Origin of the sequence: Streptomyces sp. NPDC046925 (genome assembly GCF_040644915.1) — a bacterium.
GTDB lineage: Bacteria > Actinomycetota > Actinomycetes > Streptomycetales > Streptomycetaceae > Streptomyces.
In genome coordinates, this window is record NZ_JBEYWZ010000021.1 from 1 (window position 1) to 55,740 (window position 55,740).

Sequence of the window (55,740 nt, forward strand, 5' to 3'; positions counted from 1 at the left end):
GCGTATTTATGGAGGGTGTCGGCGAGGACGACGAGGGCGGCGATGAGGACGATGGCGCCGAGGATGGGGCCGCCGATGATCATGGCGATGATGCCGAGGACGGCGACGACGACCTTGCAGACGGCGACGATGGTGTCCCAGTTGTCGGTGACCCAGTCGCCGACCTCCTCCCACCACTTGCGGTTCTGGATGCCCGCGTCGGAAGCCTCCTCCAGCTTCTTCTTCGCCGTGCCCGCCGCGTCCTCGCGCATCTTGCGGGCGTCCTCGGCCATCTTCTTGGCCGCGTCCAGGTTGCTCTGGGCGGCGGTGACGTCGGACTTGGCGGCCGTCTGGGCCTTCTCGGCGGAAGTGGCGTTGCGGGTGGCGGCCTTGACCTTGTCGGGGTCCGGCTTGGGGACGTCCTTGCCCTTGGAGTCGTCGTCCTTGTACTTGTCGGCTTCCTTGCCCGCCTTGTCCACCCAGGAGTCGGCCGAGGACAGACGCGTCTGGGCGGAGGACAGATCGCCTTGCGCCTCGCGGCCCTTGGCCAGGGCCTTGTCGGCCAGGGCCTGGGCGCGTTCCAAATCCGGCCAGTACGCGGACAGGGCGTCGCCGGCCATCTCGTAGCTCTTCTTGAGCTTCTTCAGCTTGCCCGGCGCGTCCTCGAACTCCGCCGTGAACGACTCCGCCGTCTTGCCCGCCCACGTGAGGATCGCGTCCTCGCCCGCCATCCCCTTGATGTCCCGCAGGACTTTCGACACATCGTCGGCGAAATCGTGCAAGTTCTTCGCCAGATTCCGCACCCGGTCCGGATCACCCGGCGTCGGGTCCTTGTCCAGGTCAAGGACATGCCAATCCGCCGGACGATTCCCCGCCATCCCGCAACCCCCGCCGCTTCCGCCCCTCAAGTACCCGTACGCACATGCGAAGTTACTAGCTGCGTACGGGGGATGGAAGGCGGCATGGCGGCGTGGCGCGCCTGCGGCAGGAGGGCTCGAGTGGTACTTACTCCGCGAAGCGGAACGTCGACGTCACCGCGTCGAAGATGTCGAAGAACGACTCCGCCAGGTCCAGGACCTGGCTGCTCCCCGCCACCAGTGCGACCTTGCCCTCCTGGCCCGGTACCGGGATGAACGTCTGCATCAGTACGACGCGGATCGTGCGGTCGTCGCCGGGGACCGAGACGTCCTCGATGCCGTATGTGCGGGCCGCAAGGCCCACGCCCGGTATCTCGACCGTCTTCACCTTGCGGTACGTGTCGCCCTCGCGCTTGGCCTCCCGTACGCCGAGCTGGGCGACGATCGCGGCGGGGTCGGTCGGCATCACGTCGCCGTTCGAGGTGCGGGCGCCGACCAGGGAGACCGTGACCGAGCCGGTGATCGGCACGTCGCCGCCGAAGCTCTCCGCCATGCAGCCGCAGTACAGGGCGCCGGACTGCCAGGCCTCCTTGGACGCCTTGCGCAGGAAGCCCTCGAAGGTGTTGCGGTGGGGTTCGAGCTCGGGGCGTTCGCGTACGCGGTCGTTGATCATCTGCCGGATGCTGGCGTCGCGCGACTCCGGGCGGACGTCGAACTCCCACCACGTCTCCGGCACCTTGATGCTGAAACCGCCGCGGGCGATGGTCTGCGCTTCGGTGTAGCGGGCCATGCTGTTGTCCCCGTCCCCTGTGTCGTCCGTCTTTGTCGTCCGTCGACCCGTCGACTTTGGCTGTCAGCGTACGAGGCGGCGGGCAGCGGCCTCACTTTGCGTGGCTAGCTCTCGGCACCTGGCTGTGTGTCTGCGCTCGGCGCAACGTACGTACCTCGCTGCGGCACCGTGAAGACCAGACCGTCTTCGACGAGCACTGCGATCGCCCTGCGGACCGTGGTCCGCGCAAGGCCGTACTGCTGGACCAGCTGAGTCTCGCTGGAGATGGGCCTGTTGGGCAGCCAGTCCCCGCGCTCGATCCGGGCCCGCAGGATGCCCGCGAGCTGTCGGTACGGCGTCACTGGCCCTTCGTGATCGATTTCAGCGTCCGGTTGGAAGTTCATGATCAGGAAGCTACTCGTACAGAGAAGGTCTCTGTCATAGAGGTACGTCTCTATACGTAGCGATACAAGGCGAGCTAAGTTGGGTCCCGTAATGCACAGCACCCCCGCAGCCGCTGGAACGGCCCGGGGGCATGGCCAACGCTGCTCAAGGAGCGTCGACATGAGCGACCCTATCGTTCGATTCCTGGGGTGGATGCTTGCCGCATTCGCCCCGCGACCTCGGGGCCGGCACCGGCTCGAAGGCGTCCCGAACGCACAGATCCCGCCGCCCCCGTGCCCGCCCCGCTTCACCGAAACCCTCGACGGCCGCGCGTCGGCCATCGTCCGCCCCTATGTGCTCACGCCCGGCGAGACCCGGCTCCAGCGCGAACGCCGCCGCGCCCTCTACCTGGCCACCCTCGGCATCGATACGGGCCCGCGCCGCATTCACGGCGTAGCGGTGGCCGCGCGGTGAGCCCGCGTCCTCCGGTGCGGATGTGCGCCCGGTGCCAGCGCACCACCGACGCCCCCGTCCTCGTACACGAAGTGCACGCGGCGAACGGGGCAGGGTTCAACGTGTACGCGTGCGGGGAGTGCGCCCCTTCCTATCCCCCGCCCGCCGACGTCCTGGAGCTGCTCGGTCCTGTTGCTCCGGCCGCCCGGCGCTCCCCCTCTCGTCTCACCGTCCGCGTCTACAAGGTCAATCGCGACGGGGCTGTCATCGAGGAGCGGGGCGAGGTCGAGATCGTCGCGGACGGCGACGACGCTCATCGGCTCCTGTCCGGCGGCTGACCCAGCGGGCAGCCCAGGGGGTGCCCAGGGGGTGCCCAGGGGGTGCCCAGGGGGGTGGCATTGCAGGAAAGTCCCGTCGCGAGGGCGGTTCTGCCGTACCTCGTTGGGACTTTCCTGCAATCCGTAGGCCCACCGTCCCCTGGGAGGGACGGAAGGCGGGCGGGGTTATCCGCGAGGCTCCTCCCACGTCGCCGTCAGGTCCGTGCAGTGCACGGTGATCGTCGCGTCCGTCAGCTCTATCTCGTGCGTCACTCCCCCGCACCCGGCCTCGCATTCGCCCCCGCCCCGCGTCTCACACGGCAGGACCTCGTCCAGGAGCAGGGTGATCGTCTGCGCCCAGTCGATCGACCTTGCGTAGTCGATGGAGAAGCGGGTGACGCCCTCGTACTCGATGCGCAGGCCTTCGTCGTGTTTCCACTTGTTCAGGGCGAATGTCAGCGATGCCCTTCCCGTCCCGCGCGCCGTCCTCGTCGGGAGGGATATATCCGTGAGCTCCAGGTCCTTTACGCAGCGGACGTTCGCGAAGGCGTAATGCTGCGCGTCGGACGCGAAGGCCCACGCTCCGGCGGGCAGGGCGTCCCTGAGGGCGGGTAGCGCCGCCAGGTATTCCCGTGGGTCGACGCGGAAGCCGTGCCATTCCTCGTCCCAATCAACCTGCACATACTTCATCTGGTGGAGCATTCCATTCCGGCACGCGGGGGCGGGCCATTCGTCCGGGCTGCGACCGAACTGGGGCAGTTTGTACGGTCCTTTGCCTCACGAGACATTCACTACTTGGCATTGTGAAACCTGGCGAAGCCATTGACCCCTTCAGTACCTTCAGATGGCTTGTAGAACTGTCGCCCCACCGGGAGTCCCACGTGAACCGCAGTCGCACCCTGCCCGTCGCCGTCGTCTCGCTGACGGCGGCCACTGCTCTGCTTCTGACCGGGTGCGGGGGTGGGGGCGACGAGAAGGATTCGGGCAAGGACAAGATCGCTGGGGCGGATGAGGGCGGCGCGAAGAAGTCCGCGTCGCCGAGCTCTGACGCGAGTGCGGACGCGAAGATCGATCGGCCGGAGATGAAGTTCCCGTCCGATGTCGATCTCACCTTCGACAAGGTCAGCCTGTCGGACGCCGACCAGGCCGCGGCGTGGAATGACGCGCAGAATTACGCGCGGGCCATCGAGTACGGAATCGTCAAGCAGGACGCCGGAGATGCCGGGTACAAGTTCTACTCGGAGATCGGCAGCCCGGCGCAGTCGTACGCGAAGAAGCAGATCAAGGACCACATCGACGCCGGTTACACCGTCACCGGCGAGCGTCGGTACACGGACGTGAAGGTGGAGACGGTCTCGAAGAAGAAGACGGTCGCCGTCACCTTCTGCACCAACGACAACAAGCTCTTCGGCAAGGAAGTCAAGAGCGAGAAGGTCCTCCGCACCAAGCCGAGCATCAAGGACTACTCCTCCTGGCAGATCTCGATGACGGCCTCGAAGCAGACCAAGGGGCTGTGGCGAGCAGATCTGATCAAGGTGGAGGGCGAATCTCAGCAGTGCATGGGATAACGGGGCCAACGGGGATAACGGGGATAGGTATGCGTAAGCCACTTATAGTGTCGGCCGTCTGCGGCTCGCTGCTCTTGATGGCGGGCAGTCCCGCAATGGCAGCGGATCCGGTCGCGATTGACAGCCAGGGTTCCAAAGGGCCGGACCGCACGGTCGGCGCCGCGGCCAAGATCACCTACACACGCTCCGGGAACTCTCCGGGCAGCGGTCCGGTCACGTCCGTCGACCCGAACTGGACGCCGCCGCCGTGCTGGTACGCGCCGGAGTGGAAAGCCAGCGAGTTCGGGGAGTACCGCGACCGGCTGTACTTCGGGGCCAGGCACGACCCCGACGCCCCACGCGACGCCCTGAAAGAGATGTCGGACGAGAACCAGGGCTACCGCAAGGACAACTACAACATCGACAAGGAGAAGGAAGGGATGTGGTGGGGCGCGCAGTTCAGCCCCGACGCCACCGTCGCCGAGCAGGCGAAGTGCAGCGATCCTCCCTTCTGGGTCGACAACGGGGAGACCCCGGACGTCCCGAACGCCATCAGCCCCGAGATCCTCGCGGAACTGGCCTACAACCAAATCCAAGTTCCCGGCACCAAGGTGTCCCTCGCCCCCGACGGTCCCTCCAAGGTGAATCTCCCCACCTGGGCCTGGCTCGACAAGGGGGACTTCCAGCCCGTGTCCGTCACCGCCTCGCTCGACGTGCCCGGTCTGCACATCGAGGCCACGACGACCGCGAAGCCCACCGCGCTCAGCATCAAGCCGGGTACGGAGGACGCCGTGCGCATTCCCGCGTCCGGCAAGTGCGAGCTCAACGACGACGGTTCGATCGGGGAGCCGTACGCGAAGGGCAAGTCCAAGGAGACGCCGCCCTGTGGCGTCACCTACCACCGCTCCTCCGGCAACGGGACGTACAACTTGCAGGCCACCGCCACCTGGGACATCACCTGGACCGGATCCGGCGGCACGGGCGGCGATCTGCCGGACGGCGAGTACGGGGACGATCAGCCGGTCACCGTCGAAGAGGTTCAGTCCGTCAACCGCTGACCCCCGCCGGCGCCGGCGCCGGCGTCGGTTCGCGTTCAGTCGCGCGACCGCGCAGCCTCGCCCCGGCGAACGCAAGCAGGCCCTCCAGCTCGATCTCACGCGGCGCAACAGCGTCAGCCGCGTCGGGGTCCGGCGGGGGGCCTGCTGCCGTTCCCCACTCCGCGATGAGCCAGGGGCCGGAGTGCCAGTCGACGGGCACGAAGAGCCCAGCGATATCAGCCGCGTCCCGCAAATCCCGAAGTAAATGGAAGCAAAGAGGCAGGCAAAGGGAAAGGAAAGAAGTGCTGATGGGCGCCAATCCCTTGCCTCTCAGCGGGAAGCCGCCCTTCACTGCCCCTTCACATTTAAGGTTTCGCCACCCATCTCTCACTCGACCTTCGCTCTAGCAAGTACCCATCCCGACGAATAGCGTTGGCCCCCTTGGCGATACGCTCGCCGGACGGGACTCGTGTGTGAACTGCCGCCGGGCTCCGGTACGCCGACCACCCAGAGGACCCGGGGGACACCACGTGAGCGATCTACGCCTCGACGACACGATCTTCGAAGAGCTGCGGAAGACGTTCTCCACGGTCAGCGATCGCATGGACGCCGCACGCCGTGCCCTGCGCAACACCGACGGCTCGGCCGTGGGCGCGGGCAAGCTCGTCGAGGATGTGCACGAGTTCGCCGATGAGTGGGGCTACGGCGTCAAGCAGCTCGGCAAGCACACGCACGGCGCCGTGAAGATGATCAACAAGATCGGCGAGAAGTTCAGCGAGCTCGACCAGGAGCTCGCCGAGTCTCTCAAGTCGGCGAAGGCGGACTCGAAGTCGGACTCGAAGAGCTCGAAGAAGAAGGGCAAGTAGCGTGGGGAAGCGGCCCGCCTTCCCGCACATCGGCTGGGACCCCACCCCCGGGGACGTGACGGACACCCGTGAGATCGCGAAGAAGCTGGGCGGGCTCGCCACGGAACTCGGTACTGCCGTACGGGACTTGGAGCGGATCGAGTGCGGGGCCTGGAAGGGCAAGACCGCGCTCGCCTTCACCGAGTACATCGGCCATGACGTCACGCCCCTCGTACGCAAGAGTCATGAGTCGTTCGACAAGGCCTCGCGGGCACTGCACAAGTGGGCCGGTGAGCTCCAGGACTTCCAGGACGAGGCGGACCGCCTCGAGAAGTCGGCCGGGGAGAAGCTCGACGCGCGGGAGGAAGCGAAGCCCGACAGCGACGAATCCGCCAAAGCGTCGGGGGACGTCGACGGGGTCGCCCAGAAGGTCTATGAGCTGGAGGAACGCTATAAGCGTGCCGCCGGGGCCATCAGCAAGGAGCTCGACAAGGCCGGCGACATCGCCCCGGACGAGCCCGGCTTCTGGGACAAGCTCACCAAGGGCGTCGCCGAGGCGTGGGACGCCACGGGAAAGTGGATCAAGGACCACGCCGACATGATCAAGCTGATCGGCGATCTACTGAGTGACCTGACCGCGGTTCTGGGCCTGCTGGCCATCATCACGCTGCCGTTCCCGCCGCTAGCGGCGATCTTCGGTACGGCCGCGCTGATCGCGAGCGGTCTCGCGCTCGCGGCGCACGGGGTCGCCAAGGCCGCTGGAGCAGACGTGAGTTGGGTGCAGCTCGGACTGGATGCCGTGGGGCTCATGCCAGGTATCGGCATGTTCAGCAAGGCCACCAAGGTGGTCGGCGAGGCCAAGGCAGCCACCGCGCTCAGCAACCTCGGCAAGGGATTCAATTCCACCCACATCGGAAGCTCTCGCATTCTGATGTCCTTCGGCAAAAGCTCTAAGGGCCTCACCGGCGGGATCGGCAAGGGCGGCCTCGTGAAGATCGGTGGCATGTCCGACGACGTCTTCGAAATCTCACACGCGACCAGTGGTCTGAAGTCACGCATGGGAGGGCTCGCCGCCGGGGGCTATCACGAGGGTCAGTGGCTCGGCACGAAGACCCTCAACATGATCCCGAAGGTGAACATCGACCCCACGGGGGCCGGAATCGCCATCGATGCCGGAGCCAAGATCTTCCCCAAGATCACAAGCATCCACCAACACGTAGGGGAGGCCCTCTTTCCTGGCGACCAGTTCGAGAAGTCGGCCGCGGGACATTGATCGCACACCGCCGACTGGCAGAGTGAGAATGCGGGGCAAAGGCCGCAGACTCACCACACAGGAAGATACGTACGTACATGGATATCTGGCAGCCTGAACCGGGCGAGACTCTCCTGGCGCGCGTACCGGTCACCTTCGCGTCCGGTGCGGCGATGCGCGTCAGAGGTATGCGCTGGTTCCGCGACACCGAGCGCAATGACATCCAGAGTGAACTGCGCAACTGGCCCGAAGGCCCTCTGTACACGGCTCGCTCCGGCGGGGACACACTGGCACGGAACGCCGCCAAGGGCGGAATCCTCGCTCTGGGCGGCATCATCATGGCCGCCCTCAGCTCTGCCGGGGGCAACCTCAGCGGTGGCTCAGGATCGGACTCCGGCTCTGACACCCCGCACGACCCCGCCGACGAAGTGGCGGACTTCCCTGTCATGTGGGCGGCGTCCGGCACGATCGCCCGCTCCCTCCCCTGGCAGCTGGACCCCGGGCGCTCGGACACAAAGCGCTACCAAACCCACGCGATCCTCACCGACCGCCGGCTGGTCATTGTGGGCCTCCCCTTCTACAAGAAGGACCTGGAGATCATCGAGGACGAGGTTCTCTGGCAGATCCCGCGTTCGGCCATCAGCGGTATCGAACCCCGGGACTTCAAGGACGGGGACGATTTCAAGGTCACCTTTACGGACGGCTCATGGTGCAGGCTGAGCAGCTTCAGACGGCAGCGAATCCTCCGATTCATGCCTCCTTCAGTTGAGTTGACCCCGCTGGAATCTCTGACTTCGGCGCAGCAAAGAACCGTGGCAGCCTTCGTCGCCTCGAAGGTTCAGGCGCCGGACGCAGCCTCTCCCAGCGTCACTCGCCGCCCGAGCGGCCACTTCCGGGTCGAGATTCTGCTTCCGAGCAGGTTCAGTTCCTTCTTCGGCGCCCCCGACGTGAGCATGGTCATGGACTCCGACGGCAGACAACTCGAGATCACGGAATATCACTCGGAAGACTTCTGAATCCTGTCTCCTGGCCCTGTCTCTCCCCCCAGAACGGTCGCTTCATGACGCCCTCCGCCGACTCCACGAGCGTGCTTCGGCCTGCCCCCACTGATGGTGTCGAGCCCCCGCCCATCTGGTTCCTGGTCCCCGACGGCTTCTTCGCCCTCCCCCTGGCCGCCACGACCGAGGAGCGCGCCGAACTCTCCCGGGAATTCGTACGCGGCCTCTACTCCCGCGGTGACGACAGCATCTGGGAGCCCGCCGCCTCCTACTACGAGGGCGTCGCCGAGATGATGGCGGACACCGGCGTCTCGTACTCGGCGATGGGACTCTTCTCCACCGTCGATGCGGACGACGGCGAAGACGCGGAGACGGAGGTCACCGAGCACACCAGCGAAGCCGAGGCCCGTTACGAAGGTGCCGACGGTGTCGCCCAGTGCGCCTTCACCGTGGCCGCTGTGCCAACGGGCCAGGCCTCGGAAGATACCGACATCGCCGCCCAGGGCATCCTGGCTGCCCTCTCCCGGGAGCCACACAATGACGCCCGCTGGCTCGATCTCCCGTGCGGGCCGGCGGTCTCCTGCATCACGCTGACCGAGTACAAGCTCAGCCCGCAGGTGACCGCGTCCGGCGAGCCGATGGATCTGCTCACCGGACAGATCCAGGTCCATGTCCCCTTCCCCACCGGCCCGTTCACCGCGATCTTCACGCTCAACACCGCGTCCACGGATTACTGGTCCGAGTTCTGCGACATCATGACTGCCGTCCTCCAGACAGTGAGTTTCACGAGGCCCACGGAGGATGAACTCGCAGAGGACGAAGAGGAGCCTTCAGGGGGCTCCGCGACGCCGAGCCCTGCGGCCTGATCCCGCCATGGACTGGTACCCCAGCCCCGAAGAGGACGTGCTCCTGCGCACAGCGGCGAAATTCGCCACCGGCATGGCCCCGGCCGTCGCCGGATCCCGCTGGTTCCGCAACCCCGAGCGCGAGGACATCCAGCAAGAGTTGGAGGGAAGGCAGGATTGGCCCGCCGGGCCCTCCTACGAGCTGAACTCCACCGGCGACAAGGCGGCCCGCCGCACAGGCCGTGCACTCCTCGTCGGCATCCCCATGGGGGCGAACATCATCGCCAACCTCGGCGGCGCTTCGGGCACGCCTCTGGGAGAGGTGCCCATGCGCGGCAAGCCCCAGGACCCCGCGAACGAGGTCGAGGACTTCCCCGTCATGTGGGCCGCGCCCGGCGCCCTCGCGCGCAGCGTTCCCTGGCAGTTGGACCCTGGGCGACGGCCCAAGGAGCTCGCGACCGATCTGGTTCTTACCGACCGGCGGCTGATCTTTCTCGGTACTCGTTGGGGGACCCTCGACAAGGCCGAGGTGTTGGGGGAGTTTTCGCGTGACGCCATCGCCGGGGCGCGGCAGATGAAATTCAGCGAGATCAGCGCAGATGTCCGCATCACGTTCAGGGACGGCTCCTGGGTCCGGCTTTTCACGGGTACTCCGGACAGCGCGGAGCGGCTCGATCAAGTGCTCAGCGGCACGGTTCGGCTTCTGACGGAGCGCACCCTCTCCGCGGGGCAGCGAGCGCGGGTGGAGCAGTTCATGGGCGGGCTGCCCAAGACAGCGCATCCGCCGACCTTCACCGTGCTCCGCAGCGGTGTCGTCCTGGTGGAGTCCCGTGTCGCCGTCAGGGCCGGCTCCGGGGTCTTCGAGACGCACTCCCTCTTGATGGACGACGAAGGGCGCCCGGCGCAGGCCGCCGACGACGATCTCTGAGCCGGGCGGCCGAACAGCCGAACAGCCGGGCAGCCGGGCAGCCGAACTGAAGGATCACGTAATGACAGCTTGGACGCCCGAGCCCGGCGAGACCCTCCTCGCCCGGATTCCCGTCAGCTTCGCCACCGGTGCGGCCACCCCCGTGTCCGGTATGCGCTGGTTCCGGGACGAGGAACGGCGGGATATTCAAGGGGAGTTGGCGGGGTGGCCCGATGGGCCCGTCCATACCGCCCGCTCACAGGCCTCCCGTCTCGCCCGTCGGGGCCTCAAAGCCGGTCTCCTCGTCGCCCTTGTCGCCGTCGTCGGAGCTCTCGGCAACAGCGGGGTCGGCAACATCAGTACGCTCGGCCGGTCCGACGACCCGGAGGACGAGGTCGAGGACTTCCCCGTCATGTGGGCCGCGCCCGGCACCCTCGCCCGCGCCCTGCCCTGGCAGCTCGACCCCGCCCGTCGGCCAAGCACCGACCGCACCCACGCGATCATCACCGACCGGCGTCTCCTCGTCGTCGGGCTGCTGGACGACGCGGAGACCATCTGGGACGACGTCCTGTGGGAAGCGCCGCGTTCCGCCGTCAGGCGCGTGGAGCCGCGTGACTTCGGGAGCGGGGGCGACGTCAAGGTCGTCTTCGCGGATGGTTCGTGGTGCAGGCTCCGCAGCCGGTGGCGTGATGCGTTCGTGGAGCACCTGGGCAACCTGGTCCCGGAGGTCGTCGGTCTTGAGGCGCTCACCACTGCCCAGCGCATGACCGTCATGGCCTTCGCCGCCGCACATTCCGCCGCCGGTACGCCGCTCGTCACCCGGCAGCCCGACGACAATCTCCTCGTCGCGATCCGGGCGTCGGACCGTGTCAGTCCGTCCCTCGGGCTCTGCGCAGGCTTGCGGCCCATGGTCATGGGTCCCGACGGCGAGGAAATCAAGGACGAGTGGATGGCCAGCTCCCTCACCCCGCCCCGTCACCGCACTCCCCTCGCCCCCATGGAAACGCCCTCGTCGCGACAGTAAAGTGCGCCCAATGAGCTACGGGGTGGAGCAACGGGTGAGCGGTACGGAGAGCAGTACGGGGAGCGGGGGCCGCGAGGGGCCGGATGGTGCTGGGGGCATAGCGCGCCTGAGCCCTCACGACCGGCCCCTCCCTGAACGCCCCCTCCTCCTCGCGATGCTCGCCACCCTCTGCTCCGTACTCCTCCTCGCCTCCGGCCAAACGCACCCCGCGAGCGCCGCCGCGCAGGACGCCGGGAACGACCCCGCCCGGGCGACAACCCAAGCCGCCGCCCTCGCAGACCTCCTGCGCCGCGACCCCGTCCACGTCACCGACCAGCTCCCCCGCGACATCCCCCGCTCCGCCGCCCCCGACTTCGCGAAGCTCGCCAAGCGGACCGGCGTGCCCACGTACGTCCTCGTGCTGCCCGAACAGGACCGTGGCGACGAGCTGCTCGGGGCCGTGCACGATCGGCTCGGGCGGGACGGGCTCTATGTGCTCGTCGATGACATGGGGGTCTCCGACGCCGCGGCCTACGGGGTACGCGCGCCCGCCGACGACGCGTTCACCGTGTCGCTCTATGAGCTGCCGTACGACGCCGGGCCCCTGCTCAGCTTCGAGCGGTTCACCGACGTCATCGCGCTCGGCGGCAAGAAGGCCGCCGAGCGTGCGGAAGCCGCCCGCGAGAAGAACGAGGCCTCGGGCGGCGAGGGCGTCGACAAGATGCACATCGACCCCGTCGACCGCGACAACCAGTCCTTCGTCACCGGGATCGCCCTCACCGGCGTACCGCTCCTGATCCTCTTCCTGAGTCCGTATCTGCGGCGGTGGATCCGGCGGCAGCGCGCCGCGCGCGGCCCGGGTGCGAAGGAGCAGCCCAGCGGCCCCCGGCGCCACCTCACCCCCTTCCGCATCGAGGTTGGTGTCGCCGTACTCGCCGCCGGTGCGGTCGCCCTCGGCGCCTTCCTCGCCTTCCACGAGGACTCGGCCCGTACGTCCCCTCCGCCCACCGCGTCCGACCTGTCCAGCCGCGTCGAGCGCGTCGCCGCCGGGCTGAAGCAGGAGGGCCAGGCACGCGGGGCGGTCTACAGCGACCCGGAGAGTCCGCGCCCCCTCGACTCCGCTCAGCGCCGCGAACTGCTCCACCGCATCGAGAAGTTCGACCGCGGGCCCGTCCGCATCCTCCTCGTCCCGCAGCTCACCGAGGACGAGTCAGGCGGCGAGCCCGAGATCTTCGTGGAGGCCGTGCGGCAGAAGATGGGCGGCGAGGGCGACCACGGCGTGTACGTCGTCGCCGATCCGATCGGCGGATCCATCGACGTCGTCACGTACGACGTCCACATCAAGGCCAATGACATCGCCTTCGGCATCCCCGACTCCATCCGCTACGGCGATGACGACGACCGCTCCGCCGACCACCAACTCGGCGAACGGCTCGACGACCTGATGACGTTCCTCGAAAAGGCGCCGCGCTCCGAGCGCGCGGAGACGTCCTCGCTCGGCATGGACGACGCGCCCGAGCCCGTCGAGGACGAGGCCCTGCGCCCGCTCTTCTCCGGCGACTTCTGGCCGGGTCTCATGATCGGCGCTCTCGCGGCCGGGCTGCTCTTCGGGATCGTCGCGGCGCTCCTGGGCCTGCTGCGGCTCGCGGTGCCGGGGCTGCGGCGGACGCCGGCCACCACCGTGTCGCCCGACGGCACCCTTGGCTTCTCGGCGCCGCCGGACCCCTCCGCTGGTTTCCTGCGCCGTACCGCGCGCGACGAACTCGACGCGCTGGCGCGCGAGTTCGACCCGGAAGCCGCTCTCCGCTCCGCCGTCCGCACCCGCGTCTACGACTGCCTCGACGCCGCGACGCTGCTCGTCGATCGCGACCCCGACGGACATGTCGACGACGACGCCACGCCATCCGACCTCGCCGCCGCGATCGTCCTTGCCCGGGCCGGCCGGAGCGCGCTCACCGGCAACGACAAGCCCTGCTGCGCGCTCAACCCGCTGCACGGGCCGTCCACGGGCTGGCGCGACGGCCGGTACTCGCCGGACGACCAGCGTCTGCGCACCATCCCGGTGTGCGCGGAGTGCCGCCTCCTGGTCGAGGTGCAGCCGCGCCTGGCCTACACGCTCCGGCTCACGCTGCCGGGGTCGGGCCGCTCGGAACGCGTGCCCTACGAGGACGCGCCGGGGCCGCTGCCCGCCATCACCAACGGAGTTGCCCAACTCATCCGCCAGGTACGGGAGTACGCCGGTGTTCAGTGACCTGAAGCGTCTCACCGCGGCCGCGATCGTCGCCCTCGCCGCCCTGCTCGCCACCGCCACGCCCTCCGTGGCGCAGGTTCCGAGCGCGCCCAGCCCCGGCCAGAAGATCGCCGACGCCCTGCGCGAGTCGCCGGTGTACGTCGACGCCTCGTACGCCGACTCCGTGCCGCCCGCCCGCCGGAAGCAGCTCGCACGGCAGATCGAGAAGACCGGCCTGCCCATCAAGGTGGCTCTGGTGCCGCTCGTCCAGGGCGACGCGTACGAGGGCGAGTCCGACGTGTTCGCGGAGGTCGTGCACGACCGCCTCGACCAGCGCGAACTCATCCTCGTCACCGGCGGCGACAAGTGGAGCGGCAACCTGAACGGTTTCGAGTGGCCGGGCGAGAAGCAGCAGGCCCGCGACGCCGTGGGCACGGTCGGTTTCCTGGACGAGATGAAGGACGCGGGGCTCGCCGAGCAGACGGCCAAGGCGATCGAGCTGATCGCGCGGGGCGACGGCACGAAGGCGTACGAGAAGGCCACGGAAGACCTGGGGAACGGCAGCAGCGGCAAGGGGAACGGCAGCCTCCCCCGCCAGGAGACGGCGGAGAAGGACGACGACTCGTCCTGGCCCTCCTGGCTGCTGCCGGTGGCGGTCGCGCTCGCCCTGGCCGCAGCGGGCCTCGTCCTTTTCGTACGACGCCGGGGGCGCGGCCGGCCCGGCCAGCACCCGACTGCCACGGGAGCGCCGTTCGCCTTCCCGCAGGCGGTGTTCGCGGCGGCGCGCACGGCGGACGAGGCGGCGCTGCGACGCCAGACGGAGGCGGAAGTCCTCGCACTCGGCGAGGCGGCGGCCGAGGCACCCCCGGCCTCAACACCCCACCTCCAGCGCGCACTTGACGCCTACGCAGCTGCGGGCACCGTGCTCGACTCGGCGCGCGGCCTTCCTGACCTGGCGGGCGTACTCGCCCTGGTGGCGGAGGGCCGCGACGCACTGACCCCGCACCGCGACGGCACACCCGCGCCCCTCCCCCTCTGCTTCTTCAACCCCCTGCACGGCCGCGCCGACGCGCGCATCCGATGGCGTCCACTGGGCCGACGCGATCAGCTGCGCGTGGCGGCATGCGCGGAATGCGGATCGGCGGTACGCGCCCGCCGGGCACCAGAGGTACTGACGGCCGACCACGAGGGCCGCACAATCCCGTACTTCGAAATCCCGGCCGCCGAGAGCGTCTGGGCAGCCACGGGTTACGGCTCCCTGCTCCGAAACACGGAGACGGAGGCGGACGGCCTCGCGGTGCGGGTGGGGCGGGGGGACTTTTCGCGGGGGCGGGGGTAGGGGGGCGGATGCCTACCGCGCCGACCGGCTCTTCCCCTTGCCCTTCTTCCGTAGCTTTCGCAGGCGTGCCTGGTGGGCGGCTCGGCGTTGTTCCTCGCGGGTCGCGCGGATGCGGTAGGCCGCCCAGGACAGGGCCGCGGCGGTGACGGCGTAGGCGAGGAGGGCCGGGAACGCGCCGTCGATCTCGCGGCACGTGGGGCGGTAGGAGACGCAGTTGCGGCCCGGGAGCGCCGAGATGATGTACGCCGTCACGATCACCGGCAGGGACCAGCACACGCCGGTGGCGACGCGGCGTGCGATACGCCTCGGGGTCGCATCGCCCCGCAGCGCGTCGGACGCCCAGAGCCCGCCGCAGGCTCCGGCGACGGCCAGTACCCCGGCCATGATCCCGAAGACCCAGGCGCCGCCCGGCCAGTCCGCGATCAGGCCCGGGGATTCGCGGATCACCGTGCGCCAGGCGCCCTTCGCCCAGAGGACACCTGCGGCAAGGGCGAGCAGGGCAAGGACCAGGGCCACAACGGCGAAACCGTCGCGGGCGCCGGAGCGGGGCGTGTCGTCGGAGCGGCGCGTGTCGTCGGAGGGCGTCATCGTCAGTCCCAGTGCAGCGTGCCCGCCACCGTGTCGAACAGTTCCACCATCTGGTCCGCCAGGGGATCCATGGGGGTGGAGAAGTTCAGGAGCAGCCAGCTCTTGGTCGCGGGGATCGGGACGTAGTACGTGACCAGGGTGTTCGGCAGTGTGCTGCCGAGTTGGGAGGTGGGGTCCGGTGCCTCCTTGCGGCGCTGGCGGACGGCGTTGCCCGCGGCTGCGAGCGTCACCACACCGACCTCCTCCGCGTCGGGCTGGTCCGAGTCATCGGATCGTGCGCCGCTCTTGGAAGCCAAGTGCTCCGCCAGCTCGTGCGCGTCCGAGATGTCCGGCCACTCGTCGGGGCCCGGGATGCTGATGAGGAGCGAGGAGGCCAGGGGGAGTTGGCCGACCGACAGGGTCGAGATGTAGAGCTCCGTGCCGCCGACGCCGTAGGCGTCCTTGGCCTTGCGCTGTATCTCCCGCATGAACTGCTTCTTGATGTGCGGGGCGTTGTCCACGCCACGGAACTGCTGGTCCGCGAGGGCGACGATGCCGCGGTCCCGGTCCTCGGGGCCCAGGGGCAGCGCGAACCAGCCGTCCGGCACGATGACGTTGTAGTCGGAGGGCGGCGAAGTGAATTCGCTGGCGTTCTTCATCGGATGCACGTTCTCGAATTCACTCAGGGGTTTCCGGATTCCGGCTTCGGGGCGATGTCGTTTCCGTCCTCGTCCACCAGATCCAGCCGCAGCGTCGGGACGATCTCGTCCACACGCTGTGTGTTCTCCTCCGTCAGCTGGATCTTCTCCCAGGTCGCCGTGACGACGACCAGGCTCTGCATACCGGGCGGAAACACCGCGTACTTCACGAACTCGGTGATACGGCGGCCGAGCCCGAGCATCCGCTTGATCTTCAGCGTCGCCTGGACCCGCACCGCGGGGCCCGCCGCCAGCTCCAGGCGGGTCACCTCCGGGTCGCCCACGACCTCGCCGTTCTCCCACTCCAGGAGCAGCGGGATGACCTCGTCCGCGGCGGGGCGCGGGACGCCCTCGTCGCCGTACGAGTCGATCACCAGGTTGATCAGGCCCTCGCCGCTCTCCGCGTAGTACGCCGCGACCAGCGCCGGAGCGTCCTCGTTGAGGTTGAGCGCCCGCTCGGCCATGTCGTCGAAGACCGCGCTCTTCTCGATCTCCAGGGAGAGCGGATTGAGCTCGTTGACCGTCTTCGTGGCCAGCGCCTTCGCCTCGGCCTTCGAGTCCTCGCGCAGCGTCAGGTCGACCCAGCCCGGCTGGAGGTCGATACGGACCGCGAAATCCTCGGACAGCGCCGGGACGTCGTCGTCAGGTGTGTTCACTGCGTTCCTTCTTCGGTGGGGAGGACTCAGGCCACGAGATCGTCGGTGGGGGCTCAGGCCACGAGCGGGTTGAGATTACCGTCGAGGCCGAGGCCGGCCAGCGTAATACCCGCTCCGGTGACTCCCAGACGCGTCGCCGTTTGCGAGATCTTGCTCACGGCATTCGCGTCGAAGTTACCGAGTCCGGCCGCTCCCGACTTGATCGACTTCAGGTCGGACGCGACACCGGGGTCGGCCATGGAGAACGACTTCGGAATGCCCTTGAGGGCACTTCCGCCGCCCCGCTCCGCCAGTTCGTTCCTGGCGGCCGCCCAGCTTCCCTCGCCCGGCTTGAGGGTCTTGAGGTTCTTGCCCCAGGCGGCCTTCGAGAACGGCTCGGTGAAAGGCTCCTTGAGGGACTTCCAGCCGTCGCCCTTCTGCAGCTTGAACTTCTTGCCCGAGAGCTTTCGCAGGTTCTTGTTCGCCCTGGTGACCTGCTTCGCGGTCCGCGCCGTTCCGGCCCGCGTCATCTTGCTGAGCGCCGTCTTCGCAAACTTGCCCGCCACCTTCGAGAAGGCCTTGCCCACGCCCATCAGGAGGAAGCCGACCGCCGCGAGACCCACGTCCATCCAGTCCGCATTGCCCTGGAAGACCTGGATGATGGTGCAGATGGTGGTGATCAGCGTGGCGATCATGGCGATGGCGCCAAGCACTCCCGCAAGCGCTTGGCCGATCACCGGAATCCATCCCACCACCAAGGAGAGAATTCCGCAGACCGTGGAAATCAACTCCGTGATTCCCTTGATGTCGTCGACGAGGGATTCCCAGAACCCGTCCTTCAGGGAATCGTCCGCGATGACGTCCTCGATCGCGTCACGCGCGCGCTTCGCCGCGTCGTCACGGACCTTCTTGGCCTGGTTGATCTTCTCGCGGGCGGCCTCGATCGCGTCGCCCGCGCTGTCCCGCGCCTCTTCGAGCTTCTTCTTGTCTTCCTTGCTGTCCGCGCTGTCCTTCTTGCCCTTGTCCTTGTCGGAAAGGGCATCCAGGCTCTTCTGGTTGGCGCTCTTGCGCTCCTCCGCGTCCTGCGCCTCCTTGAGCGCGAGGTCCGCCATCTCCTGGGCGCGGTTCAGGTCGGAGGCGTAATTCTTCGGCTTGGCGTGCAGCTTGTCGTCGAAGCGGCCGCCGACCTCCGTCACCTCGCTGCCGAACGCGTCCGCCGCGGTGTCATACCGCTTGAAGGCCGCCTCCAGCTTCTTTACGTTCCCCTTGGCCTTCTCGCGGAACTCCTTGCCCGCCTTGCTGTCCCAGGCCTCCACCTCGGAGACCGCCTTGATGTTCCTGATCTGCTTCTCGAGCTCATCGGCGGTCTTGCGGAGTTTCTTCCCCAGGTTCGCGACCCGGTCGGCGTCACCGGGAACGGGGTCACTGTCCGCGACCGGGTGCCAATCGCGCGGGCGTCCGGCCATGGCTCAGCCCTTCTTCTTCGACTTGGGGTCATCCGCACCGCGGATCGCCTCGGCAAGCTGATGGTCGATGTCCTCGTACGCCTCGGCCGCGGCCTTGGCGATCTGCGCGAGCGCGTCGACCTCGTCCGTCAGCCTTTTGCGGCTCAACTTCCAGTTGTCCGCGAAATCACCGAATTTGTCGGCGAGATCGCCGTTCCCGAAGTCGTCCTCGTACTGACCGCCGAGATCCTCCAGGCCGTCGAAGGCCTTCTTCACATTGCTGAGCCCGGTGCCCATGCCCTTGATCACATCAAGGTCCAGCCTGGCCCGTTCGCCACCGCCACCCACAGTGCCCCCATGCATTCCACTGCTTACATACGACCGATGCGATGGGCCGCCGCGGAATGCGGCGGCCCATCGCACCGGGTTGTTGCTCACCTGCCCGAAGGCGGGATCACCTGCCCGAAGGCGGAATCACCGACCCGAGGGCGGGATCACCGGCCCGGAAGCCGGATCACTTGCCCTTGACGCCCTTGGCCAGGTCGTCGTCCAGGTCCTCGTACGCCTTCGCGGCGCTGGTCAGGAACTTGCCCATGCCCGTGAGGCCTTCGATGGTGTCCTTGGCGCCCTTCTTGAACTCCTTGAAGGAGTCCTCGAAGGCCTGCGAACCCTTGCGAGTCGTGTAGCCGTTCTTCACCAGGTTCTCGACGTAGCGCTCGAGGGCGTCGAGCTTCTCGTCGATCTTGTCCTTGGCGTCGTTCAGCTTGCCCGCCGCGGTCCGCATCTCCTCATAAGTGATATCGGCGTCTTTGGCCATGTGGCTTCACATCCAATCCAACTCGCCGCAGGGCCATCCCCCTTGGCTCCACCAGTGCGGGCCGCTCAAGCCCGGGCGCCCCCGCGTGCGAGGACGATCGGTTGCTCGTGCGATCTTCCGCTCTTGGGTCAGCAGCTTACGGGTGGGGCTGAAGTGAGCACAGCCCGGTTGAGTCACAGCTCTGCTATGAGCTCGTGGAGCTCCTGCACATCCCGTTGCCTGCGGGAAGGGGGGAGCGGCTATCGTCACTGGAACTGTGGACAGCCTCACAGGCACTGTGGACCAGCCGTTGTGACCGTGTTCCGGAAGCGGTCAAAAACGGCTTATGGGGAGGACGATCGTGCGCCTGACTCTGACCGTCGTCGATCCGCTCGGCGGCGCGAACGCCGACGTCGTGCTCGACGCCGATCCTGAGTCCTCCGTCGGGGACATCGCCAAGGAGCTCGCCCAACAGGTGGGCTACGGCGGCGGTGACGCACAGATCATCCCGATCGGCGGGCACCAGCTCCCCGGCGCAGGCCAGGGCGGGGCACCCGTCGTCTTCGTGGACGGCTACCCCATCGACGCCTCCGCCACCATCGGGACCTCCGCGCTGCGCGAGGGCGCCGTCGTCAGCCTGCACGATCCGGCGGGCTGCCTGCCCGGCGAACCCACCGGCCTGGTCGAACTGCGCATCGCGGGCGGGCCCGCCGCCGGCGCCGTGCACCGCCTCGGGATCGGCCGGTACGACATCGGCAGCGGACCCGCCTCGTACATCCGCATCGACGATCCGGAGCTGCCCGCCCGGGCCCTCACGTTGTCAGTTGCAACCGATGGCACCTGCCAAGTCGCCGTACATGGGGACATAGACGGCGTGACCCTCGAAGGCAAGAAGTTCAGCGAGGCCGAAGACAGCGAGATAAAGGGCGAGAAAAAGGGCGAGGCGAGCGACAAGCCGGAAAAGAGCAGAAAGCGCGACAAGGGCAATAAGGGGGCGGAGAGCGGCGGCGGGAAAAAGCGCGACAAGGGCGAATGGCCGCTCGGCGCGCAGATCGCCGTCGGAAACACCCTGCTCGAACTCGACAGGTACGCGCCGCCCAACGCCGCCCTGAAATGGTCCGAGGACGGCACGGGACTCGACTACAACCGTCCCCCGCGACTGCGTCCGCCCGAGCGGCAGACGAAATTCAGGCTGCCGAGTCCGGTACGTGATTTCGAGGCGCGCCCGCTGCCCTGGCTGATGGCGCTCACGCCGCTCGTCGGTGCCGTCGTATCGGTGATGATCTTCGGCCGCTGGTACTACCTGATCATGGCGCTCCTGAGCCCGCTGATCCTGTTCGGCAACTACTTCATGGACAAGAAGCACGGGCGTAAATCCCATGCCAAACAGGTCAAGGAGTACAACGAACACAAAGAGCGCATCGAGAAGGACGCGCAGGAAGCCCTCGTCGCCGAGCGGATCGACAAACGGCAGGCCATTCTCAGCCCGGCCGGCGTCCTCTCCCTGAGCACGGGCCCCCGCACGCGCCTCTGGGAGCGGCGGCGCACCGACTCGGACCACCTCCTCGTGCGCGTGGGCACCGGGCGGCTCGACTCCGAGGTCGTGCTCGACGACCCCGAGCAGGACGACCACAAGCGCGAGGTCACCTGGAAGATCGAGGACGCGCCCGTCGCGCTCTCGCTGCGCGATCTCGGCGTCATCGGCATCGCGGGCCCCGGCGACTCGGCGAAGGCACTCGGCCGCTGGGCCGTCGCACAGTCCGCGGTCCTGCACAGCCCGCTCGACGTGCAGTTCTACGTACTGACCGAGAACTCCGCGCGCGAGAACTGGGACTGGACGCGCTGGCTGCCGCACGCGCGGCCCTCCGGCTCCCAGGACGTCAACATGCTGATCGGCACGGACGCCGAGACCGTCGGCTCCCGCATCGGCGAGCTGACCCAGATCCTCGCCGCGCGCCAGAAGGCCGCCAAGGAGAACAACCGCGGCGGCGCCACCTCCTTCGGCGATCCCGACATCGTCGTGGTGTGGGACGGCTCGCGGCGCCTGCGCTCCATGCCCGGTGTGGTGAAGCTGCTGCGCGAGGGCCCCGCCGTCGCCATGTACGCGCTCTGCCTCGACGACGAGGAGCGGTTCCTGCCCGGCGAGTGCCAGGCCATCGTGATCGCCGAGCCGAAGCCCGAGGAGATCGCCCTGCCTGCCCGGCCCGCGCCCGGCGGCCAGGCCCCCGTCCCGCCCGCGCCCGGCGGCTTCCCCTCCTTCCAGGCCTGGCACACGACCGCCGGAGACGACGCCGAGCAGGACACCGACAAGCCCCTCGAACTGCGGCTGCGCGTCGAGAAGACCGACGCCGCCCGCATCCGTGACGTACGGCCCGACTTCGTCTCCACCGCCTGGTGCGGGCGCCTGGCCCGCGCGCTCTCCCCGCTGCGGGACATCAGCGGCGAGACCGAGGACTCGGCGCTGCCCGGCTCCTCCCGCCTGCTCGACGTGCTCCAGCTCGAACCGCCGACGGCCGACCAGATCACCGCGCGCTGGCGGATGGGCGGGCAGTCGACGATGGCCGTCATCGGCGAGTCGTACGACGGGCCCTTCGGCATCGACATGCGGCGCGACGGGCCGCACGGTCTGATCGCCGGTACGACTGGTTCCGGTAAGTCGGAGCTGCTGCAGACCATCGTGGCGGCGCTCGCGGTGGCCAACACCCCCGAGAACATGACCTTCGTCCTCGTCGACTACAAGGGCGGCTCCGCGTTCAAGGACTGCGTGAAGCTGCCGCACACCGTCGGCATGGTCACCGACCTCGACGCCCACCTCGTCGAGCGCGCCCTGGAATCCCTGGGCGCCGAGCTGAAGCGGCGCGAGCACATCCTGGCCGCCGCCGACGCCAAGGACATCGAGGACTACCAGGACCTGGTGCGCCGCGATCCCTCGCACGCGCCCGTGCCCCGGCTCCTCATCGTCATCGACGAGTTCGCCTCCATGGTGCGTGACCTGCCCGACTTCGTGACGGGTCTGGTCAACATCGCCCAGCGAGGCCGTTCGCTCGGCATTCACCTGCTCCTGGCCACCCAGCGTCCGAGCGGTGTCGTCTCCCCCGAGATCCGCGCCAACACCAACCTCCGCATCGCCCTGCGCGTGACGGACGGCGCCGAGTCCGCCGACGTCATCGACGACCCGGCGGCCGGTCACATCGCCAAGAGCACGCCGGGACGCGCGTACGTCCGCCTCGGTCACGCCTCCCTCGTCCCCTTCCAGTCGGGGCGTGTGGGTGGCCGCAGGCCCGGCGCGACCGACCCCGCGCTGCTCGCGCCCTGGGCGGGCTCGCTCGGGTGGGAGGACCTGGGCCGTGCCGCGCTGGTCAAGCCCAAGGCGGCGGCGCGCGAGGAGGAGGAGATCACCGACCTCAAGGTCCTCGTGGACGCCGTGCGCGACGCGAACGCGACCATGGGCATCCCCTCCCAGCACAGCCCGTGGCTGCCGGCGCTCTCCGAGCAGCTCCAGCTCGACGAGATCCCGCAGCCGCTCGCGAGCGACAAGCCGGGCGCGCTCGCGCCCGCGCCGTTCGGCCTGGAGGACATCCCCTCCGACCAGGCGCGCCGTCCCGTCGCGGTGAACTTCGAGACGTTCGGGCACCTGCTCATCGGCGGTGCCCCGCGCAGTGGCCGCTCGCAGATCCTCCGTACGATCGCGGGCTCCATCGCCCGTACGCACTCCTCGGCCGACGTCCACCTGTACGGCATCGACTGCGGCAACGGCGCGCTCAACGCGCTGACCCGGCTTCCGCACTGCGGGGCCGTCGTCAGCCGTAACCAGACCGAGCGTGCGGTGCGGCTCATCACCCGGCTCAAGGGTGAGGTCACGCGCCGCCAGGACCTCCTCGCCGACAAGGGCTTCGCCGACATCGGCGAGCAGCGGGCCGCGGTGCCGGACGACGAGCGCCTTCCGCACGTCGTCGTACTCCTCGACCGCTGGGAGGGCTGGCTGCCGACCCTCGGCGAGTACGACCACGGCGAGCTGACCGACGAGCTCCAGGCGATGATGCGCGAGGGTGCGAGCGTCGGCATCCACCTGGTCATCACCGGTGACCGCCAGGTCCTCATCGGCCGCATGGCCTCGCTCACCGAGGACAAGTACGGCCTGCGGCTCGCCGACCGCTCCGACTTCTCGATGCTCGGCATGAACGCGCGCAAGGTGCCGGAGGAGATTCCGCCGGGCCGCGGCTTCAAGAACGAGCACGGTACGGAGACGCAGTTCGCGCTGCTCGCCGAGGACTCCACGGGTCAGGGCCAGGCCGCGGCGCTCTCCGAGATCGGCGAGGCGGCGGCCGCGCGGGACGCGGATGTGCCGCGGGCCCGCAAGCCGTTCCGGGTGGACAGCCTGCCGAGCCGTATCGGCTTCGCCGACGCGTGGGAGATGCGGGATCCGGAGGCGTCGCGCTCCAAGCTGTGGGCGCTGGCCGGTATCGGCGGCGACGACATCATGGGCTTCGGCCCGGACCTCGCGCAGGGCGTGCCCACGTTCGTCGTCGCGGGCCCGGCGAAGTCCGGCCGGAGCACGACCCTGATGAACCTGGCACGTTCGTACATGACGCAGGGCGTACGCCTGGTCATCGCCGCCCCGCGGCCTTCTCCCCTGCGGGAGCTTGAGGGCCAGGAGGGTGTGCTGAAGGTCTTCAAGGACGACGACATCGAGAGCGACGACTTCAAGGAGGTCGTCGAGTCGGCGACTCCCGAGGATCCGATCATCTGGATCATCGACGACGGCGAGGTCCTGGAGGACTGTGACGCCGAGCGCGAGTTCAAGCGCCTCGTGCAGCGGGGTGCCGAGCGGGGGCTCGGGCTCATCATCGGGGGCGACGAGGAGGAGGTGTGCGGTGGCTTCTCCGGCTGGCAGGTGGAGGCGAAGAAGGGCCGCCGGGGCATCCTGCTCTCTCCTCAGGACTCTTCCAGCGGCGAGCTGATCGGCATCCGGACGACCCGAAGCATGGTCGGCGGCCCGATCGCTCCGGGCAAGGGCCTGCTTTATACGGGGAGCGGGGAGCCTGTGACGGTTACTACGCCTATGTGAGGTGACGCCGGGGGCGGGGCCGTTGCCGGGTGCGGGTGTGGCTGGGGGCGGGGTGCGGGGCTGGCTGGGGCGGGGCCGTTGCCGGGTGCGGGTGCGGGTGCGTCGGGGTGCGGTTCTGCTTCGTCTGTGGGTGCGGGTGCGCGCCGGTATGTCCGTCCTCGCCATCCGCCGGTGGGCGCACTTCTACTTCGCCTCGGGAGCGCAGCGAACCGTGCTCCGGGCGGAAATACCGGCACACCCCCTCGCGTCTCGATGCCGGGTGCAGGCCGTCACCAACTGGGCTGTTCCTACGTCGAGGGCCGGACCCGGCGAGTCGGGTGGGTGGGCGAGAAAGCTCCTACGGGGCCCGAGGCGGGGGGCGCGCCGGTGTGTTCGTCCTCGCCATACGCCGGTGGGCACCTCGGGGTTATGTGCGGGAGAGGCGGGCCTCGGGGTTGCCTGACTCTGCGTTTTCCGAGAGGTACATGAGGTCGTCGCCCTTGGGGCGGAGGCGGATCGTGTGGGTGTTTTTCGTGCACTGGGCGGCGCTGTCCGCCTGGCCCTTGCCGCGGGCCACGATCTCCTTGGCGGAGACGGACTTCAGGGTCAGGTCCACCGCGCAGACCCCGCCCAGTTGGTCGGTCTGGGTCATGACGGCGAAGCGGTCACCGATCCCGCCCTGCTCGACCTTGAGTCGGAACGTGCCCATCGGCACCGCCCCGTTCGCCGCGACCGCCTGGCCTTCCCAGGTGCCTCGGTAGGACGCCGGGACCTTGCCGGCACCGTCCGGCTGCTGGCTCGCCGTCGCCGCCGGTGGCTCCTGGCCCGCGTCGTTCGACTCCTTGCCGTTCCCCGGAAGCAGCCCGAACACGAAGACGGAGCCCACCGTCACCGCGGCCAGCGCGCCCGCCACCCCGAGGACCAGCGTGCAACTGACCTTGCGGCCACGCCCGTCGGCCCCGTCGGGCGTCGACGTCGCGGCGACCGACATCGTGACCCGGCCGGGTGGCCTCGGCGGAGTGTCCGGCGGGGTGTCCGGCGTCTGCGTCGGGACGTACGCCGGCGAAGGAACCGGTGCGTACGAAGGGTCCGGCGGGCCGAAGGAACCGCTGCCCACCACCGAACTGCCGAACGGCACCGGCCCCGAAGGCTGCTCCGCGACCCCGGCGCCCTCCGTCTCCAGGTCCAGGATCCGTACGGCACTCCGGCTCACCCGCTCCACCAGCGGACCCGGCAGCCACCCCGCCGACACGAGCCCGTCCGCACCCGAGGGCGCCAGGCGTCGGGCGATCTCCTCCGGCGCCGGGCGCTCATCGGGGTCCTTGGCCAGGCACTGCTTGGCCAGGTCGCGCAGCTCGCCCGTCAGGGAGCCCAGTTCCGGCTCCTCGTGCACCACCTTGTAGAGGAGCGCCGCCGAGGAGTCACCGGGGAAGGGCGAAGAACCCGTCGCCGCGTACACCAGGACGGCTCCCAGAGAGAAGACATCCGCCGCACCCGAGACGCCCCTGCCCAGGATCTGCTCCGGCGCCATGTAGCCGGGCGAGCCGACGGAGACCCCGGTCGACGTCAGCGAGGCCGTGCCGTCCGTCGCCCGTGCGATACCGAAGTCGATCAGGCGGGGGCCGTCCATCGTGAGCAGGACGTTCGACGGCTTCACGTCACGGTGGACAAGGCCGAGCCCGTGTACGTGGGCCAGCGCCTCGGCGAGGCCCGCCACCAGGACACGTACGGAGTGGGTCGGGAGCGGGGACAGGTCACGTACCGCCTCCGCCAGCGAGGGGCCCGCCGCGTACCCCGTGGCCACCCACGGGACCGCCGCCTCCGGATCGGCGTCGAGGACCGGCGCCGTCCAGTCGCCGCCCACCCGCCGCGCCGCGTCCACCTCACGCCGGAAGCGGGCGCGGAACTCCTCGTCGAGCGCGAAGTGCGGATGGACGACCTTCACCGCGACCGTACGGCCGCCGGAACTGCGCCCCAGGTAGACCCGGCCCATACCGCCCGAGCCCAGTCGGCCCAGCAGCCGATAGGGCCCGATGGCGGTCGGTTCGCCGGGATCGAGCGGGTGCATGACGAAGGCCTCCCCCGGACGCGCCGCACGGCCGCGGCCACACGCGCCGCGGGCATTGTCTGCAGCTCAGGGTAGTCCGCGCGTACGCCCGGTGGTTGAGGCGTACACCAGGCCCCGCCCCGTCCCGTCCCGTACTACGGGTGCGACTCCAGGAGTTCCACCTTGACGTCCGCGGGGAACCCCGTCGTCTCGCCCACCCTGCGCGCGAACTCCTCGACGCCCTTCAACTGCGCGCTCCCGAACCGGAAGTCGAGCGTCGTGAAGTACTGCTCGAGGACGGTGGCGTCGAAGGCCTCCCAGCGCGCCGCCTGCTCGGAGACCTTGCCGACCTCCTCAAGGGAGAGGTCGCGCGAGGCGAGGAACGCCTTGTGCACCGCCTGCACGACCCCGGGCTCGCGCTGCGCGTAGTCCCGCCGGGCCGCCCAGACCGCGAAGACGAACGGCAGACCCGTCCATTCCTTCCACATCTCGCCCAGGTCGTATACGTCGAGACCCAGGCGCGGAGCGTCGATCAGGTTCGCCCGCAGCGCCGCGTCCCCGATGAGCACGGCGGCGTCCGCCTCCTGCATCATCAGCCCCAGGTCGGGCGGGCACGTGTAGTAGTCGGGCTGCACGCCGTAGCGCTCGGCGAGCAGCAGCTGCGCCAGGCGCACGGAGGTGCGCGAGGTCGAGCCGAGTGCGACCCTCGCGCCGTCCAGCTGGTCCAGGGGCACCTGCGAGACGATCACGCAGGACATCACCGGGCCGTCGCAGCCGACCGCGAGATCGGGGAAAGCGACGAGATCGTCGGCGTTCCTGAGGAACTCGACGAGAGTCACGGGTGCGATATCGAGATCACCCCGTACCAACTGCTCGCTGAGCTTCTCGGGGGTGTCCTTCGTGAGCTCGAAGTCGAGCAGCGTTCCGGTGCGCGCGAGACCCCAGTACAGGGGCATGCAGTTCAGGAACTGAATGTGTCCGACGCGCGGCCTGGGGGTGCGGTGATCGCTGGAGAGCTGATCCGAGCCTGCCCCGGCGATGGTGTCAACGGGAGAATTGTCCACATCGGGGAGGCTAGCCCCCTTGCGGTACGGTGCAGAAAGCGGGGCCCCGATCTCGCGCTTGTCAAGAGCTTCCGACCTGGTCCGTCAACCCCTCTGGGGGGTCCGTCAAACATCCGGGTGACGTGATCTTGCCCCCTATTGCTTTCGGCTGCCTGCGTGCTAAGCTCGCCGCAAGTTGCAGTTTGGTTTCCCTTGCAGTACAGAGCCTGCGGAGTCATGTGACCCGCGGGCTCTCGTCGTTTTCAGACTTATGCAGTTGTTTCAACAATCGCAGGTTCTGGAGCAGGGCAACCCTTTGGCCCAAGGAGGGCTTATGGCTACCGGAACCGTGAAGTGGTTCAACGCCGAAAAGGGCTTTGGATTCATCGCCCAGGAAGGCGGAGGCCCCGACGTCTTCGTCCACTACTCCGCGATCAACGCAAACGGCTTCCGCTCCCTTGAGGAGAACCAGGCCGTGAGCTTCGACGTCACGCAGGGCCCGAAGGGTCCGCAGGCGGAGAACGTCACCCCCATGTAGTGGGGCGCCCCATGCGAATGGGGCGTGTGACAGTTCCGGTGACTTGATCCGGACATGGATAGCAGTACCCAAGGGGCCCTGCCTTCCCGCTTTGTGCGGGTTGGCGGGGCCCCTGCCTTTTTCTGGCCCCTGGGCCTTTTGCTTTTTTTGGGGGGTGGGGGTCTCTTTTGTCTGCGGGTGTGGTGTGGCTGAGCGCGCAGTTCCCCGCGCCCCCTTCGGGGCCCTAGTCCCCGCGCCCCTATCGGGGCCCGTGGGCCCGTGAACTACGTGTGTTGCATGATCAATACGAAGGTTGTGGCTGGGGTCAGGGCCTCGTAGAGGTGGGGGACGTCGCCTCTGTACGACATGTAGTCGCCGACGGCCAGCTCCACCGTCGCGTCGCGTGGGCCCGCGAGCAGTCGGCCCGTGGAGACGATCAGGTGCTCCACCGAGCCCGGGATGTGCGGCTCCGATTCCCGCACCGAGCCCGGCTCCAGTGCCCCGTGGTAGATGTCGCGCCGGACGCCGGAAGGGCCCGGCGAGAGCAATGTCCCCGCGTACGAGGCCTGTTCGGCGTGCATGGTCGGTCCCTCGCCCGCCCTGATCACCGTCACGGCCGGCGCCGGTGACTCCACGAGGACGCTGAAGGGCACGCCCAGCGCCACGGCGAGGGCCCACAGGGTCTCGATTCCCGGATTGCCGGTGGCCGCCTCCAGTTGGGAGAGCGTCGACTTCGCGATTCCGGCCCGTTTGGCCAGCTCGGAGAGGGAGATCCCCGCCTTGGTGCGCTCGCGGCGCAAGGCGGCGGCGACCCATTCCCGGGGCAGCGTCCCGGAAGCCTTGCCGTCGGTCATTACTCGCGCTCCTTCGCCCCACGGCGGTAGGTGTTCGGTGCAGCGGACTATTCGTTCGGCTTGACGAACACCGCCCGCTCCGGCCATCGTACTCGCATGCGTTCGTCACACCGAACATACAGCCCGCCAGAGCGAACGAACGAGGGGTTCGTCCGCCTTTCCCATCTGCCGCGCGGCGTCCTGCGCGACATCGCCCTCGTCTGGCTCGCCGACGCCGTCGTCGGTGTCTCCTTCGGTGCGATCGCCGTCGCGGGCGGCCTGCCCGTGTGGGTGCCGGTCCTGATGTCGCTGCTCGTGTACGCGGGCTCCGCCCAGTTCAGCGCCATCGGCATCCTCGCCGCGGGCGGCGGTCCGGTGGCCGCGGCGGCGACCGGCCTGCTGCTCAACTCCCGTACGGCGGCGTTCAGTCTGGCCGTCGCGGACAGCCTGGGCCGGTCCTGGCCCGCGCGGTTCCTCGGCGCGCACCTGATCACCGACGAGACCGCGGCGTTCGTGCTCGCCCAGCCCGACCGGAAGCGCCGCAAGGCCGCGTTCTGGATATCCGGGCTCGGACTGTTCGCCGTATGGAACGTCAGCGTTCTCGGCGGTGCGCTCGCCGGTTCCGTCATCGGCGACACCGCCCGCTTCGGGCTCGACGCCGCGTTCCCCGCGGTGCTCCTCGCCCTGGTCCTGCCCGCCCTGCGCGCCGACAGCATGACGCGGCGGGCCGCGGCCGCCGGTGCCGTGATCGCGGTCGCCGCCGCGCCCGTGCTGCCTGCCGGGGTGCCGGTGCTGCTTGCCCTGCTCGGGCTGCTGGCGGCGCGGCGGGGGCCGGGGCGGCGCTCTGTCTCCCGCCCCGGCCGCCCCGATTCCCCGAGGAGTCACTCGTGAACGCCTACCTCGCCTGCGTCCTCGTCCTCGCCGCCGGAACGTACGCCTTCCGCCTCGCGGGACCCCTGCTGCACGGGCGCGTCGAACTGCCCGCCCGCATGCAGGAGTTGCTGACCGTCGGAGCCACCGTCCTGCTCGTCGCGCTGCTCGCCACCGGCGCGCTCACCGAGGGGCACGGTTTCGCCGGGTGGGCGCGGCCCGTCGGTGTGCTGGCCGGCGGGGTGCTTGCCTGGCGCAGGGCGCCGTTCGCCGTGGTCGTGGTGGGCGCGGCGGCGACTACGGCGCTGTTGCGTCTGGCGGGAGTGTCCTGACCGGTGAGGGCGTCTTGACCGGTGAGGGTGTCCTGACCTGCGGCTCGTCCTTCTCGGCCGCCGTGTTCCCGTACAGCGCATCGACCACCTCCGCGTACCGCTCCGTCACGGCCCGCCTGCGCACCTTCAGGCTCGGTGTGAGCAGTCCGTCCTCCACCGTGAAGTCCTCGTCGAGGAGGGCGAAATCGCGGATGCGGGCCGGGCGCGAGACCTCCGCGTTGGCCGCGTCCACGACGTCCTGGACGAGGGCGCGGACGCGGGGGTCGCGCGAGAGCGGCTCGGTCAGTCCGATGCCTTCCCGTCCGGCCCAGCCGCTGATCTCCTCCGCGTCCAGCGTGATCAGGGCCACCGGGTAGGGGCGCTTGTCCCCCACCATCACGGCTCGCGACACGAACCGGGAGCGCTGCACGGCGAGTTCGCTCAGGGACGGGGTGAGGTTCTTGCCGCCGGAGGTGATGATCAGGTCCTTCTTGCGGCCCGTGATGCTGAGGTAGCCGTCGGCGTCGAGGGCGCCCAGGTCGCCGGTGTGCAGCCAGCCCTTGTCGTCCAGGGCATCGCGGGTGGATTCCGGGTCGGCGTGGTAGCCGGGGAAGATCATCGCGCCGCGGGCCAGGATCTCTCCGTCGTCGGCGATACGGACCTCGCAGCCCTCTACGGGGCGGCCGACCGTGCCGTGGCGGACGGCTCCCGGATGGTTGAGGCTGATGACACCGGCCGACTCGGTCATCCCGTAGCCCTCATAGAACGGGATGCCGCAGGCCCGCAGGAAGTCGATGACGTGCGGGGCGATGGGGGCGCCGCCGGTCAGCGCCCACCGCACCTGGCCGCCGAGAGCCTGCCGGACCAGGCTGTAGAGGGCCTTGTCGGCGGCCTCGTACGCGTCCCGGAGATCGGGCGGCAGGGCGCCGTCCGCCGCGAGGACCCCGATGCGTACCGCCTCCTCGAAACGTTCGCGGCCCCCGTCCTGCGACTCGGCGAGGGACAGCACGACGGAGTACACCTTCTCGAACAGGCGCGGTACGGAGGGCAGATGCGTGGGCCTGGCCTCGGCGAGTTCGGCGACGACGTTCTCGATCTTCCCGCCGAAGAAGCAGAGCTCGCCGCCCTGGATGAGGGTCGTGAACTCGATGAGCTGAGCGAGGAGATGGGCGAGGGGGAGGTAGAGGTACGTGGAGTCGCCGGGGCCGCCCTGGATCAGGGGGAGAGTGGCGGACTGGACGGCGCCGAGATTGCCGTGGGTAAGCAGACACCCCTTGGGCAGGCCGGTGGTCCCGGAGGTGTAGATGATGGTGGCCAGATCGGCGGGGGTGCGGGCGCGGGCCCGGTCGAGGAGGGCGTCCGGCGGGCCGGGGTCGGGGCGCTGCTCGCGCTCCGGCATGACCAGTACGTGCCGCACGCCGGGAAGGCGGGGGCTCAGACGGTTGATCTTCTGGGTCTGGGCGGTGGTTTCGCAGAGCACTACTGAGGTTCCGGAGTCGCCGATGACCCACTCGATTTCCTCGTCGCCCGCCGTCGGGTACACGGGGACGACCACCGCGCCCGCCGCGAGCGCGGCGAAGTGGGCGTAGGTCCACTCGGGGCGGGTTTCGGCGAGGATCGCCACGCGGTCGTCCGGGCGGACGCCGAGCGCGAGCAGCCGCGAGCCGAAGTCCCTTACGCGGGCCCGCAGTTCCTCGTACGAGATCTGCTCCCACGTCTCGCCGCCGCCGGAATCCGTGGTCCTGAAGCGGAGTGCGGGCAGCTTGCCGTGGCGGTCGGCCGCCCATTCGGTGAGGACGGCCAGGGTCTCGGGGCGCTCCGTCGGCTGCATGCGTACGACGCTAAGGACAGTGCCGCCCCTCGCGGGATGGCGGGAAGCGTCAGCGGGGTTGGCCGCGGCGCTCAAGCGGAACGTGTGCGTGGGACGCGTGAAGCGGGACGCGTGAAGCGGGACGCGTGAAGCGGGACGCGTGAAGTGGGGTCGCCGAGTTCGAGAAGGCGCCGGACTGGGGAGGGACATCCCATGCCCAGCCGGACCATCACCGTCCACCACGTCCGCGCCATGCTGCACGGCGCCGAACGGCACGGAATCGACACCGTCCCGCTGCTCCGCACCGCCCAGATCCCGCCGCTCCTCCTCGGCGACGACCGCGCCCGCATCACCGAGGTGCAGTTCGCCCGCCTCTTCCGGGAGTTGTACCGCGCCACCGGCGACGAGTTCCTGGGCCTCGGCTCGGCCGCGAGCAGGCCCGGCACTTTCGCCATGATGTGCCACGCGTCCATCGGCTGCCGCGATCTCGGCGCCGCGATGGAGCGTGCCGCCACCTTCTACGGGCTGTTCCCCGGCGGCCCGGATCTCATCCTTGAGTACGGCGAAGACGGCACCGGCACCGGCGGCGCCGTCTTCGCCGTACGCAACGACCTCGAACACGACTACTTCCTCGCCGAATGCCTCGTCATCATCTGGCACCGCCTGTGCAGCTGGCTGATAGGGCGCCGCATCCCCCTCCACTGGGCGGAGTTCGGGCATCCGCCGCCCCCGCACAAGGACGAGTACGGGCTGCTCTTCGGCTGCACCGTCCGCTTCGGCGCGCCCCGCACCGGCGCCGGTTTCGACGCGCACTGGCTGGCCGCCCCGCTGATCCGGGACGAGGAGGCCCTGGAGGGCATGCTGAACCGCGCCCCGTTCGACCTCCTCTCACGGCGCGAGTACGGGACGACGGTCGCCGAGCAGGTGCGGCGCGCCCTGACCCGCTCCCTGCGCACCTCGCCCCGGCTCCCCTCCCTCGGCGAGATCGCGGCCCGCCTCGCGGTGAGCCCCGCGACGCTGCGGCGGCGCCTCGCCCGGGAGTCCACCTCGTACCAGCAGTTGAAGGACGCCGTGCGCAGGGACGCGGCGATCGCGGGCCTCGCGGAGGGCGCGGAGCCGATCGCCGATCTCGCCGCGCGGCTCGGCTTCTCCGAGGACACGGCGTTCCACCGGGCGTTCCGCCGGTGGACGGGGACGACACCGGGCGCCTACCGCTATGAGAAACGGGCTCAACAAAGCTGAGCGCTCCCGCCAGCGCCGGACTTACCCGCGAGTCATTACGGTCGTCGCCTGCACACCCCAGCCACTGAGGACAGTTGGGAGAGCCGTATGCACATACGTACCAGCGCAAGAGCTCTGGCCGTGGTGGCCGCGCTCGGACTTTCGGGCGTCACTCCGCTCACGGCGCAGGCCGCCCCGGCGGCGGAGACGGCCCGATCGGCGGAGGCCGCCGCCCCCGGAGACGTCGTCAGCTCCGCGCCGAGCAGCTTCCACCCCCTCCCCGGCCAGCCGACCAACACCAAGGCCTGGAAGATCGACTACCGCTCGACGACCGCGAAGGGCGAGCCGAACACCGTCTCCGGCACCGTCATCGTGCCGCAGGACGGCAGGAAGGGACCCCGCCCCCTCATCACGTACGCCGTCGGAACGATCGGCATGGGCGATCACTGTGCCCCGAGCGCCGGCTTCCCCAAGGGCACGACCCTCGAAGCCAACCTCATCCAGCAGCTCACCCTGCGCGGCTGGGCGGTGGCGGTGACGGACTACGAGGGCCTGGGCACCCCCGGCGACCACACCTACACGGTCGGCAGGGCGGAGGGGCAGGCCATGCTCGACGCCGCCCGCGCCGCGATCCGCCTCCCCGACGCGGGGCTCGGCAAGGACACCCCGGTCGGCATCATGGGCTACTCGCAGGGCGGCCAGGCATCGGGCTGGGCCGCCGAACTGCACGGTTCGTACGCCCCCGACCTGAACGTGAAAGGGACGGCCACCGGCGGAATCCCGGGCGACCTGATGAAGGTGGCGGACTTCAACGACGGCTCGTACGGCTCCGGCCTGATCTTCATGGCCGCCATCGGCCAGAACGCGGCCTTCCCCGAACTGAACCTGGAGTCCTACCTCAACCCCACGGGCAAGAAGCTGATCGGCACCCTGCGCGACAGCTGCGTGGCGGACGGCGCGGTGCTCGGCGCCTTCAAGAAGATCTCCGACATGACGGTGAAGAACCCCCTCGACCAGCCCGACTGGCAGCAGCGCCTGCGCGAGTCGACGGTCGGCACACGGGCTCCGGACGCGCCGGTGTACCAGTACCACGTGATCACCGACGAGTTGATCCCGTACGGCGTGGGCAAGCAGGTCCGCAAGGACTGGTGCGCGAAGGGCGCGAACGTGGAGTGGCACACGGTCCCGCTCGGCGAGCACGTCTCCGGGGTCATCACGCAGTCGCCGCTGGCCGCGAACTGGCTGGCGGAGCGGTTCGCGGGGAAGCCGGCGCGGGGCAACTGCTGACCGGCAGGGCATGACGGCGGCGCGTGAGGGTCCACAAACGTGGGCCGCCACGCGCCGCCGTCGATCAGCCGCCGTCGTTCAGCCCCGTCGCTCAGGCCGCCTCCCGCTCCACCGGAATCCACAGCTCCGCGTCCGCGTGCGTGCCGTCGTCCGAGAGGCGGGTCCGCAGGATCTCCGGGCCCGGCCTGCTCCGGTACGGGTTGGACGGGAACCACTGCGTGAACACATCCCGCCACAGGTTCTGCAACGTCTGCGGAAACGGCCCGTCGCTCTCGAACACGGCCCAGGACCCGGCACCGACGGCGAGCGCCTGCATGTCATCGGGCACGTCGGGTGAGTGCGGGCCGGTCACCACGCCCTGGTAGTAGTCGAGTTCGGTCCCTTCGGCGCGGCTCTCGTCCAGTTGATCGCTCACCGATACGAGCCCGTACGGCTCCTGCCCCTGACCCGGCTCCTGATGATCCGGCAGGCTCTCGATGCGCCGCAGCGTCTCCTTGCCGATCCCCCGGATGAATTCGGCGATATACGGATTCACGCCCTCGTGGACGAGCGGCACACGCGCCTTCCTGCCGACGACCCGGAACGCGTCCCTCTCCACCACCCTGTACCGCATGCTGCTGCTCCCTTCGACGACGAGGCGAAAGGACATCCGGGGCTGGGAGTGCAGAGTCGCGCCGCCGCGCCTGGCCTCGCCCGGCCCGACCCCGTGCATGGAGCGGAACGCCCGCGCGAAGGCCTCTCCCGACGAGTAGCCGTACCGGACGGCGATGTCGAGCAGCGTCCGCTCCCCGGCCAGTACCTCGCCGCCCGCGACGGTCAGCCGCCTGCGCCGGATGTACTCCGAGAGCGGCAGCCCCGCGAGGCCGGAGAACAGCCGCCGGAAGTGGTACTCCGACGTAACCGCCGTCCGCGCAAGGTCGGCCACGTCGATCCGCTGATCGAGATGATCCTCGATCTGCTCCATGGCCTGGTTGAACCGCTCAAGCACCGCGCGGCTCCCCGTACCAGCGCCAGGAGGTCAGGCGGGGGTGGCCCGGGAGTTCCCCGCGGCCGGTGGCCCAGAGCAGGGTGGGCCAGGGGTCGGTGTCGTGCGGGGCATCCGGGAAGAGCCGGTCGAGTACGCGGGCGCAGATGTCGGCCGGGGGTGCCCACGGCAGGCCGAGGCCTTCGGCCAAGTCGTAGGTGTGGGCCAGGGTTTCGACGATGCCCATCGCCGCGAAGCCCTCGGGGTCGGAGATGCCGAAGCCGTGGTAGGCGCGGGTGGTCGGCGGTGCCGTGCGGACCATGGCGATCAGCAGCGCGCCGCTCGCCTCCAGGACCTGGAGCAGCCCGGCGGGGCCCGCCGCGCGGTTCGCGTGGATGGCGTTGGAGGGGCCGCCGGGCCGGCGGGGCTCCCAGACGAACGGGACCTCGTCGTCCAGGGGCGGCTGCCGGGGGCCGAGTTGGGCGGCGTACGCGAAGAGGTCGTCGCTCAGATGCTCCACGGTCTCCCAGCAGTCCCACTCCAACGAGCCCGCCTTGCCGTCCCAGGCCCCGGGCGGCGCACCGCGGAGGGCGTCGAGCGCGAGCTGCACCGCCCGATCCAGGTCATCGGCGGTGACGGGAGCGGGCGTGGGGGCGTCTTCGTCGGCTTGTCGGCGCATACGGCGAACGGTAACCGCGCGGCCGCCGCGGCCCCACCGAGTTTCCCGCCGGGCCCGGTGGGGGGCTTTCCTGCAATCCGCCCTCCGCCCCTCCCCGTCCCACCGACGGGGCGGGCTCAGCCGCGGCCGTCCCGCGGGAGCAGCCACGCCGCCAGGGCCGTCGTCGCGCACAGCAGCAGGCCCACCGCCACGAGGGCTTCGCGCATGCCCGTCACCGAGAAGCCCGTGCCGCCGTCCGCTGCCAGGAGCGCGCCGAAGAGTGCCACCGCCATCGCCCCGCCCGTCTGGCGCAGGGCGTTGAGCAGGCCCGAAGCCGTGCCCGCGCGGTGGGCGGGGACCGCGTCCATCAGGAGGGCCGTCAGCGCGGGGACCGCGAACGCGCCGCCCATGCCGGTCGGGACGAGCAGGACGAGGACCAGCCAGAGCGGGGTGTCCGCGGCCAGCGGCAGGAGCACGAACATCGCGAGGGCGAGCACCGCCTGGCCCGCCACGATCACCCTGCGGCGGCCGATCCGCTCCGCCATGCGCGGCGAGACGAGGTTCGTCGACGTGATGATCACCGCGAGCGGCACGAACATCAGGCCCGCCGCGATCGCCGACATCCCCCGCAGCTGCTGGAAGTAGAGACCGAGCAGGAAGACGATCCCGTAGAAGCCCGCGTTGACGGCGAAGCCGATCGCCAGCGAGACGGCGACCTTGCGCTCGCGCAGCAGCCCGAGCGGGACCATGGGCGCCGCGTGCCGCTTCTCGGCGGCGCGGAAACCGAGGCCCGCGGCGACGGCGAGGGCCACGGCGCCGAGCACCGGCGCGCTGGTCCACCCCAGGTGCCCGCCCTCGATGACGGCGAACGCGAGGCCCGCCAGGGCGAGTACGGCGGTGGCCTGACCTGCGAGGTCCAGGGGTGAGGGACGGCGGGGAGACGGGGCGGTGCGGGCGAGCAGGGCGAGGATCACCGCGCCGATGGGCAGGTTGAGGAGGAAGACCGCGCGCCAGCCCGCCGCCTCGGTGAGTACGCCGCCGAGTACGGGTCCGGCCGCCATGGCGACGGAGCCGCCGACCGTCCACAGGGCGATGGCGCGGGCCCGGCGGCGCGGGTCGTCGTACGCCTGGCGGATCAGGGCGAGCGAGGCGGGCATGACGATGGCCGCGGCTCCGCCCTGTGCGACGCGGGCGGCGATGAGGGTCCCGATGCCGGGGGCGAGGGCGCAGGCGAGCGAGGCGAGGGTGAAGAGGCCGACGCCCAGGGCGTAGGCGCGGCGCGCGCCCGCCCGGTCGGCGAGGGCTCCCGCGGAGAGCATGAGGGCGGCGAACATCAGGGTGTAGGCGTCCACGACCCACTGGAGACCCGCCATGCCGCCGTGGAGGGAGGTGCGGATGGCGGGCAGCGCGATGTTCACGGCGGACACGTCGACGGTGATGACGGTGAAGCCGAGGAGGGCGGCGAGGAGAGCGACAGTGGGGGTGGGGGTGGGGCGCGCGGGGGATGCGGTTCTGAGGGCTGTGGGCGCGGGGGCCGGGGCAAGGACGGAGGACGGCATTTTCCGGAAACTCCTGTGACGCGGGGCAAACAGGCGGGTGGGCGGGAATGCCCGTACGGCAAGAACAGACTCCGCCAAGCCCCGCCGCCCCGGCAGACCGCAGCGTTCCTGGTCCTGACACGGCCCCCCACATCCGGCCCCCGGCGGGGACAATGGACGGATGGCGAAAGCAGAGGGCACTGAACTGGGCAGATACCTGCGGGCGAGGCGCGCGCAGATCAGCCCCACCGACGCCGGTCTCCCGCAGGGGACGGGCCTGCGCCGCACCCCCGGCCTGCGCCGCGAGGAACTCGCCACCCTCGCCGGGGTGAGCGTCGACTACTACACACGCCTCGAGCGGGGCCGCGAGACGAACCCCTCCCCCTCCGTGATCGACGCCCTGGCCCGCGCCCTGCGTCTCGGCGGCGACGCCCACGAGCGCCTGCACGACCTCGCCGAACTGGCGTCGGGCCGCCTCACGGAGCCGCACCCCACCGCCGGGGACACGGTCCGCCCGAGCGTCCAGAACATGCTGGACAACCTGAGCCCGCTTCCCGCGTACGTGGTCAGCCGCCACAGCTACATGCTGGCCGCGAACCCGGCCGGGCGGCGCCTCATGCCCGGCCTGTGGGACTGGCCGGCGGAACAGCGCAACGTCACGCGCTATCTGTTCCTGCACCCCGTGGGCCGCGTGCTCTACCAGCCGTGGGAGGAGACCGTCGCCAAGTCCGTCGCGCACCTGCGCGCGGTCGGCGGCGCCGACGTCGACTCCCCCCGGCTTGCCGCCCTGGTCGGCGAACTCCTCCTCAAGTCACCGGACTTCGCCCGCCTCTGGGAGCGCTACGAAGTGTGCGAGCGCGGCGGCGGCATCAAGTCCTTCGACCATCCGAAGGTCGGCCCGATGACGCTCACGTATGAAGTGATGACGCTGGCGAGGACGGACGGCCAGCGCCTCGTGGTCTACCAGGCCGCGCCGGGCACCGCCGACGAGGAAGCGATGCTGCGCCTCGACCCGGCGGCCCGCGCCGCCCGATAGCCGGACCGGGCCGGTCCGGCCACCGCAACCGCCGGAATCCCGCGCTAGTCCTCCTCCTCGACCCCGCACGAACTCCCAGTCGGCGGCATCTCCCCGTACAGCAGGAATCCGTCGACCTTCTCGCGCACGCACTTCGACCCGGCGTAACCGGTGTGCCCGTCGCCCTTGTTGTCCAGGACGACGGCCGCCGACCCGAGCCGCTTGGCGGTCTCCTCGGTCCAGCGGTAGGGCGTGGCCGGGTCGCCGCGGGTGCCGACGAGGAGGAAGTCGGGGCTCTTCACGTCGCGTACGTCCTCGCGGATGTAGTCCGTTCCCGCGGGCCGCCCGAAGCAGAAGAGGACCGGCATCAGCATCGACTTCCCGAAGATGTCGGACGTCGCCTCGAACTCCTCCCGCAGCTTGTCGACCTTCTTCTCGACGCTCTTCTCGGACGGCCGGTCCGGGTCGTCCGCGCAGTTCACGGCCATGAGCGCGGCGGCCATGTTGTCGGCGGGCACGTCCTCGGGCGCGCGCGGCTGCTGGGCCAGCGAGCCGCCCATCCGCAGCAGCGCCCGCGGGTCGCCGTCGGCGAGGAGCGCGCCGAGGGCCTGCGAGAGCGCGGGCCACGACTGCCTGCTGTAGAGCGCCTGCCCCAGTACGTCCACGACGTCCTGGCCGGTGAACTCCGAACCGTCGGAGGACTGGAGCGGATACGAGTCGAGCCCCTTGATCAGCTCGGCCATATGGTCACGGGCCGCGCGCGAGTCGGTGCCGAGGACACAACCGGGGTTCTCCGTGCACCACTTGGTGAAGTTGTCGAGCGCGGTCTGCCGGCCCTCCGCGCTGACCAGAGCCTGCTCGGCGACGTCCTCGGTGAGGGTGTCCACGCCGTCGAGGACCATCCGCCCGACGTTGTCGGGGAACTGCGCCGCGTACACGGAGCCGAGCCGCGTCCCGTACGAGAAGCCCAGGTAGTTGAGCTTCTTGTCGCCGAGCACCTGCCGCATGACGTCCAGGTCACGCGAGACGTTGACCGTTCCGACGTACGGGAGGACGGGCCCGGACTTCTTCTTGCAGGCCTCGGCTATCTCGCGCATCTGGTCGAGCAGGGCGGCGGGGTCGTCGGAGTCCCCACCGGCCGACGGATCTTCCGCGCCGGCGTCGTTCCCGCAGCTCACGGGCGAGCTCTCGCCCACGCCGCGGGGGTCGAAGGAGACCACGTCGTAGCCCTTGCCGAGATACTCGAACTCCTTCTGCGCGTTGAGGAGCCCGGAGACCCCGGCGCCGCCCGGGCCTCCGAAGTTCAGCAGGAGTGAGCCCCTGGGCTTGCCGCTGGCCTTGATGCGGACCATGGCGAGCTTGATCGTGTCGCGCTTCGGGTGCGCGTAGTCGAGGGGCACGGTGATCTTGCCGCACTGGATGTTCTTGTCCTTGGGGACGGGCGTGGCGTCCGCACCGCCGATGAGAAGGCCGGCTCCGCCTCCCTCGCACGCGCCCCACTTGATCTTCTGCGAGTAGTAGCGGGACAGGTCGGGCGAAGGCGCGGCCGCCGCGTTGTCGCCCGGCAGCCAGGCCCCTGTCCCCATGACGGCCAGCGCGGTAGCGCCGGCGAGCGCAACAGCTCTGCGCACGGCAACCTCCCAGGGTCTGCCCCTCGATCACCCTAAGGGCGGGGCAGCGACCCCGCCCGTCCAGGTGACACTGAGTGACATTCGCCGGGCGAAATTACCGTGCGTGTCCGTACAGTCCCTCGATCTCCGCCGCGAAGTCCCGCGCGATGGCGTCCCGCTTCAGCTTCAGGGACGGGGTCAGATGGCCGCTCTCCTCCGTGAAATCCACCGGCAGGACGGCGAACCGCCGGATGGACTCGGCACGCGACACGAGCTTGTTGGCCTCGTCGACGGCACGCTGGAGGGTCTCGCGCAGATCGGCGTCGTCCGCGAGGCCGGGGCCGGTGTGCGCCTTCTTCTTCATGCGGCACCAGTGCGCGATGCCTTCGGGCTCCAGCGTGATCAGAGCGGTGATGTAGGGCCGGTCGTCGCCGACCACCATGCACTGGCCGACCAAGGGGTGGGCGCGCAGCCAGTCCTCCAGCGGGGCGGGCGCCACGTTCTTGCCGCCGGTGGTGATGAGGATGTCCTTCTTGCGGCCCGTGATGGACAGGTATCCGTCGTCGTCGAGGGCGCCGATGTCCCCCGTCGCGAACCACTCATCCGTCGCGGGTACGGCGCGACCGGTCCGCCCGTCCCAGTAGCCGCCGAAGACCTGCCCTCCGGCGAGCAGCACCTCACCGTCGTCCGCGATCCGCACGCGCGTACCGGGCAGCGGCCAGCCGACCGTGCCGAGCCGCGGCTTCAGAGGCGGGGTCACGGTCGCCGCGGCCGTGGTCTCGGTGAGGCCGTACCCCTCGAAGATCTCGATGCCGGCGCCCGCGTAGAACGCGGCGAGGCGGCGGCCGAGCGGTGAGCCGCCGCAGATCGCGTAGCGCACCTTGCCGCCGAGCGCGGCGCGGATACGCCGGTAGACGAGCGGGTCGTAGAGCGCGCGGGCCATCCGCAGCCCGAACCCCGGGCCGGGTCCCGTGCCGTGCTGCCGCGCCTCGACCGCCTCGCCGTAGCGGACGGCGATGCGGGCCGCGCGGTCGAAGGAGGAGGCGCGGCCCATCTTCTCGGCGGTGGCGCGCCCGGTGTTGAAGACCTTTTCGAGTACGTAGGGGATGGCGAGCAGGAAGGTGGGCCGGAATCCCGCCAGGTCCCCCAGCAGGTCCTCGGTCTGGATGCTGGGCGCGTGGCCGAGCCGTACCCGTGCGCGCAGACAGCCGACGGCGACCATGCGCCCGAAGACGTGCGAGAGCGGCAGGAAGAGCAGGGTGGACGCGGGCGCCTTGCTGACGGACTTGAAGACGGGGTGGAGCAGCTCGATGGCGTTGTCGACCTCGGCGAAGAAGTTGCCGTGGGTCAGGACGCAGCCCTTGGGCCGCCCGGTGGTGCCGGAGGTGTAGATGAGCGTGGCGACGGAGTCGGGCCGCAACTCCGCTCGCCTGCGCTCGACTTCGGCGTCGGTGATGCCCTCGCGCCGCCCCAGTTCGGCGAGCCGCCGCACGTCGCCCTTCTCGAAGGACCACAGGTGCTCCAGGTCGGGCATCCGGTCGCGCTCGGGCCCGAGCGACGCGGCGAGCGCGACGGTCTCGACGGCGAGTGCGACGGCGCCCGAGTCCTGGAGTATCCAGCGGGTCTGGTAGGCGGAGGAGGTCGGATAGACGGGCACGGTGACCAGGCCCGCCGCCCAGCCCGCGAAGTCGAGCAGCGTCCACTCGTACGTCGTGCGCGCCATGATGGCGAGCCGGTCCCCCGGAGCAAGACCCTCGGCGATGAGCCCCTTGGCGACGGCGAGGACTTCCCCGGCGAACTCCGCGGCCGTCACGTCCCGCCACCGCCCGTCGTCCCCCTTCCGGGAGAGCACGGCTTCGGCGGGTGCCTCGCGGGCGTTGTCGAAGGGGATGTCGGCGAGGGACCCCTGCCGGACGGCGGCAGCGAACGGCGGCACGGAGACTTCCCGTACGGCACCGTCGAGGTGCCGCAGGTGGGGTTCGACGAGGGCGGGTTGCGGGGTGGCGGGGGGCATGGGGGCGGCTCCTTGCATATCGGGGGACAGGTAGGGAATTCAGCCCCTCCGGCGTTTGAGGAGCGGGGTCCGGGGCGGAGCCCCGGGGGTGCCGGGGGTTTGCTGCGGGGGCTTGGGGAAGAGGCGGCGAGTCGTCACCCCCTGTTCAGAGGAGGCCCTCACCCCCGCTCGAGAATCGCCGTCACCCCGAGACCGCCCGCCGCGCAGATCGAGATGAGCCCGCGTCCGGGAGTCCCCCGCTCGGCGAGCAGCTTGGCCAGGGTGGCGACGATCCTCGCACCCGTGGCGGCGAACGGATGCCCCGTGGCCAGTGAGGATCCTGCGACGTTGAGCCGGTCCCGGTCCACGGTCCCCAGGCCCTGCTTCTCCCACGCGGCCAGCGTGGCAAGCACCTGCGAGGCGAACGCCTCGTGGATCTCGACGAAGTCGAAGTCCGCGAGCCCGAGCCCGACCCGCTCCAGCATCCGCGGCACGGCGTACGCGGGCGCCATCAGCAGCCCGTCCTGGCCTCCGACGACGTCACCCCCGACGAAGTCGACCGCGGCACTCTCGTACGCGCTCAGATAGGCCAGCGGTTCGAGCCCGCGCTCCTGCGCCCACTCCTCGCTCGCGAGCAGCGTGAGCGCCGCCCCGTCGGTCAGCGGGGTCGAGTTGCCAGCGGTCATGGTCGGGTTCGCCCCCTTCACGCCGAAGACCGGGTTCAGCTTCGCCAGCTTCTCGACGCTCGATCCGGGCCGCAGGTTCTGGTCCCGCTCAAGCCCGCGGAACGGTACGACGAGTCCGTCCAGGAACCCCCGGTCGTACGCGGCGGCCAGTCGCTGGTGGCTGGTCGCGGCCAGTTCGTCCTGCGCCTCGCGCGTGACGCCCCAGGCCTGTGCGGTCACGGCGGCGTGCTCGCCCATGGAAAGGCCGGTGCGGGGCTCGGCGTTGCGCGGGATGTCGGGCACGAGGTGCGAGGGGCGCACGCGGGCGAGCGCCTTGACGCGGCCTCCGGTCGTCTTGGCGCGGCGCGCGGCGAGGAGGATCTTGCGCAGGGAGTCGTTGACGCCGAGCGGAGCGTCGCTCGCGGTGTCGGCCCCGCCCGCGACCGCCGACTCCGTCTGCCCCAGCATGATCTTGTTGGCGGCGGCGATGACGGCTTGCAGCCCGGTGCCGCAGGCCTGCTGGATGTCGTACGCGGGTGTGGTCGGCGCGAGGCGCGAACCGAGGACGGTCTCGCGGGCGAGGTTGAAGTCCCGGCTGTGCTTGAGCACGGCGCCGGCGACGAACTCGCCGACGGCACCCGGCTCCTGGAGCCCGTACCGCTCCACGAGTCCGTCGAGCGCGGCGGTCAGCATCTCCTGGTTGGACGCCGTGGCGTACGGGCCGTCGGAGCGCGCGAACGGGATGCGGCTGCCGCCGATGACCGCCACGCGGCGGGTGGTGGGCAGATTCATGTCTCGACCAACTCCTGACCCTTGAGTAACCTTACTCTGAAGTAAATTTACGACCGAGCTGGGAGTTGGACAATGGCCGACCGCTATCTGAACTTCACGGGCACCGCACCCGGCCGCTTCCTCACCCGGAGGCTCGGCCTGCCCCAGCCGTCGGCCCTGCGGCGCTGGACTCCGGAAAGCCCGCACCTCGACGGCGAGTTGCTGCATCTGACGGCGGGGAAGTCCGCGTACGAGACGGACCTGACCTCGATCTTGAAGAAAACGCACCTGAAGCCGGCGCAGGACGCCTCCCGCCCGGCAGCGGTGGTCCTTGACGCAACGGGCATAAGCGACACTCCCGGCCTCGCTCTCGTGCACGCGGCGCTGCACCCCGTGGTGCGCTCGGTGGCGGAGAACGGCCGCGTGGTGGTGCTCGGCGCACCGGTCTCGCCCACCGACCACCACCAGGCGGCGGCGCAACAGGCGTTGGAGGGCTTCGTACGCTCCCTGGGCAAGGAGCTGGGCAGGGGCCGTACGGCGACGCTGGTCCGGATGCGTTCGGCGGCGGCCGCGGAGTCCACGCTGCGGTTCCTGCTCTCGCCGCGATCGGCGTATGTCAGCGGCCAGGTGATCGAGGTGGGAGAGGCCGAGCCGACCGCACCCGGCGACTGGGACCGGCCCCTGTCCGGCCGTACGGCGCTGGTCACGGGGGCAGCGCGGGGGATCGGGGAGGCGGTGGCCGAGGTCCTCGCACGGGACGGAGCGCAGGTGGTCGTCCTCGATGTGCCGTCCGCGCAGGCCGATTTGGTACGGGTCGCCGACCGGCTCGGGGGTACGGCGCTGCCGCTGGACATCACGGCGGACGACGCCGGGGAACGCATGGCGTCGGCGCTGGCCCCCGGCGGCCTCGACGTCCTCGTCCACAACGCGGGGATCACGAGGGACCGCAAGCTGGCCAACATGCCCGCGGAGCGCTGGAACCCGGTCCTGGACGTGAACCTGACGAGCGTGCTGCGCACGACGGACGCGCTGCTCAAGTCCGGCGCCCTGAACCGGGGCGGGAGCATCGTGACCACGGCGTCGATCGCCGGTATCGCGGGAAACGTGGGCCAGACGAACTACGCCGCGAGCAAGGCGGGGATCATCGGCCTGGTGCGGTCCCTTGCGCCGGGCGCGTACGCGGAGCACGGGGTGACGGTGAACGCGGTCGCCCCCGGGTTCATCGAGACGAAGATGACGGCGGCGGTTCCGCTGTTCATCCGGGAGGCGGGCCGCAGGATGAACTCCCTGGCCCAGGGGGGTCTGCCCGTGGACGTCGCGGAGACCACGGCGTGGCTGGCCTCATCCGCCTCCGGCGGTGTGAACGGCCAGATCATCCGAGTCTGCGGCCAAAGCCTCCTCGGGTCGTAGCCCTGGCACCGCCCCCGGACGCACCCGCACACGAACCCGCACCCGAAAGGACCCCCATGCTCGCCCCCCTGCTGCTCCGCGGCGCGATCCTCTCGCCGCTCAAGCGGCCCCGCCCCGACGCCCCCCTCCCCGGCGACCACCAGACCCTCACCGGCGTGCGCCCCCGCACCGCCGACCTCGCCGCCTACTCCCGCATCTGCGGCTACAAAACCCCCCAGCACACCCTCCCCCTCACCTACCCCCACGTCCTCAGCTTCCCGCTGGCCATGCGGCTCATGACCACCCGCGCCTTCCCGCTGCCGCTGCTCGGCCTCGTCCACACGTCCATCGAGATCACCCAGCACCGCGCCCTGACCACCGCGGACAGCCTCGAACTCTCCGTGCACGCGGCCCGATTGGCCCCGCACCGCCGCGGCACCGAAGCCACCCTCGTCACGGAAGCCCGCGTCGACGGCACCCCCGCATGGACGTCAAGCAGCACGTACCTCGCCCGACACCGCACCACCGCCACCACCAACACACCCGGCCCGCACCCCCGCAAGAACGACGAGACCACCCCCCTCACCGCCCGCGCCGAGTGGCAACTCCCCCCGGATCTAGGCCGCCGCTACGGCGCCGTCTCGGGTGACCGCAACCCCATCCACCTGCACCCCGCCACCGCCCGCCTCCTCGGCTTCCCCCGCGCCATCGCCCACGGCATGTGGACCGCGGCCCGCTGCCTCGCGGAGCACACGGAGTACGAGACACCCGAAACCGCCCGCGTACAGGTCGACTTCAAGGCCCCCGTACTGCTCCCGTCCACCGTCACCTACGCCGCCGAAGGCCCCGGCTTCGAGCTGCGCAGCGGCGACAGGACCCACCTCAGCGGCACACTGCGCTGAGCGACCCCGCTAGCGAACGCACCCCCGCTAGGGAACCCAGCGCCGCCCCTCCATCAACTCCCCGAGCCCCGCCCACGCGAAGTTCATCAGCGTCGACGCGGCCTCCTTCGCGGACACCGACGCGTCCCCGTTCGCCCACCCGGCGAGCGACTCCGCCGCGCCCACCAACGCCTGCGCGAGGCCCGCGACTTCACGCTCCGCCAGCTCCGGCTTGCGGTGCGCCTCACGTGCCGCCTCCGCGATCAGTGACGTCACGAACGCCACGAGCTCCTCGCGCATCATGGCGACCTCGGCCGCGAACGGCTCCCCCTGCGTACGCGCCTGGTGGTGCAGGACCGCCCACGCGTCGGGCCGCTCCGAGGTGTGCGTGAAGAAGGACTGCAGGCCGGCCCACAACTGACGGTCGGCGGGAACACCGCCGCTCACCCCGCCCCGCACCGCCGCGACCAGCGCCGCGGCCTCACGGCGGATGCACGCGGTGAACAGCTCCTCCTTGGAGTTCAGATACAGATACACCAGCGGCTTCGAGACCCCCGCGACCTCCGCGATCTCGTCCATCGAGGCCGCCCGGTACCCCCGCTGCCCGAAGATCCGCACGGCGGCATCCAGCATCTGCTGCTCCCGCACGGCCCGCGGCATCCGCTTCTGCCGCTTGACCGCCGCACCCCCGGCCTTCACGTCGCCCACCCCGGCCGCCCGCCTTCCACACAACCTGTCCACAGGAAACGACCAGCCTACGGTCAGCGCCGCACCCCGCGGACCGGCCCCCACAGCAAACGCGCCCCGCCCCGTACCCGGAACGGATCCGGGTACGGGGCGGGGCGCGTTCGCGACGAGCCGGGGGACGTCAGGCGGCGGCAGGCACCGTCTGCGGCTGGTCGACGGAACCGTCGAACTCGTCGAGCGGCGAGGACGACGCGCTCTCGTAGGCCTCACGGTCCAGGATCTTCTCGCGAGCGGCGACGATCACCGGCACGGCCGCCTGACCGGCCACATTCGTGGCCGTGCGCATCATGTCCAGGATCGGGTCGATGGCGAGGAGCAGGCCCACGCCCTCCATCGGCAGGCCCAGCGTGGAGAGGGTCAGCGTCAGCATGACCGTGGCGCCGGTCAGACCGGCGGTGGCGGCGGAGCCGACGACCGAGACGAAGGCGATGAGCAGGTACTCCTTGACGCCCATCTGCACGTCGAAGATCTGCGCGACGAAGATCGCGGCGATCGCCGGGTAGATCGCGGCGCAGCCGTCCATCTTGGTGGTGGCGCCGAACGGCACCGCGAAGGACGTGTACTCCTTCGGCACGCCGAGGCGCTCGGTGACCTTCTGGGTGACCGGCATCGTGCCGACCGAGGAGCGCGAGACGAAGGCCAGCTGGATCGCGGGCCAGGCGCCCTTGAAGAACTGGAGCGGGTTGACCTTGGCGACCGTGGAGAGCAGCAGCGGGTAGACGCCGAACATCACCAGGGCGCAACCGACGTAGATGTCGGCGGTGAACGTCGCGTACTTGCTGATCAGGTCCCAGCCGTAGTCGGCGATGGCGAAGCCGATGAGGCCGACGGTGCCGATCGGCGAGAGCTTGATGACCCACCACAGGGCCTTCTGGAGGAGCGCGAGGACGGACTCGCTGAGGTCCAGGATCGGCTGCGCCTTCTCGCCGATCTTCAGTACGGCGATACCGGCGACGGCGGCCATGAAGACGATCTGGAGGACGTTGAGCTGGGTGAAGGGGGTGATGACGTCCGTCGGGATGATGCCGGTGAGGAAGTCGATCCAGGAGCCCGAGGTCTCCGGCTTGGCGCCGTCCTTCGGGGTGAGGCCGGTGCCGGCGCCCGGGTTGGTGATGAGCCCGATGGCGAGGCCGATGACGACCGCGATCAGCGACGTGATCATGAACCAGACGAGCGTCTGGGTGGCGAGCCGCGCGGCGTTGTTGACCTTACGCAGGTTGGTGATCGACACCAGGATGGCGAAGAAGACGAGCGGGGCGACCGCCAGCTTCAGGAGCCCGATGAAGGTGCTGCCGACCTTGTCCAGGGTGGTGACGAGCCAGGAGATGTCCTGGCTGCGGGCCAGCCAGCCGAGCAGGACACCGAGGACGAGACCGCCGAGGATCTGCGCCCAGAACGGCAGCTTGAGGAATCTGGGTATCCGGGAGCCGGACTTCGGCTGCTCGGCCTTGTCGGCCGGGGATACGGGGGAGTTCGCGGACACGGACACACTCCGGGTAATGGCGGGGGACGTGAGGGAGCGGCGACCGCGAGGGGGTCAGACGGAACGGCCTTTACGGTGCCGCCGCAGTGCAGATGTCACTTGGTGCTTGTCGCTCGCGCTGGTCGCAGAGGACTCGGAGAACTCAGAGGCGGCGGCGACAGGCCGCGGACATGCAGCGGCAGAGGTCGACATGCAGGCGCGCCACGAGCGGGACGCTCAGGGCGATGCGGTGCGCGGCTGCTGTCTTCATGTCGAACACGTTAACACTTGAACTTTGAGAACATCAAAGGTGTTGTTTGAGGTAGACGAGGCCGATCGGAGGCGAGAGGGCCTTTGGGACGCAAGAAACCCCGGTCCGGAGCAGTTGCTCCCGTACCGGGGTTGAGGCTTTTGTGACGAACCTTACGGCTGCGCGCGAGGGGTCACGGCTGCGTGCGAGGGGTCATGACTTCGCGCGGGCGGCGTCGTCGGCGACGTCCTCCATGGTGCGGTTCGCCTCCAGGTTGGCCTTGGTGCGCTCGACGCGCTCGACGACCTGGACCGAGGCGCGGTCGCGCTCCTTGCGCAGCACCACGAAGCTGATGGGCGCGGAGACGACGAGGGCGAGCAGCAGCACCCACAGGAGGTTGGAGTCCCCGAGGCCCTGGGGCAGGATCCCGGCATAGACAAGTCCCCAGACCGCGAAAAAGCAGCCCACGAAGATCCCGAGGCGCATCAGCGTGTAGCGGAGCATGTCAATCCACTCTTCCGTTCCGAAATAGGCCCGAGTTGGACGAGCCACTCCAGTGAAGCATGGAGGGGGGCGCGACCGGCAAGGGGGTGAGCCCTACCGGGCCCCACCCTGAACCGTCAGCCGAGCGGCAGCAGCATCGTGATGTCGTCGCGGTCGTCACCGGGGGCGACGCGGATCGCGCCGGGCACCCGTCCGACCTCCTTGTATCCGCAGGACTCGTAGAACCGGTCGACGCCGGTGCCGCCCCGGCAGGTGAGCCGGATCGCCTCGATGCCGTCGAGCCCGCGGGCGGCGTCCGCGGCGGCGGCCATGAGGTCGCGCCCGTACCCCTTGCCCTGGTGCTTGGGGTGGACCATCACCACGTAAAGCCAGACCCAGTGCTTCATCAGGCGGTGCGAGTTGAACGCGAGGAAGGCGGTCGCGGCGACGGTGCCGTCCTCGTCGTGGCCGACGAGCAGGCGGGTGTCCCCCTCGCTCAGCTGGGCCAGGCGCTTGAGCCACTCCGGGCGTATGTCCTCGACCGTCACGGGCGGTACGAAGCCGACGGCGCCGCCGGCGTTGGACACGTCGGCCCAGAGGGCGAGGACGCCGTCGCGCAGGGCGGGATCGATCTCCGGGTCAAGACGGAAGGTAAGTGCCATAGGTCGAGAGTAACCATTACAGGCGGCGCGCCTCAACCGTGTTCCGCATGCCGGACAACGCGACGAGCCCCGGCCGGATCGGCCGGGGCTCGCACGTCGTTCGCGGCGGGCGGGTCAGACCCGCATCGCCTGCGGAGACTCCCGCAGCGACCGGTCGGGCCCTTCGTACTCACGGATCGATTCGTAGCGCGTGTTCCGCTCGACGGGGCGGAAGCCCGCCTCGCGGATGAGGTCGAGCAGATCCTCGCGCGTCAGCTTGTTCGGCGTACCGAAGTTGTCCGCGTCGTGCGTGATCTTGTACTCGACGACCGAGCCGTCCATGTCGTCCGCGCCGTGCTGGAGCGCGAGCTGCGTGGTGTGCAGGCCGTGCATGACCCAGAAGACCTTGACGTGCGGGACGTTGTCGAAGAGGAGGCGCGAGACCGCGAAGGTCTTCAGGGCCTCGGCGCCCGACGCCATGGTGGTGCGCGCCTGGAGGCGGTTCCTGACCTTGCCGTCCTTCATGTCCACGAAGTCGTGCTGGTAGCGCAGCGGGATGAAGACCTGGAAGCCGCCGGTCTCGTCCTGGAGCTCACGCAGCCGCAGGACGTGGTCGACGCGGTGGCGGCGCTCCTCGATGTGGCCGTACAGCATCGTGCTCGGGGTCTTGAGACCCTTCTCGTGCGCGAGGCGGTGGATGCGCGACCAGTCTTCCCAGTGGGTGCGGTGGTCGACGATGTGCTGGCGGACCTCCCAGTCGAAGATCTCCGCGCCGCCGCCGGTCAGCGACTCAAGGCCCGCCTCGATCAGCTCGTCCAGGATGTCGGAGGCCGACATGCCGGAGATCGTCTCGAAGTGGTGGATCTCGGTGGCGGTGAAGGCCTTCAGGGAGACGTCCGGGAGCGCCTTCTTGAGCTCGCTCAGCGAACGCGGGTAGTAGCGCCACGGCAGATTCGGGTGCAGGCCGTTGACGATGTGCAGCTCGGTGAGGTTCTCGCCCTCCATCGCCTTGGCGAGGCGGACGGCCTCCTCGATGCGCATCGTGTACGCGTCCTTCTCGCCCGGCTTGCGCTGGAACGAGCAGTACGCGCACGAGGCGGTGCACACGTTGGTCATGTTGAGGTGGCGGTTGACGTTGAAGTGCACGACGTCGCCGTTCTTGCGCGTGCGCACCTCGTGGGCGAGACCGCCGAGCCAGGCCAGGTCGTCCGAGTCGTAGAGGGCGATGCCGTCCTCGCGGGACAACCGCTCACCGGCCCGGACCTTCTCCTCCAGCTCACGCTTGAGCCCCGCGTCCATACCCCGGCCGCCTCTCCATGTCTGTACGCCTGCGTAAATCACGCCTCGCCCACGTTACGCCTGTGCCCCTAGCCCTCCTCGGGCAGCTCCCCGACGCGGTTCTCCCACTTCGTGGAGAGCACGATCGTCGTACGCGTCCTGGAGACGCCCTTGGTGCCGCTCAGCCGGCGGATCGTCTTCTCCAGGCCGTCCACGTCGCTGGCCCGCACCTTGAGCATGTACGAGTCGTCGCCCGCGATGAACCAGCAGTCCTCGATCTCGTGCAGGTCCTTGAGCCGGCGCGCGACGTCCTCGTGGTCGGCGGCGTCCGAGAGGGAGATGCCGATGAGGGCGATGACACCGAGACCGAGCGACGCGGAGTCCACCGTCGCGCGGTAGCCGGTGATGACACCCGCCGCTTCGAGGCGGTTGATCCGGTCCGTGACGCTCGGTCCCGAGAGGCCGACGAGCCGGCCGAGTTCGGCGTACGAGGCCCTGCCGTTCTCGCGCAAAGCCTGGATGAGCTGCCTGTCCACGGCGTCCATAGGTGCGATGCCTTTCATTATTCAGCGATAACGCGAGTCTATGTGTAGAATCTAAGGCGCAACAGGGTCCGAGCCCTGTGAATCTTTCACAGTTTCAGCAGATCAACGACGATTCAACGATTTTCAGGAGTGAGTCACACCGTGTACTCGATCGAGATGGCCTACGCCCGGATGCGCGAGCTGCAGGACCTGGCCAACCGCTCGCGTGCCCACAAGCCCACCGCGCCGACGGCCGAGCGACGCACGAAGCACGCCGCCAAGAAGCGCTAATCCCCCGGAGCGGCAGAGCCCGAACCGAGCTCTCCCTCCCAGCGGCGGTACAGCCGGTGCGGCACCCCTGCCGCGTCGAGCGTCCGCCCGGCGACGAAGTCCACCAGATCCTGGATGTGCGTCGCCCCCGCGTAGAACGCCGGTGAGGCGGGCAGCACGGTTGCGCCCGCCTCGTCCAGCGTCACCAAGTGCTTCAGCGTCTGCCCGTTGAGCGGTGTCTCACGGACGCAGACCACCAGCTGCCGGCCTTCCTTGAGCGTCACGCTCGCCGACCGTTGCAGCAGATCCTTCGAGAGCCCGAGCGCCACCCCGGCCACGCACGCCGTGGACGCGGGCACGATCAGCATCCCCTTGGTCGCGTACGACCCCGACGAGGGCCCGGCCGCCAGATCCCCGGCCGCCCAGTACCGCACGTCGTCCACCGCGACGTCGAACGTCTCCGGCTTCCCGTCGGCACCGCGCCCGAGCCACTCCCGCAGGTCCTCCTGCCAGTGCGCGTCCCGGAAGGCGATGCCCGTCTCGTCCAGGATCGTCAGACGCGAGGCCCGCGAGACCACCAGGTCCACGCTCTCCCCCGCCGCGAGCAGCGCCCGCAGCACGGCGGCGGCATAGGGGGTCCCCGAGGCCCCCGACACCCCCACGATCCAAGGCTTACGCTGCGTATCTCCTGGCTTCACGCTGTGAGCCTAGACGGTCAGGCCGCGCACCAGCAGATCGAGCAGCGCGCAGACGAAGAGCGCGATGCCGATGAAGCCGTTGACCTGGAAGAAGGCGCGATTGAGCCGGGAGAGATCGTGCGGCTTCACGAGGGAGTGCTCGTAGACGAACGCGCCCGCCACGATCGCGAGGCCGAGCCAGAGGAACGGGCCCGCGCCGGTGTCGGCGGCGTACCAGACGAAGAGCGCGGTGGTCACCAGATGGCAGCCGCGCGCGCCCCAGATGGCCGCCGGGATGCCGAACCGGGCGGGGACCGACTTCACGCCGACCTCGCGGTCCGTCTCCACGTCCTGGCAGGCGTAGATCAGGTCGAAGCCGCCGATCCAGACGCCGACCGCGAGGCCGAGGATGACCGCCTGCCAGGACCACTCGCCGGTGATCGCGATCCAGGCGCCGATGGGCCCTATGGCCTGGGCGAGGCCCAGGATCGCCTGCGGGAAGTTCGTGAACCGCTTGCCGTAGGGATAGACGACCATCGGGACCACCGCGACGGGCGCGAGCGCCAGACACAGCGGGTTGAGCAGGGCGGCGGCGCCCAGGAACACGACGAGCGCGATCAGCGCGCCGGTCCAGGCCGACTTCACCGAGACGGCGCCCGTGACGAGCTCGCGGTGCGCGGTCCTCGGGTTACGGGCGTCGATCTCCCGGTCGATGATGCGGTTCGCGGCCATGGCGAACGTACGCAGGCCGACCATGCAGACCGTGACCAGGAGCAGCCGCCCCCAGTGGATGTTCTCGTCCAGCTGGAACATCGCGGTCAGCGCGGCGATGTAGGCGAAGGGCAGCGCGAAGACCGAGTGCTCGATCATCACGAGACGCAGGAACGCCTTGACCTTGCCGGGCGGGGCGGGCTCGGGACCCAGGAGGTCCGAGGTGGCTGAATCAGCACTCATCTTTAGAGCCCGTACTCCTTCCAGCGGCGGTCGACCTTCGACGCCGTCTCCGGGTCGGACTCGACCATGTTCGGCCAGCCCCCGTCCCGGGTGTATCCCTCTTCGGGCAGCTTCTTCGTCGCGTCGATGCCCGCCTTGCCGCCCCAGAACTGCTGATAGGAGGCGTGGTCGAGGTGGTCGACGGGACCTTCGGCCACCGTCAGGTCGCGTGCGTAGTCGGTGTTGCCGAGCGCGCGCCAGGACACTTCGTGCAGGTCGTGGACGTCACAGTCCTTGTCCACGACCACGATCAGTTTCGTCAGGGACATCATGTGCGCGCCCCAGATGGCGTGCATGACCTTCTGCGCGTGCTTCGGGTACTTCTTGTCGATCGAGACGATCGCGCAGTTGTGGAAGCCGCCCGACTCCGGCAGGTGGTAGTCGACGATGTCCGGGACGATCACCTTGAGGAGGGGGAGGAAGAACCTCTCCGTCGCGCGGCCCAGCGGGCCGTCCTCCGTCGGCGGGCGGCCCACCACGATCGACTGGAGCAGCGGACGCTTCCGCATCGTCACGCAGTCGATCTTCAGCGCGGGGAACGGCTCCTGCGGCGTGTAGAAACCGGTGTGGTCGCCGAAGGGACCCTCCGGCAGCATCTCGCCCGGCTCAAGCCAGCCCTCGATGACGACCTCGGCGTGCGCCGGGACCTGGAGCGGGACCGTCTTGCAGTCGACCATCTCCACGCGCTTGCCCTGGATGAACCCGGCCAGCATGTACTCGTCCATGTCGCCCGGCAGCGGCGCGGTCGACGCGTACGTCACGGCGGGCGGACAGCCGAAGGCGATCGCGACGGGAAGCTTCTCGCCCCTGCGGGCGGCCACCTGGTAGTGGTTGCGGCTGTCCTTGTGGATCTGCCAGTGCATGCCGATGGTGCGCTTGTCGTGGCGCTGGAGGCGGTACAGGCCGAGGTTGCGCACCCCGGTGTCCGGGTCCTTGGTGTGGGTCAGGCCCAGGTTGAAGAAGGAGCCGCCGTCCTCGGGCCAGGTGAACAGCGCGGGCAGCTTCTCCAGGTCGACGTCGTCGCCGGTGAGGACGACCTCCTGCACGGGCGCGTTGTCGGACTTCACCTTCTTCGGCGGTACGTGCGTCATCGCGCCGAGCTTCCCGAAGGCCTCGCGGACACCGACGAAGCCGTGCGGCAACTCCGGCTTGAGGAGGCCGCCGATCTTGTCGCTGATCTCGGCGTACGACTTCAGGCCGAGCGCCTTGAGCAGGCGCCGGTCCGTCCCGTACACGTTCATGGCCAGGGGCATCGCGGAGCCCTTGACGTTCTCGAAGAGGAGCGCGGGGCCGCCGGACTTCTGCACCCGGTCGGTGATCTCGCCGACCTCCAGGTACGGATCGACCTCGGCCTTGATGCGCTTGAGATCGCCCTCGCGCTCCAGTGCTCGGAGCAGGGAGCGAAGATCGTCATAAGCCATGCGTTCCAGTATCGGTCACCGGCTACCCTGGCCGGGTCACCGGGGCCCGTACGCCGCCCTTCCTTCGTCGCTTGGGGAATCGCGCAACCATGCTCAGGTATCTGCCTTTCCTGCTGGTCCTGGCCGTGTGGATCTACGCCTTCATCGATGTCCTGAACACTCCGGAGAAGGAGATCAGGCATCTGCCGAAGGTGGTCTGGGTCATCATCGTGCTGCTCTTCGGCGAGGTCCTGCTCGGCCCGATCGCCTGGTTCGTCACCGGCAAGGAACGCAAGACGTCCGCCGCCGGAGGTGGCCCGCGGGCCGGGCGCGGCGGACAGTGGGTGGCACCGGACGACAATCCCGAGTTCCTGAAGTCCCTCAGGGACGAGGACCCGGACGAGAAGAAGCGTGACAAGGGCACGGAGGGCTGATCATGGAACTGCGGCTGCTCGTCACCTTCGAAAAAGTCGCGTCCGTACTCAGCTTCACGCAGGCCGCGGCCGAGCTGAAGTACGCGCAGTCCAGCGTCACCAGCCAGATCCGCGCCCTGGAGTCCTCCCTGGGCACGGAGCTCTTCGACCGGCTCGGCAGCCACATCCGCCTGACGGAGTCCGGTGAGCGCCTGCTCCCCTACGCCCGGCAGATCATCGAGCTCACGGACGAAGCGCGGGCCGCCGTCGTCGGTGCCGACGAGCCCGCCGGCGCGATCGCCGTCGGCACGATGGAGTCGCTGACCTCCTACCGCCTGCCCCCGCTGCTCGAACTCTTCCACCACCGCTACCCCGGGGTGCAGCTCTCCCTGCGCCCCACCCTGGGCGACGAGACGCGCCAGGCGCTGCGGCAGGGCACGTACGACGTCGGGTTCCTGATGGAGCGGGAGACCGAGCACGCGGGCTTGGAGACCGAGGTGCTCGCCGAGGAGCCGCTGGTCCTGGTCTGCGCGCCGACGCATCCGCTGACCGGGCACGGGGCGGACTCGCTCGCCACCGGCGATCTGGCGGCGGTGCAGCTGGTCGGCACGGAGCCGGGGTGCCCCTACCGGGATCTGTTCGAGGACGAGCTGCGCGAGCGCAACGGCGCACCGCCGCCGTTCATGGAGTTCGGCACGATCGAGGCCACCAAGCGAGGAGTCGCCGGTGGCCTCGGGGTGGCGCTTTTGCCGCGGATGGCTGTGCGGGAGGAGATGGCTTCGGGGGTGCTCGTGGCGCTGCCGTGGGAGCCGCCGTTCGTCCTGCACACACAGCTCGCGTGGCGGGCGGGCAAGCGGCTGCCCGCCCATGTGCGGCTCTTCATCGAGCAGTCCGTACGGCTGGTGCGGGAGCAGGCAGCGGAGACGCGGGAGCCTGCGAACCAGTGATCACCTTGGGCGACTTGGCGCGGTTGACCTTCAGGCTGGCCAGGACGATCAGCGGTACGCCGAGGGCCTGGACGAGGCCGATGTGGTGTCCGTAGACGGCCCAGTCGGCGACCATCGCGACCGCCGGGTAGGTGAAGGCGAGTACGGCGATCTTGGCGGTGGGCAGCTTCGCGTACGCCGCGTACATCAGGACGTACATCAGGCCGGTGTGGATGACACCGAGTCCGACGAGCCAGCCCCAGCCCGCGCCGGCCCCGCTCATCGCGCCGAAGTTCGCGAAGG

54 protein-coding genes (1 of these 54 only partly in view) are annotated in these 55,740 nt (G+C 69.7%); 24 read left to right on the forward strand and 30 right to left on the reverse strand.

The features are described 5' to 3' along the window. The 3 genes from ABZ906_RS43695 to ABZ906_RS43705 all read right to left on the reverse strand — a co-directional run. A partial coding sequence (locus ABZ906_RS43695) for a putative T7SS-secreted protein (RefSeq protein WP_361392718.1) occupies positions 1–857 on the reverse strand: 857 nt, incomplete at its 3' end. Between the two features lie 127 nt (positions 858–984). After that, positions 985–1,626 carry a hypothetical protein gene (locus tag ABZ906_RS43700; protein ID WP_361199641.1) on the reverse strand — a complete coding sequence of 214 codons (642 nt, stop codon included), beginning with the start codon at positions 1,624–1,626 and terminating at the stop codon, positions 985–987. A 104-nt stretch (positions 1,627–1,730) separates the two neighbouring features. Then, complete coding sequence (locus tag ABZ906_RS43705) at positions 1,731–2,009, reverse strand: GntR family transcriptional regulator (RefSeq protein ID WP_361392721.1); 279 nt, start codon at positions 2,007–2,009, stop codon at positions 1,731–1,733. A gap of 160 nt (positions 2,010–2,169) precedes the next feature. Here ABZ906_RS43705 and ABZ906_RS43710 point away from each other — a divergent pair, with 160 nt between their 5' ends. Next, complete coding sequence (locus tag ABZ906_RS43710) at positions 2,170–2,463, forward strand: hypothetical protein (RefSeq protein WP_361392724.1); 294 nt, start codon at positions 2,170–2,172, stop codon at positions 2,461–2,463. Next, the gene (locus tag ABZ906_RS43715; RefSeq protein WP_361392727.1) at positions 2,460–2,780 is read left to right on the forward strand and encodes a hypothetical protein; all 321 of its coding nucleotides are present in this window, start codon (positions 2,460–2,462) and stop codon (positions 2,778–2,780) included. The genes ABZ906_RS43710 and ABZ906_RS43715 overlap by 4 nt, the downstream gene beginning before the upstream one ends. A gap of 165 nt (positions 2,781–2,945) precedes the next feature. Here the strand turns inward: ABZ906_RS43715 and ABZ906_RS43720 are convergent, their stop codons facing one another. Continuing rightward, positions 2,946–3,449: a hypothetical protein gene (locus ABZ906_RS43720; protein WP_361392730.1), complete on the reverse strand. Its 504-nt coding sequence runs from the start codon at positions 3,447–3,449 to the stop codon at positions 2,946–2,948. A gap of 191 nt (positions 3,450–3,640) precedes the next feature. On the opposite strand from ABZ906_RS43720, the gene ABZ906_RS43725 reads away from it, so the two are divergent. The 10 genes from ABZ906_RS43725 to ABZ906_RS43770 all read left to right on the forward strand — a co-directional run bounded on the left by ABZ906_RS43725 (position 3,641) and on the right by ABZ906_RS43770 (position 14,762). Further along, complete coding sequence (locus tag ABZ906_RS43725) at positions 3,641–4,327, forward strand: hypothetical protein (RefSeq protein ID WP_361392735.1); 687 nt, start codon at positions 3,641–3,643, stop codon at positions 4,325–4,327. 95 nt (positions 4,328–4,422) lie between these two features. Beyond that, the gene (locus tag ABZ906_RS43730) at positions 4,423–5,364 is read left to right on the forward strand and encodes a hypothetical protein (protein WP_361199630.1); all 942 of its coding nucleotides are present in this window, start codon (positions 4,423–4,425) and stop codon (positions 5,362–5,364) included. Positions 5,365–5,873: 509 nt separating this feature from the next. Further along, complete coding sequence (locus ABZ906_RS43735) at positions 5,874–6,209, forward strand: hypothetical protein (protein ID WP_361199628.1); 336 nt, start codon at positions 5,874–5,876, stop codon at positions 6,207–6,209. A 1-nt stretch (position 6,210) separates the two neighbouring features. Then, positions 6,211–7,461 carry an enoyl-CoA hydratase/isomerase family protein gene (locus ABZ906_RS43740; RefSeq protein ID WP_361392737.1) on the forward strand — a complete coding sequence of 417 codons (1,251 nt, stop codon included), beginning with the start codon at positions 6,211–6,213 and terminating at the stop codon, positions 7,459–7,461. Positions 7,462–7,628: 167 nt separating this feature from the next. Further along, positions 7,629–8,456, forward strand: a complete 828-nt coding sequence (locus ABZ906_RS43745) for a hypothetical protein (protein WP_361392739.1) — start codon at positions 7,629–7,631, stop codon at positions 8,454–8,456. 44 nt (positions 8,457–8,500) lie between these two features. Next, entirely contained in the window at positions 8,501–9,304 is an 804-nt protein-coding gene (locus tag ABZ906_RS43750; RefSeq protein ID WP_361392741.1) for a hypothetical protein, read from the forward strand. Between the two features lie 7 nt (positions 9,305–9,311). Then, entirely contained in the window at positions 9,312–10,211 is a 900-nt protein-coding gene (locus ABZ906_RS43755) for a hypothetical protein (RefSeq protein WP_361392743.1), read from the forward strand. A gap of 61 nt (positions 10,212–10,272) precedes the next feature. Then, complete coding sequence (locus ABZ906_RS43760) at positions 10,273–11,214, forward strand: hypothetical protein (protein ID WP_361392745.1); 942 nt, start codon at positions 10,273–10,275, stop codon at positions 11,212–11,214. 154 nt (positions 11,215–11,368) lie between these two features. Next, complete coding sequence (locus tag ABZ906_RS43765) at positions 11,369–13,444, forward strand: hypothetical protein (protein WP_361392747.1); 2,076 nt, start codon at positions 11,369–11,371, stop codon at positions 13,442–13,444. Beyond that, positions 13,434–14,762: a hypothetical protein gene (locus ABZ906_RS43770; RefSeq protein WP_361392749.1), complete on the forward strand. Its 1,329-nt coding sequence runs from the start codon at positions 13,434–13,436 to the stop codon at positions 14,760–14,762. The genes ABZ906_RS43765 and ABZ906_RS43770 overlap by 11 nt, the downstream gene beginning before the upstream one ends. 12 nt (positions 14,763–14,774) lie before the next feature. Here the strand turns inward: ABZ906_RS43770 and ABZ906_RS43775 are convergent, their stop codons facing one another. The 6 genes from ABZ906_RS43775 to ABZ906_RS43800 form a co-directional block, all read right to left on the reverse strand. Beyond that, complete coding sequence (locus ABZ906_RS43775) at positions 14,775–15,350, reverse strand: hypothetical protein (protein WP_361392751.1); 576 nt, start codon at positions 15,348–15,350, stop codon at positions 14,775–14,777. Between the two features lie 2 nt (positions 15,351–15,352). Next, positions 15,353–15,988 carry a hypothetical protein gene (locus tag ABZ906_RS43780; RefSeq protein WP_361392753.1) on the reverse strand — a complete coding sequence of 212 codons (636 nt, stop codon included), beginning with the start codon at positions 15,986–15,988 and terminating at the stop codon, positions 15,353–15,355. Between the two features lie 23 nt (positions 15,989–16,011). Next, complete coding sequence (locus ABZ906_RS43785) at positions 16,012–16,683, reverse strand: hypothetical protein (protein WP_361392755.1); 672 nt, start codon at positions 16,681–16,683, stop codon at positions 16,012–16,014. 53 nt (positions 16,684–16,736) lie between these two features. Further along, positions 16,737–18,128, reverse strand: coding sequence for a hypothetical protein (locus ABZ906_RS43790; protein ID WP_361392757.1), 1,392 nt, complete (start codon positions 18,126–18,128; stop codon positions 16,737–16,739). Between the two features lie 3 nt (positions 18,129–18,131). After that, positions 18,132–18,404 (reverse strand): hypothetical protein, encoded by a 273-nt coding sequence (locus ABZ906_RS43795; RefSeq protein ID WP_361199596.1) that lies wholly within the window; start codon positions 18,402–18,404, stop codon positions 18,132–18,134. A gap of 217 nt (positions 18,405–18,621) precedes the next feature. Beyond that, the gene (locus tag ABZ906_RS43800) at positions 18,622–18,924 is read right to left on the reverse strand and encodes a WXG100 family type VII secretion target (RefSeq protein ID WP_190085684.1); all 303 of its coding nucleotides are present in this window, start codon (positions 18,922–18,924) and stop codon (positions 18,622–18,624) included. A 340-nt stretch (positions 18,925–19,264) separates the two neighbouring features. Here ABZ906_RS43800 and ABZ906_RS43805 point away from each other — a divergent pair, with 340 nt between their 5' ends. Further along, positions 19,265–23,971: an FtsK/SpoIIIE domain-containing protein gene (locus ABZ906_RS43805; RefSeq protein WP_361392759.1), complete on the forward strand. Its 4,707-nt coding sequence runs from the start codon at positions 19,265–19,267 to the stop codon at positions 23,969–23,971. Between the two features lie 406 nt (positions 23,972–24,377). Here ABZ906_RS43805 and ABZ906_RS43810 read toward each other — a convergent pair whose 3' ends face one another. Next, positions 24,378–26,018 (reverse strand): serine/threonine-protein kinase, encoded by a 1,641-nt coding sequence (locus ABZ906_RS43810; RefSeq protein WP_361392761.1) that lies wholly within the window; start codon positions 26,016–26,018, stop codon positions 24,378–24,380. Positions 26,019–26,152: 134 nt separating this feature from the next. Continuing rightward, on the reverse strand, positions 26,153–27,037 hold the full coding sequence (locus ABZ906_RS43815; RefSeq protein ID WP_361392854.1) for a menaquinone biosynthesis protein: 885 nt from the start codon (positions 27,035–27,037) through the stop codon (positions 26,153–26,155). A 337-nt stretch (positions 27,038–27,374) separates the two neighbouring features. Between ABZ906_RS43815 and ABZ906_RS43820 the strand changes: the two genes are divergently transcribed. Continuing rightward, a complete protein-coding gene (locus ABZ906_RS43820; RefSeq protein ID WP_006138897.1) occupies positions 27,375–27,578 on the forward strand; it encodes a cold-shock protein in 204 nt (67 codons plus the stop codon). 263 nt (positions 27,579–27,841) lie between these two features. On the opposite strand, the gene ABZ906_RS43825 is transcribed toward ABZ906_RS43820, so the two are convergent. Next, positions 27,842–28,411 carry an XRE family transcriptional regulator gene (locus ABZ906_RS43825; protein WP_361392763.1) on the reverse strand — a complete coding sequence of 190 codons (570 nt, stop codon included), beginning with the start codon at positions 28,409–28,411 and terminating at the stop codon, positions 27,842–27,844. A 96-nt stretch (positions 28,412–28,507) separates the two neighbouring features. Between ABZ906_RS43825 and ABZ906_RS43830 the strand changes: the two genes are divergently transcribed. Together ABZ906_RS43830 and ABZ906_RS43835 are read left to right on the forward strand one after the other, a co-directional pair. Next, positions 28,508–29,281, forward strand: coding sequence for an AzlC family ABC transporter permease (locus tag ABZ906_RS43830; RefSeq protein WP_361392765.1), 774 nt, complete (start codon positions 28,508–28,510; stop codon positions 29,279–29,281). Next, positions 29,278–29,592: an AzlD domain-containing protein gene (locus ABZ906_RS43835; RefSeq protein WP_361199580.1), complete on the forward strand. Its 315-nt coding sequence runs from the start codon at positions 29,278–29,280 to the stop codon at positions 29,590–29,592. Before ABZ906_RS43830 ends, ABZ906_RS43835 begins: the two co-directional genes overlap by 4 nt. Here ABZ906_RS43835 and ABZ906_RS43840 read toward each other — a convergent pair. Continuing rightward, complete coding sequence (locus tag ABZ906_RS43840) at positions 29,558–31,402, reverse strand: AMP-dependent synthetase/ligase (RefSeq protein WP_361392767.1); 1,845 nt, start codon at positions 31,400–31,402, stop codon at positions 29,558–29,560. The genes ABZ906_RS43835 and ABZ906_RS43840 overlap by 35 nt on opposite strands. Before the next feature lie 192 nt (positions 31,403–31,594). Here ABZ906_RS43840 and ABZ906_RS43845 point away from each other — a divergent pair, with 192 nt between their 5' ends. Together ABZ906_RS43845 and ABZ906_RS43850 are read left to right on the forward strand one after the other, a co-directional pair. Beyond that, positions 31,595–32,623, forward strand: coding sequence for an AraC family transcriptional regulator (locus ABZ906_RS43845; RefSeq protein WP_361392769.1), 1,029 nt, complete (start codon positions 31,595–31,597; stop codon positions 32,621–32,623). Between the two features lie 87 nt (positions 32,624–32,710). Continuing rightward, positions 32,711–33,889 (forward strand): lipase family protein, encoded by a 1,179-nt coding sequence (locus tag ABZ906_RS43850; RefSeq protein WP_361392771.1) that lies wholly within the window; start codon positions 32,711–32,713, stop codon positions 33,887–33,889. Positions 33,890–33,980: 91 nt separating this feature from the next. On the opposite strand, the gene ABZ906_RS43855 is transcribed toward ABZ906_RS43850, so the two are convergent. The 3 genes from ABZ906_RS43855 to ABZ906_RS43865 form a co-directional block, all read right to left on the reverse strand. Then, positions 33,981–34,877 carry an AraC family transcriptional regulator gene (locus ABZ906_RS43855; protein ID WP_361392773.1) on the reverse strand — a complete coding sequence of 299 codons (897 nt, stop codon included), beginning with the start codon at positions 34,875–34,877 and terminating at the stop codon, positions 33,981–33,983. Continuing rightward, complete coding sequence (locus ABZ906_RS43860; protein WP_361392775.1) at positions 34,870–35,532, reverse strand: DinB family protein; 663 nt, start codon at positions 35,530–35,532, stop codon at positions 34,870–34,872. The genes ABZ906_RS43855 and ABZ906_RS43860 overlap by 8 nt, the downstream gene beginning before the upstream one ends. A 116-nt stretch (positions 35,533–35,648) precedes the next feature. Continuing rightward, a complete protein-coding gene (locus ABZ906_RS43865) occupies positions 35,649–37,070 on the reverse strand; it encodes an MFS transporter (RefSeq protein ID WP_361392776.1) in 1,422 nt (473 codons plus the stop codon). A 160-nt stretch (positions 37,071–37,230) separates the two neighbouring features. Here ABZ906_RS43865 and ABZ906_RS43870 point away from each other — a divergent pair, with 160 nt between their 5' ends. Further along, entirely contained in the window at positions 37,231–38,085 is an 855-nt protein-coding gene (locus tag ABZ906_RS43870; protein ID WP_361199560.1) for a helix-turn-helix transcriptional regulator, read from the forward strand. Between the two features lie 44 nt (positions 38,086–38,129). On the opposite strand, the gene ABZ906_RS43875 is transcribed toward ABZ906_RS43870, so the two are convergent. The 3 genes from ABZ906_RS43875 to ABZ906_RS43885 form a co-directional block, all read right to left on the reverse strand. Continuing rightward, positions 38,130–39,695 carry an alpha/beta hydrolase gene (locus ABZ906_RS43875; RefSeq protein WP_361392778.1) on the reverse strand — a complete coding sequence of 522 codons (1,566 nt, stop codon included), beginning with the start codon at positions 39,693–39,695 and terminating at the stop codon, positions 38,130–38,132. A gap of 94 nt (positions 39,696–39,789) precedes the next feature. Then, positions 39,790–41,688, reverse strand: coding sequence for an AMP-binding protein (locus tag ABZ906_RS43880; RefSeq protein ID WP_361392780.1), 1,899 nt, complete (start codon positions 41,686–41,688; stop codon positions 39,790–39,792). A gap of 158 nt (positions 41,689–41,846) precedes the next feature. Next, complete coding sequence (locus ABZ906_RS43885; RefSeq protein WP_361392782.1) at positions 41,847–43,124, reverse strand: acetyl-CoA C-acetyltransferase; 1,278 nt, start codon at positions 43,122–43,124, stop codon at positions 41,847–41,849. Positions 43,125–43,196: 72 nt separating this feature from the next. Here ABZ906_RS43885 and ABZ906_RS43890 point away from each other — a divergent pair, with 72 nt between their 5' ends. Together ABZ906_RS43890 and ABZ906_RS43895 are read left to right on the forward strand one after the other, a co-directional pair. After that, positions 43,197–44,513, forward strand: a complete 1,317-nt coding sequence (locus ABZ906_RS43890) for a 3-oxoacyl-ACP reductase (protein ID WP_361392784.1) — start codon at positions 43,197–43,199, stop codon at positions 44,511–44,513. A 56-nt stretch (positions 44,514–44,569) separates the two neighbouring features. Next, complete coding sequence (locus tag ABZ906_RS43895; RefSeq protein ID WP_361392786.1) at positions 44,570–45,394, forward strand: MaoC/PaaZ C-terminal domain-containing protein; 825 nt, start codon at positions 44,570–44,572, stop codon at positions 45,392–45,394. A gap of 27 nt (positions 45,395–45,421) precedes the next feature. On the opposite strand, the gene ABZ906_RS43900 is transcribed toward ABZ906_RS43895, so the two are convergent. The 6 genes from ABZ906_RS43900 to ABZ906_RS43925 form a co-directional block, all read right to left on the reverse strand. Next, positions 45,422–46,033 carry a TetR/AcrR family transcriptional regulator gene (locus ABZ906_RS43900; RefSeq protein ID WP_361392855.1) on the reverse strand — a complete coding sequence of 204 codons (612 nt, stop codon included), beginning with the start codon at positions 46,031–46,033 and terminating at the stop codon, positions 45,422–45,424. A gap of 208 nt (positions 46,034–46,241) precedes the next feature. Then, positions 46,242–47,603 carry a dicarboxylate/amino acid:cation symporter gene (locus ABZ906_RS43905; protein WP_361392788.1) on the reverse strand — a complete coding sequence of 454 codons (1,362 nt, stop codon included), beginning with the start codon at positions 47,601–47,603 and terminating at the stop codon, positions 46,242–46,244. Between the two features lie 442 nt (positions 47,604–48,045). Further along, complete coding sequence (locus tag ABZ906_RS43910) at positions 48,046–48,336, reverse strand: DUF4229 domain-containing protein (RefSeq protein ID WP_361199539.1); 291 nt, start codon at positions 48,334–48,336, stop codon at positions 48,046–48,048. A gap of 116 nt (positions 48,337–48,452) precedes the next feature. Further along, positions 48,453–48,977, reverse strand: a complete 525-nt coding sequence (locus ABZ906_RS43915) for a GNAT family N-acetyltransferase (RefSeq protein ID WP_361392790.1) — start codon at positions 48,975–48,977, stop codon at positions 48,453–48,455. A gap of 114 nt (positions 48,978–49,091) precedes the next feature. Continuing rightward, positions 49,092–50,255, reverse strand: a complete 1,164-nt coding sequence (gene mqnE, locus ABZ906_RS43920; protein WP_361199533.1) for an aminofutalosine synthase MqnE — start codon at positions 50,253–50,255, stop codon at positions 49,092–49,094. A 68-nt stretch (positions 50,256–50,323) separates the two neighbouring features. Next, entirely contained in the window at positions 50,324–50,779 is a 456-nt protein-coding gene (locus ABZ906_RS43925; protein ID WP_249588502.1) for an Lrp/AsnC family transcriptional regulator, read from the reverse strand. Positions 50,780–50,908: 129 nt separating this feature from the next. On the opposite strand from ABZ906_RS43925, the gene ABZ906_RS43930 reads away from it, so the two are divergent. Then, a complete protein-coding gene (locus ABZ906_RS43930) occupies positions 50,909–51,049 on the forward strand; it encodes a hypothetical protein (RefSeq protein ID WP_361199529.1) in 141 nt (46 codons plus the stop codon). Here ABZ906_RS43930 and ABZ906_RS43935 read toward each other — a convergent pair. The 3 genes from ABZ906_RS43935 to ABZ906_RS43945 are packed head-to-tail and all read right to left on the reverse strand — an operon-like array spanning position 51,046 to position 54,119. Then, positions 51,046–51,726, reverse strand: coding sequence for a UbiX family flavin prenyltransferase (locus ABZ906_RS43935; protein ID WP_361392792.1), 681 nt, complete (start codon positions 51,724–51,726; stop codon positions 51,046–51,048). The genes ABZ906_RS43930 and ABZ906_RS43935 overlap by 4 nt on opposite strands. A 9-nt stretch (positions 51,727–51,735) precedes the next feature. Next, positions 51,736–52,659, reverse strand: a complete 924-nt coding sequence (gene mqnP, locus ABZ906_RS43940; RefSeq protein WP_361392794.1) for a menaquinone biosynthesis prenyltransferase MqnP — start codon at positions 52,657–52,659, stop codon at positions 51,736–51,738. Positions 52,660–52,661: 2 nt separating this feature from the next. After that, entirely contained in the window at positions 52,662–54,119 is a 1,458-nt protein-coding gene (locus ABZ906_RS43945; RefSeq protein WP_361199520.1) for a menaquinone biosynthesis decarboxylase, read from the reverse strand. 89 nt (positions 54,120–54,208) lie between these two features. Here ABZ906_RS43945 and ABZ906_RS43950 point away from each other — a divergent pair, with 89 nt between their 5' ends. Together ABZ906_RS43950 and ABZ906_RS43955 are read left to right on the forward strand one after the other, a co-directional pair. Next, positions 54,209–54,532 (forward strand): PLD nuclease N-terminal domain-containing protein, encoded by a 324-nt coding sequence (locus ABZ906_RS43950; protein ID WP_361199517.1) that lies wholly within the window; start codon positions 54,209–54,211, stop codon positions 54,530–54,532. A 2-nt stretch (positions 54,533–54,534) separates the two neighbouring features. Continuing rightward, positions 54,535–55,458 carry a LysR family transcriptional regulator gene (locus ABZ906_RS43955; protein ID WP_361392796.1) on the forward strand — a complete coding sequence of 308 codons (924 nt, stop codon included), beginning with the start codon at positions 54,535–54,537 and terminating at the stop codon, positions 55,456–55,458. Here the strand turns inward: ABZ906_RS43955 and ABZ906_RS43960 are convergent. Continuing rightward, on the reverse strand, positions 55,391–55,740 hold the final stretch of the coding sequence (locus ABZ906_RS43960; protein ID WP_361199511.1) for a DMT family transporter. It continues 577 nt past the right edge of the window; the window shows 350 of its 927 coding nt (coding positions 578–927); its start codon lies beyond the right edge, outside the window — the gene reads right to left on this strand; its stop codon occupies positions 55,391–55,393. The genes ABZ906_RS43955 and ABZ906_RS43960 overlap by 68 nt on opposite strands.

Excerpts from the sequence above, each read along its gene's own strand:
- ABZ906_RS43880 (WP_361392780.1), bottom strand. The coding sequence starts at position 41,688 with ATGCCCCCCGCCACCCCGCAACCCGCCCTCGTCGAACCCCACCTGCGG.
- mqnE (WP_361199533.1), bottom strand. The coding sequence starts at position 50,255 with ATGGACGCGGGGCTCAAGCGTGAGCTGGAGGAGAAGGTCCGGGCCGGT.
- ABZ906_RS43825 (WP_361392763.1), bottom strand. The coding sequence starts at position 28,411 with ATGACCGACGGCAAGGCTTCCGGGACGCTGCCCCGGGAATGGGTCGCC.
- ABZ906_RS43950 (WP_361199517.1), top strand. The coding sequence starts at position 54,209 with ATGCTCAGGTATCTGCCTTTCCTGCTGGTCCTGGCCGTGTGGATCTAC.
- ABZ906_RS43810 (WP_361392761.1), bottom strand. The coding sequence starts at position 26,018 with ATGCACCCGCTCGATCCCGGCGAACCGACCGCCATCGGGCCCTATCGG.
- ABZ906_RS43865 (WP_361392776.1), bottom strand. The coding sequence starts at position 37,070 with ATGCCGTCCTCCGTCCTTGCCCCGGCCCCCGCGCCCACAGCCCTCAGA.
- ABZ906_RS43870 (WP_361199560.1), top strand. The coding sequence starts at position 37,231 with ATGGCGAAAGCAGAGGGCACTGAACTGGGCAGATACCTGCGGGCGAGG.
- ABZ906_RS43795 (WP_361199596.1), bottom strand. The coding sequence starts at position 18,404 with ATGGGCACCGGGCTCAGCAATGTGAAGAAGGCCTTCGACGGCCTGGAG.
- ABZ906_RS43775 (WP_361392751.1), bottom strand. The coding sequence starts at position 15,350 with ATGACGCCCTCCGACGACACGCGCCGCTCCGACGACACGCCCCGCTCC.
- ABZ906_RS43710 (WP_361392724.1), top strand. The coding sequence starts at position 2,170 with ATGAGCGACCCTATCGTTCGATTCCTGGGGTGGATGCTTGCCGCATTC.
- ABZ906_RS43925 (WP_249588502.1), bottom strand. The coding sequence starts at position 50,779 with ATGGACGCCGTGGACAGGCAGCTCATCCAGGCTTTGCGCGAGAACGGC.
- ABZ906_RS43910 (WP_361199539.1), bottom strand. The coding sequence starts at position 48,336 with ATGCTCCGCTACACGCTGATGCGCCTCGGGATCTTCGTGGGCTGCTTT.
- ABZ906_RS43945 (WP_361199520.1), bottom strand. The coding sequence starts at position 54,119 with ATGGCTTATGACGATCTTCGCTCCCTGCTCCGAGCACTGGAGCGCGAG.
- ABZ906_RS43840 (WP_361392767.1), bottom strand. The coding sequence starts at position 31,402 with ATGCAGCCGACGGAGCGCCCCGAGACCCTGGCCGTCCTCACCGAATGG.
- ABZ906_RS43900 (WP_361392855.1), bottom strand. The coding sequence starts at position 46,033 with ATGCCGCGGGCCGTGCGGGAGCAGCAGATGCTGGATGCCGCCGTGCGG.
- ABZ906_RS43830 (WP_361392765.1), top strand. The coding sequence starts at position 28,508 with ATGCGTTCGTCACACCGAACATACAGCCCGCCAGAGCGAACGAACGAG.
- mqnP (WP_361392794.1), bottom strand. The coding sequence starts at position 52,659 with ATGAGTGCTGATTCAGCCACCTCGGACCTCCTGGGTCCCGAGCCCGCC.
- ABZ906_RS43860 (WP_361392775.1), bottom strand. The coding sequence starts at position 35,532 with ATGCGCCGACAAGCCGACGAAGACGCCCCCACGCCCGCTCCCGTCACC.
- ABZ906_RS43765 (WP_361392747.1), top strand. The coding sequence starts at position 11,369 with ATGCTCGCCACCCTCTGCTCCGTACTCCTCCTCGCCTCCGGCCAAACG.
- ABZ906_RS43705 (WP_361392721.1), bottom strand. The coding sequence starts at position 2,009 with ATGAACTTCCAACCGGACGCTGAAATCGATCACGAAGGGCCAGTGACG.
- ABZ906_RS43750 (WP_361392741.1), top strand. The coding sequence starts at position 8,501 with ATGACGCCCTCCGCCGACTCCACGAGCGTGCTTCGGCCTGCCCCCACT.
- ABZ906_RS43885 (WP_361392782.1), bottom strand. The coding sequence starts at position 43,124 with ATGAATCTGCCCACCACCCGCCGCGTGGCGGTCATCGGCGGCAGCCGC.
- ABZ906_RS43890 (WP_361392784.1), top strand. The coding sequence starts at position 43,197 with ATGGCCGACCGCTATCTGAACTTCACGGGCACCGCACCCGGCCGCTTC.
- ABZ906_RS43955 (WP_361392796.1), top strand. The coding sequence starts at position 54,535 with ATGGAACTGCGGCTGCTCGTCACCTTCGAAAAAGTCGCGTCCGTACTC.
- ABZ906_RS43755 (WP_361392743.1), top strand. The coding sequence starts at position 9,312 with ATGGACTGGTACCCCAGCCCCGAAGAGGACGTGCTCCTGCGCACAGCG.
- ABZ906_RS43780 (WP_361392753.1), bottom strand. The coding sequence starts at position 15,988 with ATGAAGAACGCCAGCGAATTCACTTCGCCGCCCTCCGACTACAACGTC.
- ABZ906_RS43700 (WP_361199641.1), bottom strand. The coding sequence starts at position 1,626 with ATGGCCCGCTACACCGAAGCGCAGACCATCGCCCGCGGCGGTTTCAGC.
- ABZ906_RS43760 (WP_361392745.1), top strand. The coding sequence starts at position 10,273 with ATGACAGCTTGGACGCCCGAGCCCGGCGAGACCCTCCTCGCCCGGATT.
- ABZ906_RS43820 (WP_006138897.1), top strand. The coding sequence starts at position 27,375 with ATGGCTACCGGAACCGTGAAGTGGTTCAACGCCGAAAAGGGCTTTGGA.
- ABZ906_RS43845 (WP_361392769.1), top strand. The coding sequence starts at position 31,595 with ATGCCCAGCCGGACCATCACCGTCCACCACGTCCGCGCCATGCTGCAC.
- ABZ906_RS43790 (WP_361392757.1), bottom strand. The coding sequence starts at position 18,128 with ATGGCCGGACGCCCGCGCGATTGGCACCCGGTCGCGGACAGTGACCCC.
- ABZ906_RS43800 (WP_190085684.1), bottom strand. The coding sequence starts at position 18,924 with ATGGCCAAAGACGCCGATATCACTTATGAGGAGATGCGGACCGCGGCG.
- ABZ906_RS43720 (WP_361392730.1), bottom strand. The coding sequence starts at position 3,449 with ATGAAGTATGTGCAGGTTGATTGGGACGAGGAATGGCACGGCTTCCGC.
- ABZ906_RS43915 (WP_361392790.1), bottom strand. The coding sequence starts at position 48,977 with ATGGCACTTACCTTCCGTCTTGACCCGGAGATCGATCCCGCCCTGCGC.
- ABZ906_RS43730 (WP_361199630.1), top strand. The coding sequence starts at position 4,423 with ATGGCAGCGGATCCGGTCGCGATTGACAGCCAGGGTTCCAAAGGGCCG.
- ABZ906_RS43895 (WP_361392786.1), top strand. The coding sequence starts at position 44,570 with ATGCTCGCCCCCCTGCTGCTCCGCGGCGCGATCCTCTCGCCGCTCAAG.
- ABZ906_RS43850 (WP_361392771.1), top strand. The coding sequence starts at position 32,711 with ATGCACATACGTACCAGCGCAAGAGCTCTGGCCGTGGTGGCCGCGCTC.
- ABZ906_RS43745 (WP_361392739.1), top strand. The coding sequence starts at position 7,629 with ATGCGCTGGTTCCGCGACACCGAGCGCAATGACATCCAGAGTGAACTG.